Genomic DNA, 57,671 nt, shown 5'->3' with positions numbered 1-57,671 from the left:
AAGCCTGTGTAATTGTCCGTCAGATTAAACTTGATCAGCTCGCCGTTCCCGGCTGCGTTGATAATCCGGATATACGCCGATTTGATCATTCCGAAATCCTGCTTGCGGTTCACCGCATCGTAGATGTTAACCACAACCAGAACCTTATGGACATCGGCAGGAATCGACTTCAGATTCACCATGATCTGCTCGTCGTCGCCGTCTCCTTCACCCGTCAGGTTATCTCCCGAGTGAACTACAGAGTTGTTCGTATTCTGTTTGTTGTGAAAGCAGACGAGGTTCAGCTTATTGGTCAGCTTGCCATTCTCATTCAGCAGCAGAGCGGAAGCATCGCAGTCCACATTCGCCTGTTTCTTGACACCAAAGAAGCCTCTTGCCGGTTCGGCAGGGTCCCAGCCCAGTCCTACGATAACGTTAGACAGTCCGGCATTCCCTTTAGTTAAATCGATCTTCTGACCTTTTACCAGATTGATTCCAGCCAACTTTACGTACCTCCGTTTCCAGTAGTAATCACTGCCTGTAAGTCCTTCTTGCGGGTGTTATATCAGTGATACGATGGAGAAACGCCTAAGTTTCATCCAATTGCGGATGCCCTCCGGCCCGTATTACAGGCTGAATTCGCTTGGGCTCAGTCCGAGCACACTGCAGATATTCCGTACAACCGCTTTCTCATGCTCATCGAAGTCGCCGTCAGCCGCACCGATCGCGGAGCATACGCCCACAATGACACGTCCGATCTCCGGTTTGCCGCTGAATTTCGCGATCGATTTGAGCGCTTCCTGCTTGCCGATTTCCGGCGAGAACTCGAAGTTGCTCACATAGAAGTTGAACTGGTTGATGACATCTCTCATGTCAAATACCTTCAATTCATTGCTGAGGTTCATATATCCGGCCATTTTATTCTTCTCGGATTCCTCAATCTTGCCGTCAGCCGCAGCAACCAGTGCGCAGCCTGCAACTACCGCGTTCATAAAGTCTTTATTTTTAAACTTCTTAACTTGTTCTGTCAGTCCGGTTTTTGTCGTATTCAGCCAATTTTTAAATGTGCTCATCGTATTCTCCTTCTATCATTCTGAATTATGACCAGTAGAAAGGGCTGTGCCGTACTATAAGCACCATATCCGCTTCTGCCGGAAATATAAGGATAAATTATTATGCGTAGCCCATAAATCCTTATACTTTAAAAAAAGATATCCCCGAGCCTCCTCCCCGCCATTCCGGGCAGATATTCAACCGATGGTCCCATTGCCTAATTCTTACTCTTCTAATATAACCGATTAAATAACAATATTCTACTTTGACAGATTCTCACAGTACCTTGGACAGGAATTCCCGGGTGCGCTCATGTGACGGATTTCCGAACAACTGCTCGGGTACCCCCTGCTCCACTACAATGCCCTGTTCCATGAAAAGGACACGGTCTCCCACTTCACGGGCAAAGCCCATCTCATGCGTTACCACGACCATAGTCATTCCTTCACTGGCCAAATCCTTCATGACCGCCAGCACCTCGCCTACCATTTCGGGGTCCAGTGCAGAAGTCGGTTCATCAAACAGCATGATCTTCGGCTCCATCGCCAGCGCGCGCGCAATCGCCACACGCTGGGCTTGACCGCCCGAGAGCGAGGCTGGATACATCTCCGCCTTCTCGCTCAGTCCCACCTTTTGCAGCAGCTCCAGCGCTTTTTGACGGGCTTTGTCAGCCGGCCATTTGCGGACCTGCATCGGGGCCAGCATAATGTTCTCGATCACTTTTTTGTGCGGGAACAGATTGAACTGCTGAAAGACCATGCCTACTTCGGTACGGATATCGTTAATCCTTGTGCTTTTGGCCATCAAGGAAGTGCCTTCAATTATAATATCGCCTTCCTGCGGCTGCTCCAGCAGATTGAGGCAGCGCAGAAAGGTCGATTTGCCCGAACCCGAAGGTCCGATGACCACCACAACCTCCCGGCTGTGAATGTCGACGCTGATATCGGTCAGTACCTTATGGGCACCGAAGGATTTATGCAGATGCTTCACTGAGATAATAGGCTCCATATAGGGTTACACCTTCCGTTCGATATAATTAAGCAGCTTGCTGAGGGAGTAGGTCAGAATGAAATAGATCAGTGCAGCGGTCAGATAAGGCTCCCAGATCCGCAGATATTGGCCTTTCATGGTGTTGCTCCAGTACATAATCTCCGGTGCGGCAATCAGCGCCAGCAGCGAGGAATCCTTAACGAGGACGATGAATTCATTCCCGAACGCCGGAACCATCCGTTTGATGGCCTGAGGCAGAATAATGAAGCGCATCGCCTGGAGTTTGGTCATCCCGAGTGACAGGGCGGCTTCCCGTTGTCCGGGGTCAATTGACTGGATGCCGGCACGGAAAATTTCAGCGGAATACGCTGCGGAATTGAGCGAGAGCGCCACAAATGCGCTCATCAGCGCATAGGTTTTACCATAGAACAACGGAATCAGTCCGAAATGGACGATCAGAATCTGGACGTACAGCGGTGTTCCCCGGAAGATGTTGATATACGCATGAAACGGCCAGCGGAAATACCATCTGGGCGCCATTTTGCCGAACCCGATAACCAGTCCCAGAATAGACCCGCACAGGATCGAAACCAGCGATACACCTATGGTGAACAGGGTCCCCTTAAGTAAAACCGGTAAATAATGAACGATGATGTCAAATCTGAAATCCATAGAACTCTTCCCTTCTCTTCTGCTTATAGCTTTCTCTATGTTTCTCTTGTGTTTCAAAAAAAGAAGCATGCGCAATAGCAATCATTACGCATGCTTAATTGTTACTCTGCTTACTCTGCGCTCAAAAGTGTGGCCGTATCCGGCTCATCGCCGAACCATTCTTTGTAGATCTCCGCATATTTGCCGTTCTCGATGATCGTCTTGATCGCCGGGTCCAGTTTGGCTTTCCATTCGCTGCCCTTAGGATACAGGATGCCGTAATACTCGGAACCGAAGTTCTCCTTGTCGATGATACCGGTCAGCTTCTCATTCGGATTGTTCTTGATGTATTCATTCACGATGGCGATATCCGCAACCACTGCATCCGCTCCGCCGCCGTTCAGCTCCATCAGGGCTACCGCATTGCTGTCAAAGCGCTTCAGATTGCCGTTGTCGATTCCCATAATGCCGCTCATCAGATCATCCGCAGTTGTTGCTGCCTGAACGGCAACCTTCTTATCCTTCAAATCAAGGGCAGACTTGATATCGCTGCCTTCCTTAACCATGATCATGTTCGTGGATTCGAAATAAGGAATGGAGTAGTCATAGGTTTCCTTGCGCTCATCTGTAATGGATACCGAAGATAGCCCCGCCTGATACTCAGTGCCTTGCTGAACACTGGTCAGCATCGTATCCCAGCCTGTGTTGGTCACGGTGTAATCAATACCCGCTTCCTCCATAACCGCCTTAATGAAATCAATGTCAAAACCCTTGATAGTATCTGTATCCATATACTCCATAGGTGCATAACTGGCATCGCTGGCGAATTTAATACTCTCTCCTGTCGCACCGCCGCTGCCTGCGTTATTATTCGAACCACAGCCGACCATTGCCAGGACCAGGAATGCCACCATACCTGACATTGCCCATTTTTTTCTGATTCCCATGCTCCAATCCCCCTACTTATTTATAAAATAACTTAAAGAGATTTTATCAGATTAAAGCGATGGTGACAATTAACTTTTCCTGCATATGTTATATAACATGACATAATATCGATGTATTGTAACATTTACAGCCGCCTAATCTTAGAATTCAGGTCTATCTTCATATAAAAAGCAGCCAGGAGGCTGTCCGGAGAGCGATATCCCCGGCAGCGTCCTGGCTGCTTGCTATCATAACTGTTATTCAATTCATCTATTTATAATCAGAACGTCAGATCCCCGTCATATGAAGCAATCAGCCGGTACAGCTCCGGACGGCGGTCGCGGAAGATTCCCCATTCGATCCGGCCAACCTCAAGCGCATCAAGGTCGAATTCACTGACCAGTACACCCTGCTCATCGCGCCCGGCTTCGGCAATCTTGTTGCCCTGCGGGCCGGCAATGAACGAAGAGCCGTAGAAGTTAATGCTGGAATCCTCGTCAATCTCCTCACCGATCCGGTTGGAGGCGACGACAGGAATCAGGTTAGCGGCTGCATGACCCAGCATGCAGGTCTGCCAGTGATCCTTGGAATCGATCGATCCGTCCTGCGGCTCCGAGCCGATAGCTGTAGGGTAGAACAGAATTTCCGCCCCCATCAGACTCATTACCCGCGCTGCTTCCGGATACCATTGATCCCAGCAGACGCCGACGCCGATTTTGGCATAACGGGTATCCCACACCTTGAAGCCGGTATCGCCCGGGTTGAAGTAGAACTTCTCTTCATAGCCGGGGCCGTCAGGAATATGGCTCTTGCGGTACTTGCCCATCACCGTTCCGTCGGCATCAATCACAGCCAGCGAGTTATAACGCGCGTAGTTCTTTTTCTCATAAAAGCTGATCGGCAGCACCACTTCGAGTTCTTTGGCTATCGCCTTGAAATGGTTCACAGCCTTGTTGTGCTCTAGCTCGGTGGCATAGGCGTAATAATCGGATTTCTCCTTCTGGCAGAAATACGGTGTCTCAAACAGCTCCTGCAGCAGAATAATCTGCGCGCCCTGGGCTGCCGCTTCTCTGACCAGCGTCTCGGCCTTGCGGATATTCTCATCAATGTCGCCGGAACAGCTCATTTGTGTTGCGGCTACTTTTACTTTTCTCACAGTTGTTCCTCCCATTATGAACTTTAAATTCCCATCTGGGCGAAGTGTAACAGCGGTGAATGTTTGGACTTCCGGCCGCTTTCGCTCCTTCCGGTTCCAAAATTCCCCTCGTTACTTTTGCCCTTTATGTTGTTAGTAAGTTCAACTTCAAGTTACAGCTTAGTTCACAGCAGGCATCTGTTGGGTGGTGCAATGCACGTTCCCGCCTTCACCAATTACGGCCATTCCGTTCACTGTGCGGATTCTGCGTTCCGGGAACAGTCCGGCAAGCGTCTCTTCGGCAAGCCTGTCTGTCTCTGCCGCCGTACCGCCGAATACCGGCAGGATAATCCCGCCGTTCACGAAATAGAAATTCAGATAGCTCAGGGTCAACCGGCTGCCTTCATAATCTACACGGGGCGGCTGCTGAATGCGGATAATCTCCAGCTTCCGTCCCTTGGCATCGGTAGCCTGCTCCAGAATACGCAGGTTCTCCTCCGAAATGGCATAGTTCTCATCCTGCGGGTCCCCGCAGACCTGGATGATCACCTTGCCCGGCGCAGCGAAGCAGGCGATGTTATCGACATGACCGTCCGTCTCGTCTCCGCTGAGGCCGCGCTTCAGCCAGATGATCGACTCAGTTCCCGTATATTGCTTCACTAAGCCGGCAATCTCTTCCCGGTCCAGCTCAGGATTGCGGTTCGTGTTCAGCAGGCATTCTTCGGTAGTCAGCAGTGTGCCTTCGCCGTCGGTATGAATTGACCCGCCCTCCATGACAAGCGGTGCATCATAGCTGCTGATCTCCAGCTGCTCCAGAATTTGCGGAGCTACCTTATCGTCAAGATCCCATGGCGAATATTTGCCGCCCCAGGCATTGAACTTCCAGTTCACACCGGCAAGCTTGCCTTCAGCATTCACCACAAAGGTCGGTCCGTTATCGCGCAGCCAGGCATCATTGTGCTTGATAGGCAGCAGCGTCACATTAGCTCCAAGTCCGAGCTGTTCTACCGTCTCCATATCATCAGGGTTCACAATCACCGTTACCGGCTCGAACTCGGCAATGGCTCTGATAATCTCGGCATAACCCGCACTTACCGCCGCATGGTTGTCCGGATATACCATAGAGTCCTGCACCGGCCAGGAGATGAAGGTCCGTTCATGCTGGGCCCATTCCGCCGGCATTGTATAGTTTAAATCTTTGGGATACGTCATTTAGTTACCTCTGCCGTTTATATTTGAAGCTGCCCTGTTAGCCGCAAGCTCCTCACCCATCATACAATAATATGCCTGTGTGCTCAATTGCCGGACCGCAATAATCCCCCTGGAAATATCCAGAGGGATTAGCGTTATGCTGCTATTTTACAGCGTAATACGCTTAATGACATTGCCCGCAAAATCCTTGATGCTGAATTCACCATTGTCCAGGATTCCGTAAGAATTGGGATTGTTCTCTTTGGGCAGGGAGATCGATCCGGGGTTAAGCACAACAATACCCTCCTTCACATCCGCCACCGGCAGATGCGTATGTCCCTGGATGAACACATCCTGCGGGGACAGTGCCGGCAAGTTATCGATGCTGAATCCATGCCCGTGCGTAGCGTAAATCTTCCGGCCCTCATGGAGAATCATTACGTAGTCGCCCATCATTGGGAACTGCAGGAGCATCTGGTCTACTTCAGCATCACAGTTACCTCTTACGGCAACCAGCGATTTACCATAAGCATTCAGCCTGTCAGCAACGCCCTGGGGATTATAACCCTCCGGCAGCGGATTTCTCGGCCCGTGATACAGGAAGTCTCCCAGAATAACCAGCGTGTGCGGCTGCTCCTCCTCCGCCTTGGCCAATGCCTGCTCCAGCCAGTGCAGCGACCCGTGAATATCGGAAATAAACATCAGTTTCATCTTTGTTCTTCCTCTCCGTTATATAGCTTTAGCTTAATGATGTCCGGGTACATCCTCAGTTCCACTCTGAGCTTCAGTCTCTTCTATGGTGATATGTGAATTTTTTGAAATCCCAGCCTCTGCTGCCACAGGAATTTTTGGACTACCCACTGTTGGTGGTGGAATCCTGCACGAAATACAACATTCCCCTCACAATATCGGGCATAATCGGAAATTGTTGTACTAAATACAGCAACTCTCCTTCTCCAGGCGGCTTTGCGGGACAATTGCTGTATTTCATACAACAATCCTCCCAAACACCCCGGTATTGCCCAATTAAAGTTGCAATACGTACAACAATTATGCCTGTGCAATGTGAACTTAAGAATCTCCGGTTCTGGTTCTGCCAGCAACGAATCAAACAGGAGGAATGGGGTAATTCCATGCATCCATTGTAAACGCCCCCGCCCGGTTAACGCAAAGCAAGACGCCCCGGCGGGGCGCCCTGCTGTTAACTCCGCTTACTCGTATATCTAAAAGCTCCTCATGGCAGGTTGGACGAGCCCATCAGGAAGCGGTCCACTTCACGGGCGGCCTGACGGCCCTCGTTAATGGCCCAGACCACAAGACTCTGGCCGCGCCGCATGTCGCCGGCCGAGAAGACACCCGCCACACTCGTGGCCTGCGCGCCAAATTCAGCCTTAACATTGGAACGCTCATCGCGTTCTACACCAAGCTGTCCAAGTACCGTTTCCTCCGGTCCGGTGAAGCCCAGCGCCAGCAGCACCAGCTGCGCCTGGATAACCTCTTCACTGCCCGGAACTTCAACCGGTACCATCCGGCCGTCCTCCGTACGCTTCCATTCAATGCGCACGGTGTGCAGCTCCTGCACATGTCCGTTCTCATCGCCGGCGAAGCGCTTAGTGTTCACAAGATAGCGGCGCGGATCTTCTTCATATAGGGAAGCGGCCTCCTGCTGCCCGTAGTCCACCTTCAGCACCTTCGGCCACTCCGGCCAAGGATTGCCCGGCTGGCGGGTTAGCGGTGACTGCGGCATAATCTCGAGCTGGATAACGCTTCGACAACCATGGCGGATAGAGGTAGCTACACAGTCTGTACCTGTATCGCCACCGCCGATAACAACCACATCCTTGCCCTCCGCTGACAGATATTCGCCGTCAGCCAGCCCGGAATCCAGCAGGCTCTTCGTATTCAGGGTCAGGAACTCCATCGCCTGATGGATGCCCTGCAGCTCCCGGCCTTCCAGCGGAAGCTCCCGCGCCTTGGTAGATCCGCCGCAGAGAACTACGGCATCATGCTCCTCCTGCAGCTGAGCCGCAGGGATATCCCGGCCGATCTCGGTCCGGGTTACGAAGGTAATCCCCTCTGCTGTCAGCAGATCCACCCGGCGTTGAACCTTCTTCTTATCCAGCTTCATGTTCGGAATGCCATAGGTCAACAGACCGCCAATCCGGTCAGCCCGCTCATATACCGTCACCGTGTGTCCCGCCTTGTTAAGCTGCGCTGCACAGGCAAGCCCCGCAGGTCCGGAACCGACGACCGCAACCTTCTTGCCCGTACGGGTAAGCGGCGGCTCAGGTACAATCCAGCCTTCGGCAAAACCTCTATCTACAATCGACTTCTCAATGGATTTAATCGTTACCGGATCGCCGTTCTTCCCGACGGTACAAGCCCCTTCACAAGGCGAAGGGCAGACGCGTCCAGTAAATTCAGGGAAATTATTAGTCTTATGCAGCCGCTTCAGCGCCACCTGCCAGTTGCCGCGGTATACCATGTCATTCCATTCCGGAATCAGGTTATGCAGCGGGCAGCCGCTGGCCATTCCGCTCAGCAGACGTCCTACATGACAGAATGGTGTTCCGCAATCCATGCAGCGGGCACCTTGCTCCCGCAGCTGGTCTTCCTCCAGCGGCACCGAAAACTCATTCCAATTCTTAATCCGTTCCAAAGGCTCGCACTCCGCAGGCGTACGCCGCTGATATTCTAAAAATCCGGTTGCTTTACCCATTCCTGTCTCCTCCGAGTCTCTCTGATTGGCCGCCGAAACTATAAAAAGCGGCATTCATGCCCACATTTGGCTCCAAAAAGAAACCTACTCTTCTGTCGCCAGCCGTCATTCTGTCACTGTAAAGCAGCGAAGCAAGAGGCTGCACAGGGGTATGGAATCACCCCGGTACAGGCTCTTGCACGGTTGTAATAAGGGGAATAAATGCCTTCATATTAACATCTATCCGCTACGCGCGAACATGAGCAATGTCACCTTTTACAGCAAACGGTTCGGCACCGGAACTCAGGCTGCATCTTTCCCCTTGAGAATATTGTAAGCAGAGCTGAATACCCCGAACAGAATCCCTGTTACAGGAAACACGATCCAGTTGATGTGCCACTGATCGTACACAAACCCGCTGACCAGAAAGACGCAGGTAACCAGCGGCCAGACGATGGAGGCTACTGCACCGATGACCCGGTCCTCTTCCTTCTTTTCTTTACTGAAATCCCCGGTCTTCAGCAGCATCTGATACGCTCCCCGGATATTTCCGTAATAGACAAAGAGGAATACAGCTACAGCCACAACGGCCAGCAGCACCACAACCCCATACGAGGAGGCATCATCCCCAAAGGCTGAAGCTACAAAAATAGCAATTGGCGATAATACGCACAAGCTGACTCCCATGATGAGCGACAGCATATACGTTGCGGCAAAACCGGACTGCCTCTGCTGAATATCCGCTTCCAGATGGTAAGGCAGATGAAACCCGGACTCCAAATATTTATACTTTTCCATTCGCATGCCGCTGTAAATAAACATCGCAATAGCCGGAACCAGCAGAACTAACAGAAAGCCTACCCCGATCATGCTCATCGCATCCTCCGAAAAGACAGAGCTCATAAACCCGTTCTCCCCAAGACTCGCAATCAGAATGAGCAGGCCGGCGCCCACCATAATCAGCCCTGTGCCAAGACCTATAAGCAGCCCTGATCTCCTTTTGGCAGCGATGAATTCCTCCGTCTCCATTTCAGTAAGCATTGGAAGCAGCTCTTCCTTAGGGTGCTCCCCGATCCCCAGCTCGCTGACCAGCTCATCAATGTTGCCGAATTCGGAAATGACGATGCCCACCGCCTCATTCTCCGACTTCCCGTCATCCTTCAGCTCGTGATACTTCTCCTCCATGTTGCCAAGCAGCTCCTGCTTCAGCTTATGCATCTGTTCCGTTCTGGGCAGAGAAGCGAACATATTGTTCAGATAACCTATGATTGTATCCAAGTTCATCACAGCTCCTTTATGAATTTGTTGATGACTTCTTGCGTGACTTGCCATTCCTCACATTTGGCGCGGTAATAGGCCAGGCCCTGCGGGGTGATACGGTAATAAGTACGTCTTTTCCCAAAAGTCTCATCCAGATAAAATGAATCGATATATCCGTTCTTCTCCAGCCGGGTGAATGCGGAATAGAGCGTGGTTTCCTTCATAATGTATTTCTCTTCCGAAAGCTTCCGTATATTCTTGGAAATCTCATAGCCATAAGACTCCCCGTCCAGAAGCATGTAGAGGATCATCGTATCGTTGTATCCCCGGATAACGTCACTGCTGATCAATTGCCTGCCTCCTATACTTCATCTGTCGTAGTAATTAGGTTCATTGTAGCATAATTACTACGACAGATGAAGTAGTTTTTATCCCGGGAAAAGGTTTATTTATAACAGGCAAAAAAAACAGGCTGCAATGGCAGCCTGTTCTGTCTTTCAGGTATATTACAGCACGGCCAGTACAACCATCCCAATGCCTCTGGCCGCTAAAATTCCGTTGTCCAGCTGTCCCGCATGCTCCCCGCCGAACAGAACCGTCCATTCCCCCAGCATGGGCAGCTCAAGAACGGCTCCATCCGGATTGGCATTGTACAGGACGTAGAGATGCTGTGCGGAATCTCCCCCGGCATGATCTCTTAGCGAGAAGGCAACCGAATGCGCCGGAGACTCCTCGAAGACCAGATGGTCACGGATTTCATCGGCAGTCCGCAGCCGGAAGGCGGGACGTGCCGCGCGCAGCGCAATCAGCCGCTTCATGTAATCTACAGATTCCGCATGGGCGGCGCAGCGTTCCCAGTCCAGCCAGTTATACTCCACTGGCGATTTATAGCTGTTCTCGATCCCGTTCTTGGTCCGCATGAACTCCTGCCCGGCATGGATGAAGGGAATCCCCTGGCTGGTCAGGATCATCGCTGAGGCCAAGTGGTGCATGGCGCGGCGCTGTTCATCCGTTATCCCTACGGTGGACAGCAGAAGCTTATCCCATAACGTGTGGTTGTCATGGCACTCCACATAGTTAACACTTTGCTGGGGCTCCTGGGCGTATTGCCCGAGGCCCGGCCCGTAGTAGATCCCTCCGGCAATCCCGGCCTTCACATTCCGTTCAAAGCCGCTACCGCCGCTAATGAAGCCTTTCTGGTCATGCAGAAAAATATTACCTTTGACCGCATCGCGGTAACCGTCATTGAAATGTCCGATGCCCGGCAGCTCATTCGCATGGCGCTGGTTGGCGCGGAGATCCTCTGCCAGCTCCGTATCCATCACCCAGCCCTCCCCTATAGTCATCAGGGAAGGATCAAGCTCATCGAGCCGGCGGCGGATTTCTGTCATGGTGCCAATATCAAGCAAGCCCATCAGATCGAAGCGGAAGCCGTCGATATGATATTCCTCCGCCCAGTAGACTACCGACTCCACGATGAAACGTGACATCATCTTCCGTTCTGAAGCGGTGTCGTTACCGCAGCCGGAGCCGTTGGACAGCCGGCCGTCCTCTTTATAGCGCAGATAATAGCCGGGAACCAGCTTGGTAAAATTCACGCGGAACCCGTCATAGACATGATTGTAGACAACATCCATAATGACACGCAGGCCGCGGTCATGCAGCGCCTGTATCATAGTCTTCAGCTCCTTGATGCGCAGGCCCGGCACATAGGGGTCTGTAGCATAGGAGCCTTCAGGCACATTATAGTTCTTGGGATCATATCCCCAGTTATAATGCGGCTGCTCCAGCCGGGTCTCATCCACGCTCTCCGTAGCATAATCGTAGACAGGGAGCAGCTGCACATGAGTCACCCCAAGGGCGGCAATATGGTCAAGGCCAGTCGGAATCCCTTCAGGGCCGCGAGTACCAGCTTCTGCCAGGCCTAAATATTGTCCTTTATGCGTAATCCCGCTGGCGGGATGCATTGACAGGTCGCGCAGATGAAGCTCATAGATCACCGCATCAACCGGATCATCCAGAGGCGGCTGCTCCTGCGTCCAATGCTCAGGATCTGTCTTACGCATATCAAGAATTGCACCTCTATCACCATTCACACCGACAGCACGGGCGTAGGGATCTGCTGCTTCATTCCACAAATCGCCCAGCCGCACACGGTAGGTGTAGAATTTCCCGTTCAGATCACCGGGAACGGTGATTCTCCAGGTTCCCCGGACATCCCGGATCATAGGAATATGCTGTCCGGCTGCCTCCTGCCATGATTCATAGAGCACAAGCTCTGCCTCCTGGGCGGTAGGCGCCCATAAACAGAACGCCGAGCCGGTCACTGAATAGCTCAAGCCAAGATCACTTCCGTCGTAGCTGAACAGTTCATCAAATTCCCGGTCAAACACGGATATACCGCTGGTAGCCGCCGGATCACCATAATAGATCGGCTCCTTCATTTCCTTTTGCACGGACAAGGCCCCCGCCTCCTTTACCCTTTATAAAAATATACGTCTGCTTATACTGGGAGTTACACTAAATCCATTATTCATAAATGGAATTTTATCCTAGTCTTACGTTTTGTGCAAACGTTTGTATTATGCAGTACCGGAAGGCCGGACCTCTCTGCTGTCCCGTCATGCACTCCAGCCGGCAGGTTAGCCCTTCCTTATGCGGTTAAGGTGCCTCTGAGGATTCCGCTATGTTAAGCGCCACCATTGTAAGAATTGCCTGATTCGCTGTATATGAAATACGCCGCTCCCGGCCGGGAATATACCCGCGGCCCGGATGCCGTACCCCATTGTCATGGACAACCAGCGTACATGTGCCATCAGCGTTATCCTCATAACCGATTCCAAGCACCCAATGATAATCATAGACATAACTTCCCCGCCAGCGGAGGCTGAACCATTTATCAAATTTAAGGGCTACAGGCCGCGAGGCATCGATCTCGGCTTTGTATCTTGCGATATCATTAAATACGGAAACCGTAAGCAGTCTGGAGCTATCCTTCCCGCGCGGAGCAGCATGGCTGATGTAGGCCCGGAGACCTTTGGCGAAGCTGCGCACACTCATTCCCCAAGGTGTTCCGCCATGATGAGTGTATATGTAATTGATATGTGCTGCCTTGGAATCAAAATGACCAGCCCCCGGAATAAACAGCCTGCCCATACGCGTGTGCCAATATTCCATAAGCGCGGCCATAGTTGCCGGACCGCAGGCTGAGGCGGGAGAGGCTACTCCCGCTTCCCACTGCGTGTACGGTTCCGCCTTCAACTGCCGGCTGGACGGCTGTCCGCTCATAGGGATACCCTATTCCGGCAATGCTGCAATACGCGTTCAATATCTGTGGTCAGGTACGGCTTGCTGACAAAGTCATCCATACCGACCGAGAAGCAGCGTTCCCTGTCCTCATCCCTGGCATAGGCTGTCACTGCCGTGATATAAGGCTGATGATCCGGAGGAGCCTGCTGACGGATTCTGGCCGTTGCCGTCAGGCCGCTCATCACCGGCATTTGCACATCCATAAATACAAGATCATACGGCTTGCGGAGCACAGCCTGCAGTGCCCCGCTGCCGTTGTCTACGAGGTCAGCAGTATATCCTCTTGTGCGGAGCATGGTCAGCAGCAGCTTCTGATTGACCGGATGATCCTCCGCGATCAGAATGCGTATAGGTCCGAATTTGGCAGCAGTTAGCCCCCCTTGCGCAGGAAGCAGTTCCCTGCCGTCAGCCTCATGCTCAAGGCTGCTTCCGGCTGATCCCCCTTGATCCGCCGGGAGAACCGGTACAGATACATGCTGATCGGAGTCAGCAGAATCGGCTGATTCCGCCCACCCTCCATCGGGATCGATATCAATATCTATAGGCAGTGTGAAGTAGAAATCCGAGCCTTCTCCTTCAACGCTCTCCACGGTGATCGCTCCGCCCATCAGCTCAACCAGCCGTTTGCAGATCGCGAGGCCCAGTCCGGTCCCCCCGTATTTGCGGTTAATTGACGGATGAAGCTGGGAGAAGGACTGGAACAACAGCGGCTGTTTCTCCGGCGGGATTCCGATTCCTGTATCCAGTACACTGAATTTCAATATCAGCTTCCTGCGGTCCCGGCAGTATTCCGTACCGAGACGGATAGAGACTTGGCCCTCCTCCGTGAATTTGACCGCATTGCTGACGAGGTTCACCAGCACCTGGCGCAGGCGGGCGGCATCGCCCATAATCAGCTCCGGCACATCAGGAGCCTTATGACAGGAGAGTTCAATGCCCTTCTCCCGGGCTTTGGGCGCGAACAGCTCCGTTACGTTTTCAAGCAGTCCTTCCAGGCTGACCGGCTCATGAGTAAGCGTCATTTTACCGGCTTCTATTTTGCTGAAATCCAGAATTTCATTAAGAATATATAACAGGGACGCGCTGCTGTCGCTAATGATCTCAGCATATCCGCGCTGCTCCTCATTAAGCTCCGTCTCCATGAGCAGATCTGTCATCCCCATAATTCCGTTCATCGGTGTCCGCAGTTCATGGCTCATGATGGCGAGGAATTCCGATTTGGCCTGGTCTGCTTTCTCTGCCAGCTCCTTCGCTCTAATAATCTCCTTCTCATCGGTAATGTCACGGAAGACAACGACCGCTCCCTTGCGCTCGCCCTTGTCAAACAGAGGGGTAACCTGATATTCGGCCAGAAAGCTGGAGCCGTCCTTGCGCCACAGCACCGCATCCTTGCTCTGATGAGATTCCCCTGCCCGCACCGCCCGCATCAGCGGAGATTCCTCCGGCCGGTAATGAATGCCGTCCAGCGCCGTCTGTTGAAGGTGATCCAGGTAAGGATGGCCCGTGATCTCTCCATATTCAAAGCCCAGCATCTGTGCCCCGGCGGGATTAATAAAGGTTACTTTCCCCTCGGTATCCAGACCGAATATTCCTTCGGAGACCGCATTCAGGATCAGAGTGTAGTCATTGCCCAGCTTCTCAATCTGCTCGGTGTAACGGATACGGTCCGTAATGTCGCGCGATATTCCATATACACCCACAACCTGCTTGTCCACAATAATAGGAATATTGATCGTGTTAATCTCCACCAGACGGCCATCCTTATGAATCAGCGTAAGGTCATAGCTCTGGGGAATGCCTTTGGTAGCCAGAGTGAAATGATGCATCGTCTTCCCGATATCCTTGTCCGCCACGAGCGGTCCGAAATAATTACCCAGCAATTCATCCAGCGAGTACCCGCTAAGCTCCTCCAAATAGGGATTAGCCGTGAGATATTCACCCTGCAGATTCATGGAATATACCGCGGAAGGATTATACTCGAACAACGATTTGTAGCGCTGCTCGCTCTCCTGCAGCTTCGAGTCGAACTCTTTGCGTTCTGTAATATTCCGGCCGACGGCAATAATCTCCACCGCTTGACCCTGCTCATCAAAAATATAACGGCTGTTCGTCTCAAACCAGATGTAGCTGCCGTTCTTATGACGATAGCGGTAGGAAACCGGCCGGATAAACCCGGAGATTTCGCTTTCAGCCATAATCGCTCTCATCATCTCGAGATCATCCGGATGCAAATAATGATAAGCGCTGGTACCGATCATCTCTTCAGGCTCATAACCCAGCAGTGATTGGCTGGCCGGTGAGCAGTACAGGAAGATGCTGTCCTTGATGGCGTGGCGGGAAATCAGATCGAGCGAATTCTCCGACATCAGGCGGTAATTGCGTTCGCTCTCCCGCAGCAGCCGCTCCATCTGCATCCGCTCGGTAATATCCTGCATCATGCCGATCAGCTGAACCGGCTGGCCGCCCGGTCCGAAGGTTACATCCCACTGGATGTGTACAGCCAGGATATCTCCATTCGGCAGAATCAGCCGGTAAGACGTGTCCCCGGACTCGCCCTTGATTACAGCACGCTCTACAGCAGCCTGCAGGAGAGAGAAATCCTCCGGATGAACCAGAGCCATGAAAGCTTCGTAATCCACATTGTCATTCCCGACAGCATTCTGCAGAATACGCCTCACCTCTTCCGAGAATGACAGCTTCCCCTTGGTCAAATCCCAGCCCCACGAACCAATTCTGGCTACCCTCTGGGCGATGGCAAGCGCTTCCTCGCTCTGCTTACGCCGGGTCACATTACGCCCGATTCCCATAATTCGCGTAATTTCGCCGTTCTCGTCCCGGATTTCATGAAAAGACATCTCAAACCATAAATAATGCCCTTCCTTGTGACGCAACCGGCGGGTGTAAGTATCATTCTTCAACAAGCCGTTGGAGCTGCTGATCCCGTCAAAATCATCCGGATGATAGAATTCTGCCCGGTTTCTTCCAACCATCTCCTCCGGCAGATATCCAATCTGCGGGAAGGAGGAGGGGGAAATAAAGCTTAACGTCCCGTCCGGCAGCGAGAAGGAAATAATGCTCTGATCATCTTTTATAAATAAGTTGTACAGATCGCGGCTGTCTACTGTCAGCTGGTCAGCAATCTTGCGGTCCGTAACATCCTGTGCATATACAATAATATTCCGGTCCATCCGGCCTGCTTCTGCCGGAACAAACGTAAGGGAGAGCCAGAACGGCCGCCCGCCGCTGCCCGGGAAACGCAGCTCTTTCACAAGGGGCTGCCCGTTGGTCTGCGACAGCTCCTTCATGATTTCGGGTAAAGAGAATCCCCGCTGCTCTTCCGGCCGGACCCGGCCTGTCCCGGATAAAGCGCCCGCGAGAAATTCCGGTTCACCGCAGCCAAGCATCGTGCAAAAAGCAGGGTTAACCATGACCCAGCGGTCCCCTTCAGAAGACAGCACAGCCATCCCCACTGGAGACATCAGGAATGCTTGATCCAGAATGGTTCTATTCTCTGCCAAGTTATCCATTAAACAAGGCCTCCTTCATCTCGAGCCGGCGCTTCTGCAGACTCTCTGTTGTCTTCGCTTGTCCTTCTATATCTCACAGTATACGATAAGAGCAGCAGGGAATGAAACGTACAGGCCCCATTGGATCAGGAAAATTTAAATTGTAAATATTGACTATTCCAGAAATGCGTCCTATATTAAAAGGTAATTATATAACCGTGACTCATTACGCTGGAAGCACCCGTAATAGAGGCCTATTGGCCTTTACTGCGGGTGCTTTTTTTTGCGTGTATTACCGGGAAACGGAAACAAGAGGAGGAATATTAATGATGAATCTGTGCAGGAACGCTGCCATAACGCTGCTCTCCCTGCTGATTGCCCTGGCCACTCTGGCCGGGTCTGCTTCTGCATCTCCGACCGTAATAACCGCATCGGTTCAGGCGTCTTTTGATCTTACTGCGGCAGCGGCAGAGAGTACTGTCCGCGTCCGGCTGAAGAGCCAGTACAGCGAACTAACCCTCCTGTCAGCCCAATATGACAGCCGGGAGGTACAGATTAGAGCGCTTCATGATCAGAATGCAGAGTCGCTGCTTGTTGTCCGGGAGGCCATCAAGAATATAGACCAGGCTTCCGTAGCCCGGCTTACCGCAGCTGTCAGCAGCGCCAAGGAACGCTACCAGCCGCTGTTCGATCAATACAGTGCGCTCAACAAACGGATTGCCCTGCTCAAAGGGCTGAAAGACAAGACGCTGAATTCCGTACTGAAGGCCCAGTCCGAGGCCATGAAGCTCCTTGTACAGCTGGCCCGCCAGGAGATACGCGACAAGGAGGCTCTGCTCAAAGCTGCCAAGGATACCCGCACCAAGCGGGTTGCCGCCGCCCGCAAGATTCTGGCCGGAATGGACAACGCGCAAATTTCAATGAAATCCCAGAAGAGTGCAGCCTCCGCATTGAACAAACGGCTTACCGCAGACTGGAGCGATTTCAAATCTGCAGTCCGGAAGCAGAATTCCGTCCTGGCCGGCCAATCCCTATCCTCAATGGTCTCCGGCTACCGGCAAATTGCAGCCAGCAAGCTGAAGATTATTGAGCTGGAGCAGAAGATTGCAGCGATTATTACCGCTACCCATAAGCAAATCGGCACTTGAACCCCTGTCTGTCCTGTATCTTCCACCCGCACGGACGCATATGGTAGTTAAAGAAGACCATCATCATGCGGCGGGAGGAGGCATTCACTATGCGTATCTGCATCATTGCACCTGAACAGTTCCCGGTTCCAGGGGATGGCTCTGTAGAAATCTGCATCTGGAATATTGCCCGGCGGCTTGCCCGAAGGCACAAGGTAACTATAGTGAGCCGGAGATCGCCTGGACTCCCGGACATTGACGAAATAGAGCAGGTCAGGTTCATCCGACTTCCTTCCGGCACCCCTGCCCGGTACCGCAGCTCGGTTCTCGGATATCTGGAGGCGGCAGAACCCTTTGAACTGATTCAGATCGATAACCGGCCGCTGCTGCTGGCCGCTGTCAAACGGCGGCACCCCGGCACTCCGGTGCTGCTGTTCCTGCATTCCCTGACCTTCGTGCCGCCGGAATCCAGAATCGCCCGCAGCCTCGCCCTGGCGGACGCTGTCGCAGCTAACAGCCGCTCCCTGCAGCAGCGGCTCGTGCGGCGGTTCCCCGGTATCCCGGGCAAGCTCCGCGTTGTTCCGCTGGGAGCGGACCTGTCCCGCTTCGTTCCCGTGCCGGCGCAGGAGAAGGCACGACTGCGCGCGCTGTACGGCCTGGCTCCCGGCTTCACCGTCTTGTTCGTCGGCCGGGTAATCCCGCGCAAGGGAGTGCCTGTGCTGATCCGGGCCATGCACCGGCTGAACAGGCATATGCCCGCCCGGCTAGTGATCGCCGGAGACGGCAAGCCGGCTTATCTCCGGCAGCTTAAGGTACTCGCGCGCCGGCTGGGTGTGCGCGTGTCTTTCCTGGGGAATATCCCGCATGAGGATATTCACAGCCTGTATCAGGCCGCAGACTGCTTCATCTGCCCTTCCCAGCGGCATGAATCCTTCGGCCTCGTGAATGTGGAGGCCATGGCCACGGGACTTCCGGTGATCGCCTCGCGAAACGGCGGAATCCGGGAGATTATTGATTCCGGCCATAACGGATATCTGGTGGGGAGATACCGGGACCCTGCTCCTTTCGCCAAGCGAATGCTGATGATCGGCCGCAATCCTGTGCTCGCGGCAAGGATCGGAATGCAGGGGCGGAGCGATGCGCTGCAGATGTTCGAATGGCAGCACACTGTAGAGCTGCTGGAGAATCTCTACCTGAAGCTGGTACCGCAATAACCGGAGGAGACGGGTCCGTGCACCTCCTCCGGGATGCGATACAGCAGCCCCTTTGACGCTCCCCGGCAATGCGACATTGTGTCATACGAATTTTGTGATCCTTCTCGCAGGATACGGCTGCAGTTAATATTATACTCATATTGTAAGCGTTGCCATTAAGCAAATGCACTGCACAGTAAGCCAACAAGACATTGGCAACCCCCTACAACACAATATTCGCTGTAGAAAGGGTGCATCGTTATGTTAATGATCAAAGCTATAGTACGGCCGGAGAAAGCGGATGAGGTCATGGCTGAATTACTGCTTGCCGGCTTCCCCTCCATCAGCAAAATGGACCTGCTCGGACGCGGTAAGCAAAAGGGAATCCAGGTCGGAACCAACCATTACAATCAAATTTCCAAGAAGCTTCTGATGATCGTAATCCAGGATGATGAGAAGGATGACGTCATCAGCATTATTATGCGCACAGCAAGAACCGGTGAGCATGGCTCATTCGGCGACGGCAAAATTTTTGTCCTGCCCGTACAAGAGGTCTTCACCATCAGCAACGGTAAAAACCAGCTGTAAACTTCCCGGTCTTCCTTATGATCCGCTTTCCTGCAGCGCATATGAAAGAGGCAGCAAAACGTTCCGCCGGTCTCCGTCTTCATGGACGGTCCGGGAACGCCTTGCTGCCTCTGCCTGTTCTTGCTCATGCTACTGTCAGATCATCTGGATAACTGTAAGCACCAGCCCTACAACAAAACCGCACACAGCTCCATTAACGCGAATCCACTGCAGATCCTTGCCCACCTTCTCCTCCAGCATGTTCACGAGCGAGGCGTCATCCATTTGATCAAGGTTCTCCTTGACCAGCTGGCCGATCCGGTAATGATTAGATTCCACGAAGGCGATCAGCGTGCCGCGGATCCGCTCCTCGGAAGCCTGAATCCGTTCCTGCTCCTTGCCGATCCGCCGGACCAGCAGGGCATACAGCCAGAACAGCTTGCGGCCGCCGCGTACCCGGTCTTCCTCAAGCAGCGCAACTGCCTTGACGCGCAGTCCTTCCAGCTGCTGCTGCACGAAAGCCGTAGCAGCCTCCCCTTGCAGCTCATTCAGCGCCCAATCCTTCAGCGAGGAGATCCGCTCCTCATTGCTCAACAGCTGGAACAGAGCGACACGGATCTCCCGGATGACTTCCTCACGGTACGGGCTGTCCTCTTCCTTGAAATCACGGATAGTGGACTGCACCATGCCCTGCAGCATTTCACCCAGCATATCGGCATCAACGAATCCGACAAAAGCCTGAAAAGCCATCCCCTTCAGCCCGCCAAGCTTCACCTCAGCCAGCTTCTCGCTGGCGATCTTGCCCAGCATCGCACGGGTTTCCGGACGCCCGCTCCAGGAGGAGATCCCTTCCAGCGCATAATCAAGAGCAGCAATATCCTTGCCGTCATTCATAAGGCTGGTAGCGATTTTATCGGCGGCAACGCCAAGCTCAGCTTCACGCAGATAGCCCGCTGCTGCAGATTGAAGATACGGAACCGCCTGCTCTACCGGAAGCCGCAGTACGAATTCTTTAATCTGCTCCAGCATTTCCGTTCTTGCTTTCTTTCTGGAGAAGAACCGTGTCAGCATGCCGGCGCCCAGAGAGATGATGTTGATTTTGCGCAGCTTGTTCTCAATGCTCTCCTTGTTCAGCAGTTCATTCTCCATCGCGGAGATTAGAGACTGTATAAGCTTATCCCGGTTCTTCAGCAGCAGCGAAGTATGCGGAATTCTAAGCCCCAGAGGATGGCGGAACAACGCGGTCACTGCAAACCAGTCGGCAATCCCTCCGACAAGACCGGCCTCGAAGCCCCCTCTCAGCAGAATAACAGCCAGGTTCTCCGGCAGAAATAAGGTGAACAGGAAACCGCATGCCATGATGGCAAGAGATATGGTAGCTAAATTTCTGGATTTCATGTGTTTATTATCCCCCTTACATAACGACCTCAAGCCATCTTTTGCCCGGAAAAATTGCTTTTCAGACAACCGCAGACATTCCCGTTACAAGATTGCAGGTCTACATTCAATTGTACCACGAGAAGACTCTTTTCTGAAAATCCGGCAAGAAACGCAGCTTAAATATACGTACCCCGGACTGTATATGGATGAAAATGTGATTTTTAAATTTCAGAGAAATAATGATAAGATACAGAAAGATAAGTTATCGTGTGATACCTATAAGAGCCTTCGAAGGGCACCTACAACTATAGATGGAATAGGAGAACTGCAACATGCTAATTGCACTGGATATGGACGGAACACTGCTGAACGAGGATGGTGAGATAAGCCGAGAGAACAAGGAAGCTATACTGCACGCACAACGCCTGGGGCATACCGTGATCATAGCCACCGGACGTTCTTACATGGATGCGGAGCGTCAGCTGCGGCTGGCGGATCTGGAGTGTCCTGTAGTGAGTCTGAACGGCGCTGTTGTCACACTGCCTGATGGAACGCTGGCCGCGAGTACACCGCTGTTCAAGGAGGATATCATCCCCGCGCTGCGCTGGATGAACGAGATTCCTGAATTGTACTATGAGGTATACACAGAGGATAACGTATATGTAGAGCTTGATAAGCGGGTACGTCTGGAGAAGCTGTCGGCACTGAAGGAAGATGAGGTTCCCGAAGAGGTAGGCTGGCTGCTTAAGGCGATGATCGACCAGCAGTTTCAGCAGGCGGCTGTAACCTATGTGGAGAGCATGGAGGACATCTGGAGCAAAGAGGAGAATCTGATCTACAAGACGCTGGCCTTCTCCCTGAACCGTGAACTGCTGAAGGAAGCCTCTACACGGTTCGCCGCGATCCCCGGGCTGATTATTACGGCATCGCATGTCAACAATATTGAAATTAATCATAAAGATGCTAATAAGGGCAACGGTGTGAAGCTGATGGCGGAGCATTACGGCATCCCGGCAGCGCAAATCGCAGTTATGGGTGACAGCTATAATGATCTGCCGATGTTCGAGATCGCCGGCTACCGGATTGCAATGGAGAATGCCGCACCCATCCTCAAAGAAACCGCCGATTTCATTACGCTAAGCAACTCGGAGCATGGTGTTGCTGCGGGTCTGCGGCATCTTTTGGATAAGCAGTAACTCCGTCTTCATAGCAAAGAAAAAACAGCCCTCACAGGAAGGCTGTTCTTCTTCAGCGGCGGCCGGCTCCAGAGCGATGAAGACAGCAGACAGATATTGCACCCAGGTTTAATGCGAGAAATATGATGACAGTTAACCGCTGGGCGGTAGTCAAAGCCAACAGAACGGGAATAAACACGACATCCCTCCAATTCTCACCTTTTATTTGTGAATCTATCCAATCAGCTAATCCTTTGCGGATAGCTATACTGATTAAGCAAATGATCCAGGGCAACCGATTGTTCAACTACTTTGGGATGTGTCAAAATGCCGTATCTCTGCTGCGTCTGGTACAACTTCTGTCTGGCTTTCTCTACCTGCAGCAAAAATGTACGATCATTGGTCTGCATGACACTTCCTCCTTTGTTCAATATATTAATCTCAGCTGTCAAAAATTGGACCTTAAGATAAATGGCGTGAACTATTCTTACATAACCCGCCGCAAGCTGTACTCTGCCCGGCATGAACACCCGGCAGCTTCAGCTGCAAGGTGAATTAGGAGGAATCTCAGATGAACCTGTACCCGGGAATTGCCCGGCTATATGAGAACCGGCTGCTGCGTACCGAGCTGGAATGTGAGCAATTTGATCTTGCGCTGGAAGGCCTGGCTGGTGATACGGAGGATGCCGTGATTCATCAGATCTTCAAGGTATTCGATGATGATACGGAACAGGAGGAGGTCATGTTCAGCCTCGTCCATTTCGTGGAGAGCGTTCAAATGGAGATGTACCTGACCCAGCTGCTCGAGTCACTGCCGGACATGATGGAGCATGCGCGCAACTGGGCCATTGTGCTGAATACAAGAATCCTGAATGACGATAATTACCGCAAAGATTACGCAGAGATCGCCGCTCTCATGCCGATGAAGGTCAAGAGATGCCTGGCTTTTCTGCTGGAGGAAATTAAGGAAGACAATCCCCGGCTGTTCGAGCGCAAGGCTAATTACATTCTCGCTAAACTGAAGTAATTAATCTATCCATACTTCGCAGCCCCGCTAAGCAGAATGCCAAAAGCTATGCCGGACCCCTTCAGAATATCCAGAATCACATGTCTTGGTTCCAGTCCCTTAAGCCCTTGATGGGCTCGTTCTGCCTATTATCCCGCTCCTCTTATTCACTAGACTTCCATGCAGGGGAACGGGCAAAATGGTATATTGTATACTGGTCAAAATGTTGTACATATTGCAACTTAGATTTATAGATACCAGGAAATTCGAAGAATTGTTGCATGAAATACAGCAATTGTCTGGATTATCCGCTTAAATGAGGTGGAATGCTGCATTTTATACAACAATTTTGGGATTAGGCGAGATTTGGGGAGGCGAATGTTGTATTTCGTGCAGGATTTATAACTGGTGCAGTGATAGTTTACGCCTGAAAGTTCCCCCACCGGTAAACCCGCAGCATAACTTGCACATAAGCTTATATAGAACAAACGAAGGTGAATCTAATGAACAAGCTTTTATTTCATAATATACCGCTGGGCGCTACCGGCGAGAAAATCCCCCAGGCGAAGGTTGCCTCCGCCCGGACGAGCAGGGAGACCGTGAAGCCCGGAGACAGCGACGCGGCTTACTTCCGCAGGCTGGAGGAAGGCGGCATTCTGCTCAATCCTCCGCAAATCTCAGCGGTGCGGCATCATCTCGGGCCGCTGCTGACGCTGGCGGGAGCAGGCTCCGGCAAAACCTCGGTGCTGATCTGCAGAACCGGGTATTTGCTGTCTGTGCGCGGCATCGCCCCGGGCCGGCTGCTGCTGCTCACGTTCTCCAGCAAGGCAGCGGCAGAGATGCGTGAGCGGATTGCGCTGCTGCCGGGTGTGGATGCGGGCGATGCCGCCCGCCTGCAGGCCCGCACGTTCCACTCGTTCTTCCTTTATTTCCTGCGCCGGCAGGGACTGCGGCAGGATATATTCCATGAAACCCGGCGCCAGCACATTCTGCTGAAGCAGATCATGCGTCAGCTCGGGCTGCCGAAGGATGCTTATCCCCCAGAGAATCTGCTCACCCTGCTCTCCTCCTGCAAGATGAATATGGGCTTGCCGGAGGATATGCCGGAAACGACGGAAGCCGAGAAGGAAATGAAGGCCATTCTCACCCTGTACGAGCAGTGGAAGACCGATAATTTCAAAATCGATTTCGACGACGTGCTGCTGATCGCCTACCGGATGCTCCGGGAGCAGCCGGCGCTGCTGCTGGAGCTGCAGCAGAAATACCAATATGTAATGGTCGACGAATTCCAGGATACGAATGCGCTGCAATATGAGCTGGTCAAAATGATCGCCCATCCACAGGACAACCTGATGGTGGTCGGAGACGATGATCAGACCATCTATTCCTTCAACGGGGCCCGCAGCGAGTTCATCCTGGAGTTCGAGAAGCTGTATCCAAATGCCAAGGTGATCACCCTTGATATCAATTACCGCTCCGGACCGGCCATTATCGGGCTCGGGAACGGGATTATCCGCCACAATTCACGGCGCCGGGCCAAGACGCTGCAAGCTGCCAAAAGCAGCGGCAATCCGCCCCGCTATCTGCGTCCGCAGACGGCGGATGAAGAAGCCGAGCAGATTGTAGAGCATATCGAGCGTGAGATCGGCAGCGGAGCAAGAGAATACCGCGATTACGCCCTGTTATACCGCGCCACCAGCAGTAACCGGGCAATCCTGGAGCTGCTGCTGATGCGCGATATCCCTTATGTAGACTACGGCGAAGGCCAGCTGCTCTACGAGCATTGGCTGATCTCCCCTGTGCTGGATCATCTGCGCCTGTCTGTTAACCGCCGGAACTTCGCCGCGATGGAGAATATTCTGCCAACCCTCTACATGAGCCGGGAAAAAGGGATGGAGCATATCCGCCGCATGGAGGCCGTGCAGGCGAAGCAGGGCCCGCTGATTCACCTCCTGTCCATGCCGGGCATGGAGGATTTCAAAGGTACCAAGCTGCGCGAGCGGTTGGATCTGATCCGCGGGCTGAGCGGGCTGACACCGGTGCAGGCCATCCGCCAGATCCGCACTGTTTTCTATGACTATTTCATCGAAGCCAATGAGCGGCATCAGGCTACCCTGCACCGGGAGACGCTTAAGGAAATGCTTGATGAGCTGGAGGCATCCGCAGAGCGGTTCGGCACGATTCCGCTGTTCCTCGAATTCATAGATAATGTAACCGAGCGCAACGAGCAGAGCCGCCAGCCGGGGCTTAAAGAGCAAGGCAACCGGATTGCCCTGATGACTATCCATAAATCCAAAGGACTGGAGTTCCCCGTTGTCTTCCTTATCGGGGCTTCCGAGGGCATTCTGCCGCATAGCTCCGCATTGGAGGAGGGCCGGCTGAAGGACCGCAAGCCGGCGAAGGCAAGCGTTACTGTGGTCAGCAGTGCTGCCGCCAGAGCCGCAGCTGAGGCAGGAATAGCTGCACTCGAAGAGGAACGCAGACTCGCCTATGTAGCTGTTACCCGGGCCCGCGAGGAGCTGTTCATCAGCTCGCCCGCAAGGCACCGGGGCAAGAAGGCAGAGGTCTCGCGCTTCATGCTCTCCGCCTTCCGCACTGCTGCACCGCCTCAGGCAGCTGCACCGGCCGCCGGAAACAGAAGCAATGTAGTGCGCAGCAGCTATTCGTCCGGGTCCTCCGCAGCCAGAATGCATACAGTTCCCGTCTGGAGCTGTACCGGCAAGTCCTGCCCGGGCTGGACCCGGATGAAGGCGGGCGGAGCCGAGGATCACCTTGCCTCGAAACCCTGTCCGCTCTGCAAATCCGCTATGCAAAAGAGCACCCGGGAAGTCCCTGTATAACGGGACGCACGGCCGCCTGTACACAACCATCAACCCCATTCAGCAGCTAACCGGCGCTGAATGGGGCTGATGTTGTTATTCCCGGGTTTATCTTGCCCGCACCTGGAATTGGGGCAGATAATCGGCATTCTGCTCAAGAATATCGGCCAGAACCTCCTTGGCGATCCGCTCGTCTCCTACCAGCGGGTGGATCGTCAGCGCCTGCAGCGCAGAGGCATAATCCCCTTTCACCGCCGCTTCAATCGTCAGCTCTTCATAAGCCTTCACCACCTGCAGCAGACCTCTGATCTGGGGAGGGAGCGGCTTGCTCGGGGCAAGCGCATGCGGCCCGTCGGATTTGATAACACAGTTGATCTCAATGGAGACATCGCCCGGAAGATCAGGGATGATCCCCTGATTACGCACATTGACCGTCTGAATGTCGCCGGTATCATTATAGATGGACTTCATCAATTGAACAGCCGCTTCCGAATAGTAGGCACCGCCGCGTTTCTCCAACTGAGCCGGCTTACTGTTCACTTCGGGCTGCTTATAGATCTCGAACAGCTCGGCTTCTACTTCTTTTACCTCATCGGCACGGGTCTTTCCGGTCTCTTGATAATGCCCGGAGATCTCCCGGTACATCTCTTCCTTCATATAATAATAACGGTGGTAGGGGCAAGGAAGTGCTCCCACGGACTGAATGAATTCGGAATCCCACTCCAGATCGGGTATATTGGCCATCGAAGGCCCTTTGGCTCCCGACAGCTTGTTCAGGAAATCCTCCGTCACGTCCTCTCCTTCAATCAGCACCCGGGTCGTCCAGTTGAGGTGATTGATTCCGACAATCTCAATGAACATATCCGATTGCGGAACCCCGTAGAGCTCAGCGATCTGCATCTTCGTGCTTATCGGGAGATTGCACAGACCAACAGATTTGACACGGGAATGCTTCGAGACGGCTTCCGTAATAATACCTGCCGGGTTGGTGAAGTTGATCATGAACGCGCCCGGGGCCAGTTCCTCAATATCCCGGCAAATGTCCAGAATTACCGGAATGGTGCGAAGTGCCTTGGCGAATCCGCCCGCGCCTGTTGTCTCCTGGCCGATTAAATGATGGGCCAGCGGTATCTTCTCATCTCTTGAGCGGGCATCCAGCATGCCCACACGGATCTGCGTAGCAACAAAATCCGCACCGCGAATCGCTTCGCGCCGGTCCAGCGTCGTATGAAGCTTGATAGGTTTGCCGCTTGCATCAATCATACGCTGTGCCAGTTCGCCTATGATTCTCAGTTTGTCCGCTCCGGCCTCGATATCTGCCAGATACAGCTCAGCAACCGGGAATTCATCATAATACCGGATCAGGCCCTCTACAAGCTCCGGTGTATAGGAGGAACCTCCTCCGATTACTGCGATTTTCAAGTGGTTCTTCTTCATTTGCGATTCCCTCCGTCTCTCTTGAAATTCTCTATTATTGCTGGGGTTACGGGCAGGCCAAGCCGGTCCATGGCAAGCATCACCGCACCGAATACAGGCGGCAGCTCCGGGATTACAAGTGTGCAAAGGGGATGCTCCGCCTTCACCTCTTGAAGCAGCGCATCCAGCAGCAACGGGTTTCTGCCGGATTGAAGGATACTCCCGGTAAGGATGACCGGCACCGCTTCCTCTTCAAAGCCGCCCAGTTTGCGGATCACAGCCGATGCAGAAATCCCCAGCTCTCTGCCCATATCTGCAAGCAGCTGGCGGGAGAGCCAGTCGCCCGAGTCTGCCGATTCGTGAACAATCAGCGACAGCTCCAGCGGCGCCGCAGTGATCTCGTCATCGAGATACCGGTTCAGCATCTCCCCGAAGCTTGTAAACCCAAGCCTCAGAGGTATCCGCTCGACTAGATCACTGTAGGGTTCCCTGCCTTCCCAGCAACGCACCGCCCTGCCGAGTGCCTGTGCAGCGAGATAAAAGCCGCCGGCCCGGTCACCGAACAAAGTATCAAATCCGCCTACCTGCACCGTTTGCCCGAGCCGGTTGCGGCCCGCCGCGTTCGTATTGCTTCCACAGACAAGCACCACTCCCGTGTTATCCCGGCTCCCGACACGGAGTCCCTCCAGCGTATCGCAGACCATATTCCAGCTCCGCAAGTCCAATTGCCTGCTGATTTCCAGAGAAAGCCTGTCCATATCAATACTGCGATCGGCACCCGCAAGACCGAACTGTACAAAATCCAGCTGATCCATGGAAATTCCTGCCTGCGCAAGCGCGCCAAACAGCGCTCCGCGAATATTGAGCACAGCCGCCTGGACTCCAATGATTTGATGGTTGCCGCAGCCTGTCACTGCGGATCCCAGCACTTTGCCGTAATGATCAGCTATAATGGCAATGGTTTTGCTTCCGCCGCCGTCTACACCCGCGAAGTACATAGCTTTCACTCCTGATTGGTATATTGAGTTTATTTATAGTAACATTTTTAAATATTGTTCCTACAAATATATTTCCTTTTTCATGCGTCCTTATAGTCAGAGAACTCCCTTACAGAAAAATACAATAGATAAATCTCTTTACCAGGCATAGAGTGAACAAAGTTTTGATTCCAATTTCAGGAATTACATAATCCCGGAACCCCGGATTCTTCTCTTTTCTATTAGGTTTCTCCTGCCCTTTTTCCGTGATATAATATAACAAATTGGCATCGGAGGAAACTTGTAATGACAAAGAGAACAAATAACACTTTATATTTCAATATTAAAGAACAACTGCTCAAACAGATTCAATCCGGGTTCTATGCCGTCGGAGAGAAACTTCCTACCGAAGCCGCACTATGCGAGATGTTCTCCGCCAGCCGGACTACAATCCGCCTCGCGCTCAGCGAGCTTGAGGTTCAGGATATTCTTGAGCGGCATCAGGGTAAGGGCACCTTCGTCAAACGCAAGGAGCTCCAGCTTAACCAGAAACGCAGCTTCACAGAAGATGTGCTGATGAGCGGCAAAGAGCCGACCAGTAAAATCATCGAAGCCAAAGTGATGCCTGCGGAAATACCGCTTAATGAATTCCTTAATATCTCGGTGAAAGCTCCAGTGAACCAGCTTTTGCGGATCCGCTACGCGGATAATGAACCCCTTCTATATGAAACTACTTATATTGCCTGGGATCTTGCCCCGGGGCTCATCAATGAATATAAAGACGGCTCCCTCTTCTCCTTCCTGGAATCAGAATACAGCCTGAAGGCTTACCGCTCTGTCGAGCAGCTGAAGCCTGTACTGGCGGACAAGCTGGCCAGCAGATTGCTTGGCGTCAAAGAAGGCTCCCCTTGTCTGCAAGTACGAACTTTTACGTATCTGGCCGACGGCTCCCCGCTGGAATACAGCTTCGGCGTATTCCGGGGTGATTTCCCCAGCTATACTATCGAGAGGCAGTTTGGATAACAGAAGGTTAGATCAAAATTAGAGCAGAGAGCATGCGGAGCACCCCTCATGGGTGCTCCGTTGCTTTCAATTCATTAAGCTCCGCTACTCTTTAATGATTTCGAAATAACGCCCCAGCCAGTATGGCAATGTGAAAACCGACCCCGCTTCAATGCTGCCTGAACGGTAGTTATACCCGGGATTGGCTCCTGTTGTCTGGCTGTCATTCTCAAACGGATTCGAGTTATGCTTAATGATGCGCCGCTCATCCGGTGCAAGCGCGTAGTTCGTCTGCTTGTAATCGTCGCGGTCACCCGGTTCAATATAGAGCACATCCTGACGGTCCCATTGCACCGGGAATTCAATCTGGAATTCAGGGAAACGGTACAGGAACCGGACAGCAGATTGCAGATCGACATCGGTTTTATCCGGATGCGCAAGCTGGTAGAGGAAGGTGTAGAACGGATTCTCCTCCCGTACCTCATTGGAATACCACTGGTCATAGGCTGCTACAATCTGCGCATGTCTGCCTGCATCCTGCTCAAGAGTGACAAGCACGAATACCGGGAACCAGCCCAGCTCTTCATCCGAGTAATTGATATATTGGGTCCAGTCATTATGAATCGTCGCATTGGTATTCGTGCCATCCCCTGCATTCTCCATGGTTACGGCCTGGTTATCGTTCTCGCTGTAAGCGTTGGTGGCCTGACGCACAAGTCTCCGCTCAATATAATCAAGTGCCATATCCATATAGCCCTGACCGTTGATATACGGTTCCTCCTTGCTGTAGCTGCCGGCAAAAGCCTGCTCATAGGCCAGCTCATATTTCGCCGAATCGGCCGGATAGCTCTCTGCGACAATATAGCTCGCCGACTTCAGCGCAGCCATGACCTGCAGTGCGTTGAGCGGACCGTCTTCGTAGCCGTAGGACAGCGCATCGTCTCCGTTCTCGTCAACACCAATCTTGGACTGCCACTGTACCTGCTGCTCCATAACGCCAAGGCTGTCGTTGAAATATTTGGCGAACCATCTGGACCACTGTGTTGATTTGCCGGTAGCATCCTCAATGTAATAATGGTCATCCTTCAAGATCAGCTCTGTCATGCGGTGCGTTGTTTCTTCAATGAGGGATTTCAGCTCAAGAAGTTCAGGATCGGTGCTGTCACCGACCAGATATTTATAAGCTGTGTAGAACATGGCGTAGTGCCCATCCACTTCATCTGCGGAGGTATCTGCCTTATACACAATCTGATTCATGTCAATATGGCCGTCCACAATGGCGCTATCCGGGAACAAATCATTGAAGAATTCCGGAATCTGCTCATAGACGGGAGCCGTCAGCTGAAACAGCGGCTTATTATTCTCACCCGTTGTTTTGTCTTCCTTCGCATCATTGTTGTTAGTGGCGGCCGTAATGACAGGCAGCACCTGATATACCGCATCTGTTGCGGTAGTTCCTACCCGTGTCTTAATATCAATTCCCAGCTTCTGTCCTTCTGGACGTGTCAGGTTGAGCTCATCAATCGCAGCTTGACTAAGCCCAAGTCCGTTGTAGTTGAGCACATCCGTGCCTCCGCTTGGGAACAGCGTGGAGCCTTTTTTGTTCTCTGCGTCCTTGGTTACCCTAACCATGGAATAGCCAATCGGCTCTGTCCCGTCGTCACGCTGCATGCTTGGAATAATCCCATTGGGGTTAATCATGTCCGGCCCGACGAAGTTCTGGAACCAGAACCCGTTCGTAGACTGGTAGCCATACACTGAATTGCCCACTGTAGCCGCAGTGGCTTCGCTGGTCAGCATATAGGAACGTGCCGGGAACCCGTTTCCGCGTCCGGATACATAATCAAGCAGCAGCACAGCCTTGGTTGCTCTAAGCGCTGCCGCTCTGGCATCGGCAATTTCCGCCTGCTCTCCAGAGGCCGGACTGGTCCCGTACTGCTCCTGCAGCGCTTTATAGCGGAATACCTCACCCATTGCATACATCGCAGTCCATAAGCCATCATTATCGCTGGTGGTAGGCGTTGATGTGAACAGTCCGGTCGCAGAGTTGTAATTGACCGCGTCCAGCGTGCCGTCTGTCTCCGTAAAATTAAATCCTGCGCCATGAACCATGCCGCGCCGGTCAAGAATTGACTCCACGAGATCCTCATAGATAAAAGATTTGTCATGCAGCGTCTTCTCCGGCATCGCGATGTGAGTGACACCGCTTGCCGTCCGGACCCAAATGCCGTTCTCCCCGTCGCTGGCAAGACCCGTCACATGATCATCCCCGCCATACAGATACCTTGGTCCAGCCATATACTGAACGATGTCCTTGGTATCGCTTGCGCCGAAATCAACCCGCTGCAGGCCGGTCTCCGTTCCAATCCAGTAGACGCCCCCGTCCAGAACAACACTGGTTACATCGCCGATCACCGACAGCGGCAGAAATTTGAGTGCAGCAGTATCGGTAACCCATTCGATGCCCCCCGGGATGGACACCGATCCGGTTTTGTAATAGGTCATTTCTTTGGTCTGCACGGCTTCCAGCTGAACAGGAGAGTAGCTCGCACCAGGCAGCTTGTCTGCGAATACAGGTGCCGCCGGCAGGACAGACAACGTCAAGGCAAGCAGGGCACCCGTAATCTTCAGGCCATTCTTCTTCATCATGTACATGGTAAACTCCCCTTTCCTTATTGGTAGATATGCGATACGCCGGTTTGTGTTATAGCCAGTACGCCCGTACTTCCATCCGATAGCAGCAGAAGTACTTTATCATCGTACAATTCCTTGCCTTGTGCAGAATAACTGGTCATTTCATTCGTTTTGAGATTGATTTTTGTTACTCCGCTGTTTGTTCCGATCCACAAATAAGTACGGGTTTTGTCCAGAATGGATGTGTTGACCCCCCGCAGGGAAGCGAATAGAGATGGTTTGACATTAAATTCATAGTTAACAAAGGTTATTGCATTCACAAGGTTCGGCATGGTCACATCCGGATTGGCTATCGAAGGAGTGTATGAAGGATCCTGGAGGAAGGTCAGGTATTGCTTGGCCAAGCCTTCTGCTCCCGTCGAGCTGAACGAGCTTAAGGCTTCGGCATAGGAATACCGCTCGGGAGTTTTGGGTGTTGGCGTTGGTGTCGGTGTCGGCGTTGGTGTCGGCTTCGGTGTTGGCGTTGGTGTTGGTGTCGGCTTCGGTGTTGGTGTTGGTGTTGGTGTCGGCGTTGGCGTTGGTGTCGGCGTCGGTGTCGGCGTTGGTGTTGGTGTTGGTGTCGGCTTCGGTGTTGGTGTCGGTGTTGGTGTCGGTGTCGGTGTTGGTGTTGAAGTCGGGGTTGGTGTCGGACTTCCCGTATCCGGGCTAGGGCTTGGAGCAGGAGTGGATGTTGTGCTTCCCGTGCCGCCGCTTGAACCCGTTCCTCCCAAGTTGCCGGCTGTCGAAGCGATCAGATTGCCTGAAGCATCATAATCTTGTCCGCCTATGCTTACCTTTGAAGCATTAACCGTCAGCTTGTCCGGCTTGACAGAGAACGACACGCCTTCTACATTGACTACCGCTTCTATGATTGCCCCTTCGCCAGTTACGGCAGCTGCACTGCCTAAAGTCATTTTCCTGACGGTTCCGCCCTTGTTCAATTTAATAGCTGAGCCGCCTGCTTTGGATGAGACATTAAAGCTGCCAACCTGGCCGCTTTCCAGCGTGAACCCTGTCTTTGCAACCACATTCAGCTCATTTACATCCCCTGCCAGGGAAACAGCATCTGAAGCTCCCGTAAACACATTAACGATACTTACTGCCTGCCCCGATTCATTAACAATCCGGGCACCGGAGGTCACATCAATCTCCGTAGCTGTTGTCTTTCCCTTCAGCAGGACTCTTACAGGAGCGGAGGGCTTGCTGACTACAATCCGGTTCACCTTACTGTCCGTTAGGGTGATGCTGTGTGTACCGCCGCCGTTTATGTAAACGACGCCTCCAATAGTCGTGTTGACCAGACTCAGATTACCTTCGCCAACACCAGGCGTAATATATAAATTCCCCGAGAAGTTCAGATCGGACAGGGTGCCTCCAGCCGTGTTAACAATCAGATTTCTGCCGGATGTTCCTGAATGATCCCCGCCGTCGGCAATCAGGAGGCCCATGGCGTTATTAATCATCTTCACAGCCTCGGCCCGCGTCAGTGCTTTTTTGGGCTGGAACAAGCCTTGCGGTGTGCCCTCCACATAACCGGCTTCCTTCATAGCATATACGGCTTCCTTGGACCAGCCGGCAATTACAGCATCATCTGTAAATGGGGAGATGGCATTCCCGGAAGCTGCAACATTGAATACTCTGCTGAGAATAAGGGCCGCCTGCTCACGGGTCAGAACCTCAAGCGGGTCGATCTTGCCTTCTCCGCTGCCAATAAGGGCACCAGTTGCAACTGCTTTGCTGATTTCAGTGGCATACCATGCCGTCCGGGGGACATCGGTAAAGCTCTGGGCACTTTCTTCACTGAAATTAAAGATCCGGTTAATCAGGGCTGCGAATTCTGTTTTTCTGATTCCGTCATTCGGCAGAACAAGGCCATCCTCGTTGCCTTTGAGCAACCCCATTTCCTTCCACGAGGCAATTTCCTCTGCGGCCCATACAGGAATCTTCTCTGTTGTTTCTGCAGATGCTGCGGACACGCCGGTAAACGCCACGGATGACACCACGGCGAATACTCCAAGCGTCTGCTTCCATTTTAACTTCATATGCGTTCCTCCTAAAGTTTAGATTGCGTCTGCTTCACCCGAAAACCCTCTTACACACCCCGGTTTGGATCTTACTTCTAAAGGCGCTCCTGACTTTCGAACCCTCTTACCCGAAACAAATCTTCAGGGGTTACATCCTTTTCAGGTTATCTTATTGATTAATCCGTTTCCGTTATGTCACCTCCATGTCATATCATTAATGTTATTGTAGTAACATTTACCCACATTCTATTTTTAATCATAACAAATTGTCAACACATTTCTTTAACAGGCATATATTTCTCTTTCCTTTTCCACATACTCCCATAACATCGTAAAATTCCATATAAATTCAACGTTGTTTGCGCTTACATAAAATCGGTGACTGAAAATATTTATTCGTCCTTTCCGGAACAAAATGAATTTTATAAGTTTTTTTGCATGAAAAACAATTGACAGGGGCCTTGGTATAATTAATAATGAAAACTATATTGTTACTACAAATTCCCTTTAACGTATCAATTTCATTTGCCGTCCAGCATTATCTCACTCAAACACGTCATGTAAAGTTACATATCGAGACGAAAGTTCGAGGAAAAGGCAGAAGACAAGGTTAAAAAGATTCTTTTAACATCACATTATTTACCATCCCAACTTGAAAGGGAGGAACTGCCGCTAACCACTCTGCCTGCGGGCAATCCCTACGGTCAACCAATATAACCCCATTCCATATTAAGGGAGCGATTAACTAATGAAAAAGTGGATGATTGCACTGATCTCAACGATGCTGGTTACCGCCATAACGGGCTGCTCTTCTGCAGATCCAAATAACAGCTCAGCAAATAACGGCAGCTCTGATGCCAAACCGGAAACACTCCGAATTGCCATGGGTTCACCGGGAGAAGGGCTGATTAAGGTCTGGGAAACCATCGGCAAAGAGTTCGAGGAACAGCATCAGGGCATCAAAGTTGAATTCAGCTATCAGGACGATGACACCTATCAAACGATCGGACTGCCGAATCTGCTTAACGGTAAAAACGCTCCCGATCTTTACTTCGAATGGGCCGGGCAGCGCCTGCAGACCAGAGTAACAGACGGTTATGCCGCGGATATTACAGAGCAGCTTCAAAGCTCGGGGCTGAAGGATATGTTCGCCGAAGGCACCTTCAATGGCATGGTAATTGACGGCAAGACCTATATGATTCCCACTGCGGGCGATGTGACGAACGTTATCTTTTACAATAAAGCGGTGTTCAATGATCTGGGGCTGCAGCCTCCAACCACCTGGGAGGAGTTCCTTCAGGTATGCGATACGATCAAGCAGGCGGGCATCACTCCACTCGTGATCGGCAACTCCGATCTGTGGACGGCAGGCAACTGGGTGGCCCATATCATTTCCCGTGTCGTGGGGGAGGACGCCTACAGCGAGGCTATGCAGCTGAAGCAGCCGTTCAATACCCCGGATTTTGTCAAAGCCTACGGTTATGTACAGGAGCTATGGGACAAAGGATATATTAACGAGAATGTAACTGCCTCCAGTGACAGTGAAGCGGATATGCTGTTCCTGAACGGCAGCGGTGCCATGCATCCGATCGGCAGCTGGCTGGCCCCGACCGCAGTGGAAGAAACACCGGATCTTGAGCTTGGCTACTTCAATACTCCTGCCATACCGGACGGGAAGGGCAATCAGGACAGTGTGATCGGCGTGCTGAATGGAATGGTCGTCAATAAAAATTCCAGGCTGATCGATGAGGCCATTGAATTCATGAAGCTCTACAGCTCTGCCGAATCCTCCAAGAAGCTCACTGACGCCGGCGCCGTGCCGATTACCAAGGACGGAATTGACAAGGAGACCATGCTTCCGCTCTCACTTGATTTGAATGATCTGATGGAGAATGCGCCAGTGCTGGTGTCCCCGCCTGATACCGGCTATTCCATCGAGGTAGCCAATGCGCTTAACATGGCCACCTCCGAGGTCATTGGAGGCGCCAAATCACCTGAAGACGCCCTCGCCGAACTGGAGACAACCATCGCCCCTCTGAAGTAACGAAGAGACCACGCGCACAGCAGTCCTTTCATAAGTTGAAGCTATCTGCGGACCCTGTGCTTAGATTGATATCCTGAAGTGGAGGTGGACCCATTGTCCGGCAAAAGCAATAAACTCTCTCCCTACCTGTTCATCTCGCCTGCCCTTCTGCTGTTTGCCTTTGTTGTACTTATTCCGGTCCTCATGACATTCGTATTCAGTTTCTACGATTGGAACGGGATCGGCCAGATGAAATTCACCGGCTTTGACAATTACATCCGGGCTTTTCAAGACCGCATCTACATTAATTCCTATGGACACACACTGGTTTATATTGTCGCCACGGTCGTTGTTGAAGTCCTTGTCGGACTGGGACTTGCAGGCTTAATCACGATGGGCCGCAAGGGCAGCGGAATATTCCGGCTGGCATTCTTCGTGCCCGTCATGCTGCCGATGATTGTCGTCTCCTACTTATGGAAATTTGTTTACAATTCTGATTTCGGTCTCATCAATATCCTGCTGGAGAAGATCGGCCTGGAGAGCTGGACACGCGTCTGGCTAGGCAACCCTGATACCGCACTTTACGCCATCTGTATCGTATCCGGCTGGGTCTACGCAGGGTTCTATATGACCATCTTTTATTCCGGAATCCAGCGCATTTCCAAAGAAGTCTATGAATCCGCCTATCTGGATGGCGCCGGGGAAGGACAGATATTCTTCAAGATCAAAGTGCCGATGATCCGCAATCTGGTAGAGACAGGCATCATGCTGTGTGTGCTTACCGGCTTCCAGTCCTTCGATCTGTTCTATGTAATGACCAATGGCGGTCCGTATAATTCGACGGAAATCGTTACGACCTATCTTGTAAAAGTAGTCTTTACCCATATGAGCATCGGCTACGGGTCTGCGCTTGCCGTCATCATGACAATCGTGATCGCGGTCATCGGGCTTATTGCCGGCAGACTGAATAAGAAAGACTCCGGTGTGCTGGAGTATTAGAATAACCCTATAAAGCGGGGCTTTGGCGTAGATAGATGACTCAGGTACTTTGCGGGGACCCCGAAACATGTAAACTCTGAAATTATGAGAAAGAGAGGTGTTCTCCTTGACGACCACAGTCCTAGATATCAAGAAAGACGCTTACAGCGGAGGGGAGGCGGCAAACCGCAGACCGTTCTCACATATTCTGTATTATCTGTTCATGATCTTCATTTCCTGCTTCTATTTCTATCCGATCCTCTGGCTTATTCTCTCCTCTTTCCGTGAGAACCGTGAGATCTTCTCCGCCCCGTTCGCGCTGCCGGAACAGGTTAATCTGCAGAACTGGTCCAAGGCGTGGACTGTCGGCAATATGAGTACTTATGCCAGCAACAGCGTAATCGTCACCTCAGCTACCGTTGCAGGCATTCTTCTATTTGCCAGCCTCGCAGCCTTTGCCTTCAGTAAGCTGCGCTTCCGCGGCAGCGGCTTCCTGATGCTGATGTTCGTATTCGGACTGTTCATGCCGCTGCAATCCTTTTTCATTGCCCAGAGCTATATTTTTGAGCAGCTGAATTTGAAGGATTCCTATATGGGGTTAATTCTTCCTTATATAGGAACAGGACTTCCGCTGGCTATCTTTCTGCTCAAGGCGTACTTAGACTCCGTGCCAAAAGAACTGCTGGAAGCTGCCCGCATGGACGGCTGTAATGACTGGGTGATGTACAGCAGAATTATCCTTCCGCTGCTTGTTCCAAACATGGCTACCGTGGGGATCTTCTCGGCACTGAATGCATGGAATGAGCTGCTGCTGGCCATGCTGTACATCCAGAATGATGCACTGAAGACCATCCCGGTCGGCCTGCTGGCCTTCTCCAGCCGATATATGACCGACTATAAGCTGCTTTTCTCCGCACTGGCGATTATTACGCTCCCGATGATTGTCGTATACCTCTTCTTCCACCGCTATATCGTTGCCGGCCTGACAGAGGGAGCACTGAAGTAGCTGCTTCCCGGCAATATGCCTGTTAGAACAGCAAATAGCCCCTTCCAGCAGACGTAGCCGGAATCATGACATCATCATGAGATCCCGATACGCTCTGCCCGAAGGGGCTATATTCGTCACCCTCTATTTAAGCCGGAGTAGCTGCTACTGCCGGTTCTTCAGCTTCTTCATGCACAGTCTTGATCTGAATCATTACTGTACTTGGATCAGTCAGCACTTCAATACCATCCTGGAAAATCAGATCAGATACAAGTAATTGGTCACCGATAGCAAGGCCGCTGATATCCACTTCCATGGAAGTCGGCAGATCACCCGGCATACAACGGACTTCTACTTCATAGATTTCTACCTGCAGAACGCCGCCTTCTTTGACCCCTGCAGCTTCGCCTGCAAAATGAATCGTAACTTTACTGTCCATGCTGATGCTCATGTTCACATGCTGAAAATCAATATGCAGCACTTTACCGGACATAGACTGCTTCTGAATGCTCTGAACTACCACCGGAACGGTTGTACCATCAGACAATTTCGCTTGCAGGATTGCACGCGGATTGGTTCTCAGCATTTCCAGCAGTTCCTTCTCACTCACTTCAAGACTAAGAGTATCTTTACCAATTCCGTACAGTACTGCCGGGATGCGGCCTTGCTTTCTTGCCACATTCAGGTTGGACTTTGTGTCAGACGTACGATTGCTTAGTTGAATAAATTTACTCATTGCTTAATTCCCGCTCTCTTCGACCATAAATTCTTGTCATCTTAAGTTTAACATGACCATAGAATCTAGTCAAACCTGCAGATATCAGACTTCATATTCAATAAAAGGGTCGGGGATCTCAATTCTGTAGGCTTCCGCATCGCTGACGCCTACAGACAGTACCGCCCGGCCGTCCTTACCGCGCACCAGCCCGCCGCTGAAGATGACATCCTGCAGCTCGGGGCGTTTGCCCGGACCGATGGGGAAATCGCTTCTGGCAGCGATGATCTTGATCGGGGTAGTTTCGAAGGTGTCCGGATTGAGCGAGAAGACCATAGCGTAATAATGCTTCTGCCCCATACGGTCGAAGCAGGCGATATGCCCGAGCACACCAACATGGCCATTGCTCAGCAGAGTGGCCTCATTCGCTCCGCCCCACTCCTCCTGCACGAACTGGTTACGCAGAATCTCCGCTTCCAGGAAGGTCTGTTCATTCAGCTCATCCAGTGAATCAATAATGGTGAAGCCAATCTGTCCTCTGCCGCCCCGGTCTCCCTGCGGTCTGGTCAATACGCCAATTCTTCCGTCCTGAAGCTCGATCAGCCGGATATCCTTCATCGTGCCCGGACCCGAGGAGAAATGGCGCATGGAATCAATCCGGTAGCCCCGGTAGAACTGAGTGACCCACGAAACGATTCTCTGCGGGTTATCCCCGGCCGTGATCACTTCAACTCCGCCGACAATCAGCTCACCCTTAATGCGGGTCACGCAAGGGTCCTGCAGATTATAGGTATGGGTATGCTCCCGGGGAATCCAGACGCCATCCTCCCGGAATGTAAAAAAGAAGACTTGAGAGAACTCACTATCCCGTTCCTCAACTCTTCCCAAGATGACTTCCTCCCCGTCATGCAGAAATGGAGCCGTTATATTGTATACATCACGTCCGCCCACACCGGAGAAGACCAGCTTCTCCACGTGCACGGGACGGAGATTGGCATAAAAGGTATCCAGCAGTTCGTTACAGGTTGCTGTCTTTGCCGTGCTCCTTGTCATTGCCTTCCTCCTCATATTCATTTGCCTTATCTATTGCCCAATCGTTCTCATCTGATTCCATCCGGATCAATTCTCCGGGCTGAATATTGAAGTAAGTACACAGCTTCAGCAGCAGATCCCGGGGGTACTGCACCATCTCGTCTTTGTACATCCGCCGGACGGAATCGAAATGGTAATTAATGTCTTTCGCTAGCTTGCGGATCGATAATTTCGGGTCATGCTTCTCCATAACCTCACTCAATTTGCTGCGTATGACTGGCATCCATACACCTCCTACATCACTATATCTGGAGATTTCAGGGGAGTCAATAAATTGACAAGATTAAATGGTCATGTTATAGTTGGAACAGGAAATAATTTGCAGATCACAAATTTTATACCACTTATCCCCGGAAAATAAAGTCCTCTTTATTTTCTTTTTTTGTCCCCAAAAGTACGATAATCAATAGGAGGCTCTTATTATGAACCACAGCAACCGCAATAAAAACATTGTTTTCCTGTCCACCAGCCTGCCTAGAGAATGCGGAATTGCTACCTTCACCCAGGATCTGCTGGATGAGTTCACCAAGCTCCAGGGCTTCAACAAACCGCGGATCATCGCTATGAACAACAACGGAAATTACCGGTACACAGACCAGGTCATGCGGGAAATTAACCAACATCAGCTATCTGATTATATAGATGCCGCCGAAGAAATCAACCAGTCAAACACCGATCTGCTCGTCATTCAGCATGAATTCGGTATCTACGGCGGAGAAAGCGGCGAATATCTGCTGCAGTTCACTGAGCGGCTTCATGTACCTTATGTGGCGATTTTCCACACTGTATTAACCAACCCCTCGCCGAAACAGCATGAGATTATCACCCGCATAGCTGCAGGAAGCGTAAAGGTTGTCACGATGGCCCAATCCACAGTAGATGATCTCATCTCTGTCTATCATATTAACGCCGCCAAAATTGCTTTTATTCACCACGGTGTGCCTTTTGTTAAAACTTCTACCCGCGCGGAGCTAAAGACCCAGTATAAGTTCGGGGAACGCAAAATCCTCTCCACCTTCGGCTTCCTGAGTCCCGGCAAGGGTATTGAGTATGCTATTGAAGCTATGAGCGGAGTAGTGAAGCAGCATCCGGATGCGCTCTACATCATCTGGGGCAAGACCCATCCGGTCGTCAAACAGGAGACAGGTGAAGTATACCGTCAAAAGCTGACCGATCTTGTGCATGAATTAGGCCTGGTCAATAATGTGCTGTTCGTCGACAAGCTGCTGACCCAGGAAGAGGTCATTGAGTCCCTGGTGATGTCGGATATTTATATGACTCCTTATCTGGGCAAGGATCAGGCAGTCAGCGGCACACTCGCTTACGGCGTCGGCTATGGCCGGGTGATTATCTCCACCCCTTACCGCTACGCTCAAGAGATGCTGGCCGATGGCCGGGGCCTGCTGGCGGAATTCCGTGACTCGGCTTCCCTGGAAGCCTGTATTCTGGAGCTGCTGGATGATCCGGCCAAGGTCCGGGATATGGAACAGCGTACACAGTCGCTAGGCAGTACGATGATGTGGAGTGAGGTTGCAAAAACCTATGCCGCCATCTTTCAGGACAAAATAGCCCTCTCCAAACCGGCTGGCCGGAGTGTGATTTGATGCAGACATCTGCGGTATTGCAGTTCAAAACCGGTTATATGCGCCAGATCACTGATGATACGGGGATTTTCCAGCATACGAAGTTCGGCGTGCCCGATCGTGCCAAAGGCTACACCACTGATGACAATGCGCGGGCTTTGATCGCAGCCGTGTTAATGTATAACAACAGCAGGGATACAGCTGCACTCGATTTGATCCATACGTACCTCTCGTTCGTCCATCATGCACAGAATGAAGAAGGTAACTTCCGGAATTTCATGGATTACAACCGTTCCTTCCTGGAGGAGCGCGGCTCCGAGGATTGCCAGGGACGCACACTCTGGGCGCTGGGCTTCGTGCTCTCCTACTCTTCCATTCTGCCGGATAATCTGCTGAATACCTGCCGGTATCTGATCAACCAGGCGCTGCCGCATATCGGAGGCCTGCGCTCTCCCCGGGCCTTGGGCTATGCCGTCATCGGCCTCAGCTATTTACTTGAGACTCCCGGAGCACTCACCTATTCCTTCCCATATCCCCATACACCAAATACAGAAGAGGAACTGGCCTTCCTGCCAGAAGCCTTTATTATAGAGCTTATCGAATCCGTCACCATCCGGCTGCATGACCAGTATAACCTTACCAAAGGGGAAGACTGGAACTGGTATGAAGACAGCCTGACGTACGGGAACTCCATGCTGCCTTGGGCACTGCTTAAGGCTTTCACGATTACCGGCAATCCGGCGCTTCGTGTAACAGCCAAAGAAAGTCTCGATTTCCTGATCTCCCGGACTTTCGCACCGGAAGGCTATTACAGACCTGTCGGCAGCCACGGCTGGCTGCTGCGCGGCGGTACGCCTGCTCTCTATGACGAACAGCCCATCGAAGCCTGTGAAATGCTGCTCGCCTGCCGGGAGGCTGCCATAGTGCTGCAGGACCCGTCTTATCTGCAGCAGGCCGACTTATGCTACGCCTGGTATACAGGGAACAACTCCTTGCAGCTCTCCCTGATCGATCCCCAGACCGGGGCTTGCTACGACGGAATTCACAGCTCGGGGCTGAACCTCAATCAGGGATCGGAGAGCATCATCTCCTTCTCGATTGCCCATCTGGTGACTCATCATGGATAAATTCGCAACTATACTCGCTGGCGGAGGCGGCACCCGCTTCTGGCCGCTGTCCAGACAGGAAATTCCCAAGCAGCTGCTGAACATCAGCGGCAACGACATTATGCTGAACGATACGATTGAACGCTTCAAGGGCATCATCCCGCAGGAGAATACCGTCATCGTAACGAACCGTACCCAGGCGGTACTGCTGGAGAGTATTATGCACAGCAGCGTGCAGAAGAGCAATATTCTGATCGAGCCCGTGGCCCGGAATACCTCAGCAAGCATCCTGTTCGCCGCCTTCTCCATCCAGCAGATGAGTGAAGGGGATTCCTTAATGGTTGTCCTGCCTTCCGATCACTATATTACCGATGAGCCGCAGTTCCGGCTTACACTGGACGAAGCCTGCACCGTCGCGATGGAGAGTAATGCCATTGTCACAATCGGGATCAAACCGACCTTCCCCTCCACCGGCTACGGCTACATCGCTTATGACAAAGAGCCGATCGCAGTCAATCCGGTTGCCGTATACGATGTAGCTGAATTTGTGGAGAAGCCGGATTTCAAAAAGGCACAGGGATATCTGGCCTCAGGCAATTATCTCTGGAACAGCGGGATTTTCATCTGGAAGACCTCGGTCATTATCGATAACTTCAAGCGGTATCTGCCGCGGCTATATAATACGATGCTGCCGATCAGTGAAGCGCTCGGTACAGATCAGGAGCAGGAGACGATTAACCGGATCTATCCGCTGCTGCAGAATATCTCGATTGACTACGGCATCCTCGAACGTTCTGATGAGGTAGTAGTACTGTCCGGCCAGTTCGGCTGGAATGACATCGGCAGCTGGGATGCGCTCGGTGCCATCTTCCCGCCTGATGATGACGGCAACATTATCAAGGCGAATCATGTCGGCATCGATACCCGCAACTCCATTATCTATGGCAACGGGCGGCTGATTACCACCATCGGCGTAGACGGCTTCATCATCGCTGACACCGGGGATGCGGTCATGATCTGCCCCAAGGATAAAGCCCAGTCAGTCAAAGACATTGTCGATCTGCTCAAGGAGAAAGGCATGCTGGAATATGTATAGGCTATGAACGCCTTACTTATGAGGCTTGTGCAGGAAGTTGCCTGCATACAAAAGGGAGCACTGCTATTACAGCAATGCTCCCTTTGTTAAAATATAAGAATTTCTATGTTTCACATGATAATTTATCCTTCTATTTCTCGCTGAAACGAATGCCGTCCTATCAAGGACGGCGTAGCCGTTTCTGCTTGTGTTCTTATGGTTCTCCTATTCTGAGTCAGCTCTTAGGTCCAGGCCCACAGGAACCCGTCGCGGTCCCAGGCAATCCGGCCGCCGTGCAGCTTGCGGAACGCCTTCTTCACTTCTTTGGACAGCGATGCATTTCCATTCTCATTCACAAAGACAAATTGTTCGCCGAAATTCGCCTTCACATATTCAATCGCTGCGGTCTGGTGCAGGGTTCCAGTAAATTTGATTTCCTTGACCATCCATTCCGCCACTTCCTGTGCGGTTACTTCCATGGGGTAGTGCTCCTTCCTGCTTATCCTGCTTGTAGATTTCCCCATTATAGCATGAATACAACGGCTTCCAATGAATCAGTTCCTGAAACAATCCGGAGTTTATTAGAAACATAATAGAGAGAGCAGCGTCTATATATGGAAACTTATTCTATTTAATTCCAACAAAACAGAAAGGAGATTAATGATGAATCTGTATAAAAGAATATGGCCGGCTTGTCTGCTGCTCCTTCTCCTGCTGCAAAGCTTCACCTCAGCCGCCTCAGCCGCTTCCCCTGTCCCGGCAGCTGCGCCAGCCCGTCCGATTACCGTCAATATCAACGGAAGCTTTATCACAACAGACAGCAGCCCCTTTATTGAGTCTGGCAGAATCAAAATATCGGTTCGGACGCTCGCCTCACTCGGACTGACTTATTCCTGGGATACAGCAACCCGCACCGCTACAATCACTAATCCGGCCAAGGATACATTCCGTTTGATCCAGGGACAGCTGACAGCCTACAAAAACGGCCAGCCTGTCCAGTTGGATAGTGAGGCAGGTAATTATAACGGCCGGATGATGGTTCCGGCCCGCTTCGTCAGTGAAGCCTTCGGATATAGTGTGTACTATGAGCGAACGCGCAGCATACTCTTCATTACCAGCAAGGATTATGTTCCGGATACCGCTGCTCTGCTCTCCAGTGACTTGGCAGTAGCCCGTCTCGCAGCCATCTCCCTGCCCATTCAATACAACTTCACGCCTGTTTCCGCAGCGGAGAGCGGGCAATCACGGAATTATACGTACAGATTTGCCGCAAATGATGCTACTCGCTATGTCTATGAGAACGCGCTTGTCTCAACCGTCGTTGAGATTAAGGACGGAGCTGCCCATGCCGTCTGGCAATACGGCACGAATGGAATCCCCGGCTATGATCTGTACACTACAATGGGAGGACAGCAGCCCGGATATATGGCTGAGATGTCTCATGATCATTTCCGCTATTTTGGCGGAGGCTACCGTGCTTACTATCAGACAGCAGCGGATGGCTCCTATCAGTCCTTTCCTTATTTTACCCGGAACTACGGTGAGATCATCCAGCCTATCCCTGAATAACTGAGTAGAACCAGACCAAACCACTGTCCATGATTGATGGGCAGTGGTTTGTGTACTGTAAGTCGCCTTAGTGTTATTGCCAAGCCGGGTAAGTCCAGCCTCTACCTTCTCCGCGCAGCCACATTGACCACACCATAGCGGTAGAGCACCTTCTTCCCGAACCAGCCAAACAGCCTGTCGGTGAAGAAGCCCATGAAGCCCAGACAGAACAGCCCGACGAATATCCAGTCCGTACGGAAGAACAGCCGCGAATTCCAGATCAGATAACCGACACCTTCATTCGAAGCAATCATTTCTGCCCCGATAATAGCCATGTAGGAGGTTCCCATTGCCAGCCGTACACCGGTGAAGATATATGGAATCGTAGCCGGCACAATCACGTGCAGCAGAATCTGCCATTCATTTGCCCCCATGCTGCGGGCCGAGCGGACCTTATCCTCCTCTACCGACATTACACCGGTCAAGGTGTTCAGCACAACAATGAAGAAGGTAGCGTACATAATCAGGGCAATCTTCGACTGCTCCCCGATGCCGAACCAGACCAGAAAAAGTGTGATGAATGCAATCGGCGGGATAAAGCGGATGAAATTCAGGAACGGCTCGGCAAATATGCGGATGACGTTAACTTTTCCGATGATCAGCCCTGCCGGAATAGCCAGCAGACTGCCGAGTACCCAACCGACAAGCACGCGGTAAAAGCTGATGCCGATATACTGCATCAAGGTGCCGTCTTGGACCAGTTCCCGCCCTCCCTTCAGCGTGGCCCATGGCCCGGGGATGACATCCGGACCATACACCCATGCGCCCAGCTGCCAGATGCAGAGTGCGGCAATCCATAGCAGGGAGACCGAGACCCATTTTTTCTCCACCCATTTCAACATGTACTGCCCTCCGATCCTATTCTTCAAAATGGCTCTGAATTTGGTTATACAGCGAGTAGAACTCCGGCGAGGCCACATCCCGCGGAAACGGCAGCGCATTGTCGTATATATTGGTGATATTGGAGGAAGGCCCCACGGACATGATGCCGATGCGCTCACCCAGCAGCAGTGCTTCCTGAATATCGTGCGTTACGAAAATAACGGTCTTATGCGTTTCACGCCATATTTGCACCAGTTCCTTCTGCATCGTCCGCCGGGTCATGGCATCCAGCGCGCCAAAGGGCTCATCCATCAGCAGAATCGCCGGATCATTCGCCAGTACCCGGGCCAGCTGTACCCGCTGCTTCATCCCTCCCGATAATTCCTTCGGGAATTTATCCTCATGCCCGTTCAGCCCCACTAGCGTGATATACCGGTCTGATAGGGTCCGGCGCTCTGCCTTTGCCGTCTTCTTCATCCGCAGTCCGAACTCTACATTCTCCCGCACCGTGAGCCAGGGGAACAGGGAAGAGTCTGCCTGCTGAAATACAACCGCCCGGTCCCGGCCCGGCTTATCCACCTCGACGTTGTCCACCCGCAGATTGCCGCCAGATTTGGAGACAAAGCCTGCGATCATGTTGAGCAGCGTTGATTTGCCGCAGCCGCTCGGGCCTAGCAGGACGAAGAATTCGCCGCCTTTGATCACCAGGTTCACATCCTTGATAATGTAATGAACGTCCCCGGCCGCAGGCTCGCTGTAGCTCTTGCGCAACTGCTCGATATGAATGGCATGCTGTTTGGCAGGTAAAGACATGAGGCACCTCCAGAAAGTTAAGTTATTTCGTGTAAGCTATGCTACTTGGCAAAAGTCACTTTATCCGGCAAAGCCTGCTTCAGCGGGTCCAGACTGAGCTTGCTGTCCAGATCAAAATCCTGTTCAATGATTCCTGTATCGACCATATACTTTTTCTGTCCGTCAAGACTGTCATAGGCAGCCTGGGTAAAGCCCACATTCCACGGATTTGTCGGCAAGTCCTTCAGCGTTGCTTCCTTCGGCTGCTTCAGTTCCTTGAACATCAGATCGGCCACTTCCTCCGGATGCTCCTGAGCATAAGCCGCAGCCTCGTCCACCGCCGCCAGGAATTCGCCAATTCCCTCAGGATTCGCCTGCACAAAAGCATTCCCGGCGACAATACCCATTCCGAGGCGCACCGGAGTCTTAGACATATCGGTCAGCTCATGGACACCCTCAAGTGCGGCCAGCTTATCCGTCAGAGCTGAGCCAGTGAACCAGGCAGCATCCACATCACCCTGCTTCAGTGCAATGAAGGCTTCGTCGAACGCACCCTGTCCTGTCAGCTTCACGTCGCTTAGCGCAATGCCCTGCTCCTTCAGGTATTCATCCCACAGATACGGCAGAAACGTACCGCGCATGAAGCTTAGGTTCTTGCCTTTCAGATCCGCAGCTGACTTGATCTCGTCCCTTACGTACAGCTTCCATACTGCCGCTGCCTGATCCGTGGCCTGGCCGGCGGAAGCAATGATCGAATACTCGCCTTTGGAGACGGCATTGAGCACCGGGAAATCAGCACCGAAGGCCACGTCTACCTGCTTGATGAATAGCGCATTTACTCCCTCAGCCGGAGTGCCGAAGTTGATGATTTCTGCATCGATGCCGTGGTTGGCGAAGATGCCTTTATCGACTGCTACCCGGAAGGTAGGATTCGTGTTGATGTCAGCAATTCTAATCTTCAGGGTCTTCTGCTGGCCGCTGCCCGTTCCTGTGGAAGCCGCCGCGTCTCCCTTGGAGCTGCAGCCGGACAGAACCAGTACCAGAGATAAGGATAAGAGCAGGAAGGCTGAGCCGTACCATGATTTTTTCAAAACTACGCACCTCTTCGTCTATAAATTTCTATAGCCTATCTAATTATCTGACTGGTTCTCCGGACGCTGCCTTCTTCCGCAGTAGCCACGCAAGCGGCCCCCTCTGTAAACGGAAGTGTGGTCGCTACACTCACTACCGAATCCGACCCCTTCGGCGCAGCTCCCGGCACTCTGAAGCTGGACACATCGATGGCCTCGATAGCAATTTCCTGCGGCTTCGCCAGCTGCGGCACCCAGGCATAGGGTACACGGTAGGAACGATAGACCATATTCGTATTGCGGCGGTCAGTGTAAGGGGAGATATACTCCCAGACCAGCTCATGCTCCGCCGTCACCTCGAACAAGCGCCCGTTCGAACCCTCGGTAATCAGCGTGTTGCCGTTCGGGAGCCGCTGCGCCGAGCTGATATACGGACTGTAGAACTTATAGGAATCGGTCGGAACGGAGAACCCGGCCTCCGCCGAGGTATACTGCCACTCGATATCCAGTGTCACCGGATTAATCTCCAGCACACGGGAATGGTCACGCAACGCATTCTTCTGTCCAAAAGGTGAAGAGGGATTCGGCAGCCCATATCCGCCCCAGCCGCCGTTATCGAATACGAGCAGATTGCCTTCGCCCGGCAGTCCCTTCGGAATGATGTGGGCGTGATGCTGGCCGATAATCCAGTCGATATGCTTCACTTCAGGCAGAGAGTAGTCCGGTCCCAGCCGCCAGACGATAGCCCCGCTGCGCTTGTCAGTGATGGCGATGATATTCGCCTCGCGCGCATCCCAGATAATATTGTCCGGGTGGAAACGCTCATCTCCGTTATCATAGAATTTGTTCGGCCCTACGTAGGAAGCGGAGTTGATATGCAGCCAGTCGCCTACGCCGCCGCCCAGATCTCCGAAGGAGCGGGTGTTGGGATCGCGGAAGAGAACATTTCGCGCCGCCTGATCAAATCCAAGCTCCGCGAAATGATCGCTGGCCGCCCACTCCCAGATCACATTGCCTTCCCAGTCCACCTCAATGATCGTGTCATCCAGCAGCTGCTTATCGGAAATCTCAGGATTGTGCAGATTCTTATGCGCTAAGATCAGCGTTGTCCCGCTGTTAGCTGAAGGTTCAAGCCCGGGAGCGTAGTATCCGACCGGATTGCCCTCCCGCTGATAGTCGTGATGCTGGCGGGCGTACCACAGCGGCTCATACCCAGGGTCCTCGATATGCTCGTAGCTGTTGTATCTCCAGACCACATTGCCGTCCCAATCTACCTGAACCAGATCGACATTATCCTGAATGCCGAATTTGGGATCTCTTCTGCCCGTGCTGCCCAGGACGTAGCCGCCCGGGAGGATTTTGGCAGGGAAGCCGATCAGCCCTTGCCACAGATGCACTTCCTTGCCGCTCATATCGATCAGCACGACTCCCTCATCGCCCGCCTGAAATACAGTGTAGCCGCTCCATGCCTTGGACGGGTTATAGACCGTCGCCCCTGTCGGATAAATTGTTGAGTGTCCCATGATCATCTCTCCTTAAAGTTGTGTTAGCGGAAACTTCATTTTCAATAGCTGAGATAGTTCTTCTTCACCTCTGCACGCGGCTTCTGTTCAGGCTCTTGAGGTACGGGAATTTCAGCATTTTGCTGTGCCAACTTCAGCAGCGTATCCGAGAACCCTTCCAGATTGCCGATGATCCGTTCATAGAAGCGGCTCTGCTGCTCAAGCTCCTCATCCGTAAAGCCCTCGAACAGAAGCGTAATACATCGGGCACCGATGTTGCCGTTGCGCTCCACCATCTCCCGGCCCTTGGCCGTAATATCAAGCAGGACGGTTCTGCGGTCATCTTCCTTGCGTCTGCGCACCGTATATCCGCCGGCCTCCAGCTTGTCACTCAGCGCCGTTATAGCGCCCGAAGTGAAATCGAGCTGCTCTGCCAGATCGCCCAGCCGCTGCTCACCATCACGGATAATCTTTTGCAGAATCAGCATGCCGGGCAAGGAAATCCCCTCCACGCTTACGCGGTCACGTTCCTTGACGAATCTGCGCACCATTTTGCGGAACAGGTGGTCTGCCTCCTCCAGCCGCTCCCACGGGTTATCTTCCATGCTATCTCTCCTCTGCTGTCCATCCAAGGGAACCCAAAAAGGCCCCCGGAAAATCCCCTGTACGGGAATATTTGCGGGAGCCTTTGGTGGTCCAATCAGCTCAAATATGATGGTCGTATTTATTATTTCACTGTTCATTTAATTAGTAGTGAAGGATTGCTGTAATCATATACCCCTTAAACCCACCTGTCAAGTATGAATATATTCGATAAATGTTAAAAGGACTGCGGGGTGCTCTTACGGCAGTGGAGAGCTCATAGTACTGTAGGCGTATTATTGTTGCATTATTTGCAACTTTGGTTCATGGATAGCTGCCTGTTCGGGAGGATTGTTGTATGAAATACAAGAATTATCTTGATCATCTGCTTGGAAGCGAAGGAGAAGTTGCATTTCCTGCAACAATTTTGGATTTTGACCGATTTTAGGAGGAGAATGTTGTATTTGATGCAGGATTTTAAGTCGCTTAGCCTACCCGGCAAAAAGCGAAAATGATCGGTGTTGTCAGCCGGAAAACCTCCGGCTGACCTTCTTGTGCGAAGATTCCAAGTGCTGGCGCCAAGCTGCTGATCCGGAGCATTAAGACAAACTGACCACGTAGGTGAGGAACTGATAGACGTTGTCCTTCAGCACAGTTGCTGTGGCCAGAAGCTTCTTGCCCGAGGGGCTCCAGTGCAGCTGGTCAGACACGCGGATATCATTCAGCACCGGCGTCTGCTCTCCGGTCTCCACCTCGGTAATGAACAGGTCTTCCTGATCATCAGCAGAACCTGCTGCAGTGACTGCATAGGCCAGCTTGCTGCCGTCCGGCGACCAGCTGGTACCGAAGATCTGCTGGCCTGCAGCAAGCTGGGACTGTTCATTGCCTTCACTGTCACAGAGCTTCAGCACCATCTCGCCCGATCCCTTCCGTTCGACAATTGCGAGCGTGCTCCCGTCCGGTGACGGAACAACCCACATCACATTCTTGCTCAGCACCTTGGTCTGTTTCGTATCCGTATCATAAGCGCTAAGCTGGCTGTCTTCACCCGTGACATATAGAATCCGGCTGCCGCTCTGCATGACCTCATGTACATAAGGGATGCCGGTCTTCAGCACTGTCTCCTGCTTGCCGATCACATCCGCGCTCATGATATTGCCTTCCATATCCGGATAAATCACATGATCGTTATCCGCCCATCTTCCTTCTTCGCTTCTGAACTCCGCATCACTCATTTTCACCGAAACGCCTGTGGCCAGATCCATAATATAGCCAAGTCCGGTAGCTTCATACAGCTCTTTGTAGAATACATGCGTCTTGTCCGGAGACATTTGCGGTGAACCATAATTCAGCTCCCCCTCCTGCAGCGGAGTCTCATCACCCGTGGAGAGTGTATGCAGATAGAGATTCAGCGGATATCTTTCCTGGCCTTCGATCACCTGCGCAGGGAGATTACGGTTTTCTTTGGTCACAACCATGACGTCCTCACTGACGAAATCCGTGCCCCGAACACCCTCCACCTTATCGATTCCTTCCAGCTTCAACTGGGTATAGACGGATTCGCTAATGTTATCGAGAACCGTAATTTTGTGGCCGGATTTCTCCACCACCTGCCTTGTTTCAGTATTCTCGGCAGCGCAGCCTGTCACGGACAGCAGAAGCGCACCACATAGCAGAATTGCCCGCACCTTGCCCTGTCTTCTATTGTTCTCAGCATTCATTAGGCTTCCCTCCAGCTTGTGTTACTCCCAGCATACCGGATGCTTATTTCCAAACCGCATATAGAATGTTTCCAAGTTGTAAACGTAGCCCCTTCAGGACACTAATGGAAAAGACAGCTCAAACGCTGCGCCCTCGCCTGAGCTTTCCAGCAGTGCTATGGTTCCGTTCTGCTTCTCCACCAGGTTACGGACCAGTGAGAGTCCAAGCCCCGTGCCTCCCGAGGCTCTCGAACGGTCACGGTTAACCGTATAGAACGGCTCGAAGATCTTGTCCCGCGACTCTTCAGGAATGCCGATACCGGAATCACGGATTGTAATCCATACCCGCCCGTCCCTGACCTCGCTCCGCAGATGAATGCTTCCCTGCGGAACATTATATTTGATCGCATTGTCGAGCAGATTGATGAAGATATGCATGAAGCTCTCTTTATCGATCCAGATATGCGCCGGCTTGACGTCAAGCGATACCGTAAGGCCATAACGCTCCGCCTTGCCTTTCATCCGGCCGCATATATCCCGCAGCATGCCCTCGACCTCCAGCAGCTCTGCCTGGGATTCGAAATCATATTTCTCCAGCGCGGTCAGCTGCAGCACCTTCTCCACCATCTCATACAGCCGGTCTGTCTCCTTGGCAATGCTGAGCTTGGCATCATGCAGCAGCTCGGGGTCATCGTCATACATGTTCAGCAGATCAACATACGCCTTGATTGAAGTCAGCGGTGTCTTGAACTCATGGCTGATATTCCCGATGTACTGCTTCTGCTGCTGCTCCAGCGCCTGCAGCTTCTCCACCGCGAGCTGCAGCTTGCGCCGCTCCTCATCCTTCGCGGCAATGCTGCTCTCGATCTCCCGGCTCATGAAGTAGATGCCTTCGGCCAGCTCACCGAGTTCATCCTTGCGCTTCACAGGCGGAGCCGAGATGTAATCGGCACGGCGGATATCCTCCGCTGATTTCTTCAAGCGGCCGATCGCTGCCGCAGCGCGGTTGAAGTACAGGTACCCGATGATGAAGCTGAGCACCAGCACCGCGCCCCCTGTCGTCAGGAACAGATTAAGCAGCGTCTGCTGGAAGCTCCGGGCGTCCTGCAGCGAGTACTGCAGCTGCACCACACCCATCTGCTCCTCCGGCCCCTGCAGCGGAGCCAGATACAACAGCTTGTCGCCTTCACTCTGATAGGCGACTTTATTATTCAGCGCGTAGTCCAGTGCCGCGCTGACATCCGGCCTGCCCGGCCCCGGCTCACCCTGCGCCGAGGTTCCCACCTGCTGACCCTGGCTGTCGTACAGGGTCACCTCCAGGCCGGTGTACCCGGCCAGCTCGGCGGCCAGCGCCCGGCCCCGCTGCTGCATGAAGGCCTGCGGCGTGAGGCGCACGCCGGTATAGTAAGTCTGCTTCACGCGCAGATTAACGGTTGTGACATGCTGGGCCAGATAGATCTCCGTCTGACCCTGCTGATTCCGCTCCACCCCGCGCAGCACGAAATAGCTCAGCACGCTGAGCGCAAGAATGAGCAGCAGAGCCAGGAACAGGCTGAACTTCAGCTTGATGCTGACTCTCATGGGTAGCTCCCCGCAGGCACAGCCTTATAGCCGACGCCATAGACGGTCTGCAGGATGTTCTGGTAGGGCTCGCCCAGCTTTTTGCGCAGCCGCTGAATATGGATATCCACCGTACGCGTTCCCCCGGCGTAGTCCATATCCCACACCTGCTCCAGCAGTTCCTCGCGCATATACACCCGCTGCGGGTGCGAGAGCAGCAGCAGCAGCAGATCGAATTCCTTCGGAGTCAGCTCAAGGCTCTCCTCCCCAAGCTCGGCGCTGCGCCGGTCGGGATGCACCCGCAGAATGCCGTATTCGATCAGCTCGCTCTTCACCTCGGCCGTATTCTTCTCCAGCCTGCGCAGCAGTGCCTTGACCCGGGCCAGCAGCTCGCGGATCTCGAACGGCTTGGTCATATAATCGTCTGCACCAAGCTCCAGGCCGACAATTTTATCGACAATATCATTTTTGACGGTCAGCAGAATAATTCCGATATCATCACGGTTCTCAAGCTTGCGGCACACATCATACCCGCTCAGCTTCGGCATCATTACATCCAGCACCAGCACGTTCGGGTGGAAGGTGTTCGTCTTGCTCAGCGCTTCCTCCCCGTCACCGGCGGTATCGACCTCATAGCCTTCACGCCGCAGCGCATAGGCAATCGCACTCACAATGGCCGGTTCATCATCGACGACCAGTATTTTTTTCATAGGAGGTTCATCCTTCCGTTTGCACTTGCTTGGGTAAGGGTAAATATATTTCTGTGTCCATTCAAGGATAACGCAGATGAAGAAGCAGGATCAAGGAAATGCAGGCTTCGCCGGTATTTACTACTAGAATCACCGTCCGGGCCTGCTGGCAAACACCGGTTAGGCAAATGCTTTTAGAACGAACCAGGGCTTCCTAAACATTTAGGTTATCTTTAAGAAGACTTAAGCTTCATTTCAGTATTGACGGGTAAACTGTACTTAGCTGAAGTTCACTAGCCGCCGCAAACCACTAACCCTGAACGATATAACCAATCATGAAAAGAGGATAACAGATATGAACATAAAACGAATGAATATTAAGCGGGTAATGATTGTCGGAACGATGGTTGTAGCCATGTCCTTCGGAGGAACTGCCTGGGGCAAGCCAGCATTACATACCCTTCCCGTTGCCAAATGGTCTACATCTGATGTGGCCGATACCGATGAGCTGCTGGACGCCCTGAACCTGAGCCAGTCCTCCGATGAAGAGCTGTACGACGCCCTATATGACGGCAAATCCCTGCGTACCATTGCAGAAGAGAACGGCGGGAATATCAATAATGTGATCAACCTGCAGGTCAAACAGCTGACCCAGCAGCTGGAAGCAAGACTGGCGGGCGGAAGCATCAATCAGCAGCAATACACCGCACAGAAGGCTGAACTTAGAGAGATCGTGACGCAGAGTGTGCTGACTTCATTTGGCTGAGTGAATCCGGCAGGCTGAATCACGTAAATTCCATACCGTTTATTTGAAAAAGGCTGGCTCACCTGCAGAATTACTGCGGTGGGGCAGCTTTTTTGTGTGTAGTACCCCTACGGGCTGGTAAATGTGCGTTCGCCGCACTCTTAGTGTAACTGCCTGGTGAAAACAGATTACTATGTAGGCTCTACGTAAGATTGGAGCGTGAATCCCAATTTTATCCGCTTTCCAGGGCGGCGACAGGCAGCTTTTTATATAATCCTGCACATAATACAACATTTCCTTCATCCTATCGGCTCAAATCCAAAATTGTTGTACAAAAGGCAGGATTTCACCTTTCTCAAGCGACTTAGCAGGATTATTGTTGTAATTCTTACAACAATCCACCCGAAAACCTGGCTATCCATGAATCAAAGTTGCAAAACGTACAACATTCAAGTCTGCAGTGCTCCTAAGAAGTCATCATTCTGCCGGAAACGAATCAAGTGTAAGAGACCGACGTAATCCACCATGCGAATCCGCTTAACCAGAGCATTTAAGGGGGACTACTGTTTTCACCGCTATAATGAATTATATAAAGGCTTATATCTGCGGGTATGAGTCTTTTATTGTCCAGTATTACAGTTTATCACTCTTAGGTCTTGACCTTCCTGTTAGGGTAAGGTTTATGGTTAGTATAAGAAATTCCGGCCGGATTAACTTGTGAGAGGATGGCTCTGCATTGAAAATTGGGGAATTCGCAGAACTGAATAAAGTTACCACCAAAATGCTCCGCCATTACGATGAGATTGGTCTGCTTCATCCTGCTGCCGTTGATTCCACGACTGGTTACCGGTCCTATACGTCAGGGCAGTCCCATTCTTTGAATTGGATTATGGTTCTGAAGAGTCTTAACTTCACCCTGGGTGAAATTAAGGAGATCTTAGGCGGACCGGTTGACAGCGTGATTCTCATCCGCCAGCTGGTACGCAAACGGATTGAAATTTCGTCGGCATTAAATGAACAAATTCACAAGAAAATGGCCATAGACCGGCTCATAAACCTCATTGAAAAGGAAGGCTTCGAAATGAATAAGACCATTGACCTGCAAACTATAGCGCTGGCAGATGTGCATGAAATCAAAAAGAACATCCCCAACATGGAAATGTTCCTTGAAAATGTAGCCAGTATTATTGCCCGGTGTACGTATGAAGATATCCACTCGGTTATACGCTTTGACATCAGCCATTTCAAACAGGTGAATGACGATTACGGCTTCGACGTAGGGGATAAAGTCATTATCGCCTGCTATCAATTGATTGAAGACAACATCCACAAACAATTGAGTCATGCTACTATAGGCCGCGCGCACGGGGATGAATTTATTGTCTTTGCCAAAGCGAACAAGGATGCAGCCAGCCTGGCTGCTCAATGTATCATCGATGCTATGCTAAGCTTTGACTTCCCCGCTATCGGCTGCCCGAAGCCCATGAGCTGTTATATCGGCGGTCTGGCCGGACCGTTCGGCAAAAGCACAGATATCCGTGTTATCATCGAGGCTTCCATAGAGACTCTTGAGCGGGCACGCCGGAATGGGATGAACTCTTTTATTATTGATTCGTATAGTGTGTAGAATTCTTCATTGCTATGGCATAAATAAGCTCGCCGGACAAGTAGCTACCTATCATTCTGAGCACCCAGCATGCCGTACTTATGGACTGACTACTTTCTCGCCTAATAGCTTATTCTATGTCTTTGGGTTTCATTTGCTGTTTAGCCTCTTTCCTTACACTTGAACTAAATGTTTCATAATTAGTATTTACAAGCTTTTTAAGTTGTACATCATGTGTCTTCGATTGCATCTTCCCATTATTCAATTTCCAGATTCCATCATCAAAGTTGTAGGACCAATACTTCCCGTCCGGTGTCTTCGTTAGCATAAGCAAGACCTGATCTCCTTCATGAACGAACTCCACACTGGATGTTTTTTTATCTTCAACCCCGTGTTGAAGATAAGTGATTTCTTTACTTTCAGGAACCTCCCCGTAAACTACTTGGGTAACACTAATGGTTGCTGGTGTAACCTCATATTGGAAGCTGCCTTTCCCAACAATACCAGCATCCCTCATTTCAACCGGTAGAACTTTGTTTACAGTTCCTTTTACAATAACTTGCACACCATACAACGCTTCTGCTAACGAATCTGTATCTGAACCTGTAGCTGCATACTCATTTCCATTTATATTAGATGAGCTGTGTCCAAATAAATCCGGACCTATTACAAATCCTAAAATAGATGAGGCAATTATACATGAACCAAAAATAGCTATTATTTGTAATTTACTCTTCATTTTTGAACCTCCTAAGTTAATTTAATAGCGTGAGTTAACTTGGTTTACATCAAACGTTGTAACATCGTAGCCTGTTTATAAACAACTTTGCCCTAAACTAGGGCAGGCCCTCTAGAATTGAATCCGGCTCGTACATACTTAAAAAAACCACATCTTCAACGGTCAACTGAAGGTGTGGTTTTTACTCATAAGTATATAATTATCCATTTTCTTTTGAATATCAAACGATGCATGACCTAATCTACACTCTTTATCATTTACACGCGAAAATACTGCCTAACCGTACCCCTGCCCTTTTGGCCCTCTTCCATTCCTCCAGCCTCTTCCGCCTCTACTCGGACCTCCACCTCCGCAAAAGCCCCGTTCACCAGCGTAAGCTGCGGCGGCAGATGGCCGCAATCGATGTCATAAATGACCGGCAGCCCCAGCTCGCTGGACAGCTCCTCATAGACATCCTCCACGGTGTAATTCTCCATAGGACGGTTAGCTGCGCTCCGGCCGAACATCAGGCCGCTGCAATGGTCGAACCAGCCGGCCAGCTTCATCTGCAGCAGGGATCTGCGGAGATCCGTTACCGACAGCTCGCAGTTCTCCAGGTACCACAGGATGGGCTCATTCTGGATATAATGCTGCTGGAAATG

Annotated in this window: 51 protein-coding genes (2 of these 51 running past the window's edge); 16 read left to right on the top strand and 35 right to left on the bottom strand. The window is 52.0% G+C overall.

Annotation, left to right across the window (positions count from 1 at the left end; genetic code table 11):
- The 15 genes from NSQ73_RS32145 to NSQ73_RS32075 all read right to left on the bottom strand — a co-directional run.
- Positions 1 to 482, bottom strand: partial view of a TerD family protein gene (locus tag NSQ73_RS32145; protein WP_042132983.1) — the 5' portion only. Its footprint begins 115 nt before the window's first position; 482 of the gene's 597 nt are visible here — the first part of the coding sequence; its start codon is at positions 480 to 482; its stop codon lies off the left edge, out of view.
- 123 nt (positions 483 to 605) lie between these two features.
- Positions 606 to 1,052: a tellurite resistance TerB family protein gene (locus NSQ73_RS32140; RefSeq protein WP_042132981.1), complete on the bottom strand. Its 447-nt coding sequence runs from the start codon at positions 1,050 to 1,052 to the stop codon at positions 606 to 608.
- Positions 1,053 to 1,308: 256 nt separating this feature from the next.
- Positions 1,309 to 2,031 carry an ATP-binding cassette domain-containing protein gene (locus NSQ73_RS32135; protein WP_171720422.1) on the bottom strand — a complete coding sequence of 241 codons (723 nt, stop codon included), beginning with the start codon at positions 2,029 to 2,031 and terminating at the stop codon, positions 1,309 to 1,311.
- A 15-nt stretch (positions 2,032 to 2,046) separates the two neighbouring features.
- The gene (locus tag NSQ73_RS32130) at positions 2,047 to 2,694 is read right to left on the bottom strand and encodes an amino acid ABC transporter permease (protein ID WP_039299378.1); all 648 of its coding nucleotides are present in this window, start codon (positions 2,692 to 2,694) and stop codon (positions 2,047 to 2,049) included.
- A 110-nt stretch (positions 2,695 to 2,804) separates the two neighbouring features.
- The gene (locus NSQ73_RS32125; protein ID WP_340990243.1) at positions 2,805 to 3,620 is read right to left on the bottom strand and encodes a transporter substrate-binding domain-containing protein; all 816 of its coding nucleotides are present in this window, start codon (positions 3,618 to 3,620) and stop codon (positions 2,805 to 2,807) included.
- Positions 3,621 to 3,880: 260 nt separating this feature from the next.
- A complete protein-coding gene (aguB, locus tag NSQ73_RS32120; RefSeq protein ID WP_340990241.1) occupies positions 3,881 to 4,756 on the bottom strand; it encodes an N-carbamoylputrescine amidase in 876 nt (291 codons plus the stop codon).
- A gap of 159 nt (positions 4,757 to 4,915) precedes the next feature.
- Entirely contained in the window at positions 4,916 to 5,947 is a 1,032-nt protein-coding gene (locus tag NSQ73_RS32115) for an agmatine deiminase family protein (protein ID WP_340990239.1), read from the bottom strand.
- Positions 5,948 to 6,094: 147 nt separating this feature from the next.
- Complete coding sequence (gene yfcE / locus NSQ73_RS32110; RefSeq protein ID WP_340990237.1) at positions 6,095 to 6,637, bottom strand: phosphodiesterase; 543 nt, start codon at positions 6,635 to 6,637, stop codon at positions 6,095 to 6,097.
- A 142-nt stretch (positions 6,638 to 6,779) separates the two neighbouring features.
- Positions 6,780 to 6,917 carry a hypothetical protein gene (locus NSQ73_RS32105; RefSeq protein ID WP_340990235.1) on the bottom strand — a complete coding sequence of 46 codons (138 nt, stop codon included), beginning with the start codon at positions 6,915 to 6,917 and terminating at the stop codon, positions 6,780 to 6,782.
- Positions 6,918 to 7,160: 243 nt separating this feature from the next.
- Complete coding sequence (locus NSQ73_RS32100) at positions 7,161 to 8,645, bottom strand: glutamate synthase subunit beta (RefSeq protein WP_340990233.1); 1,485 nt, start codon at positions 8,643 to 8,645, stop codon at positions 7,161 to 7,163.
- A 282-nt stretch (positions 8,646 to 8,927) separates the two neighbouring features.
- Positions 8,928 to 9,902: a permease prefix domain 1-containing protein gene (locus tag NSQ73_RS32095; RefSeq protein ID WP_340990231.1), complete on the bottom strand. Its 975-nt coding sequence runs from the start codon at positions 9,900 to 9,902 to the stop codon at positions 8,928 to 8,930.
- Between the two features lie 5 nt (positions 9,903 to 9,907).
- Entirely contained in the window at positions 9,908 to 10,234 is a 327-nt protein-coding gene (locus tag NSQ73_RS32090) for a PadR family transcriptional regulator (protein ID WP_042132969.1), read from the bottom strand.
- A 156-nt stretch (positions 10,235 to 10,390) separates the two neighbouring features.
- Positions 10,391 to 12,346, bottom strand: coding sequence for a type I pullulanase (pulA, locus tag NSQ73_RS32085; protein WP_340990230.1), 1,956 nt, complete (start codon positions 12,344 to 12,346; stop codon positions 10,391 to 10,393).
- Positions 12,347 to 12,545: 199 nt separating this feature from the next.
- Positions 12,546 to 13,172 (bottom strand): C39 family peptidase, encoded by a 627-nt coding sequence (locus tag NSQ73_RS32080; RefSeq protein WP_340990228.1) that lies wholly within the window; start codon positions 13,170 to 13,172, stop codon positions 12,546 to 12,548.
- Positions 13,169 to 16,720 carry a PAS domain S-box protein gene (locus tag NSQ73_RS32075; protein WP_340990226.1) on the bottom strand — a complete coding sequence of 1,184 codons (3,552 nt, stop codon included), beginning with the start codon at positions 16,718 to 16,720 and terminating at the stop codon, positions 13,169 to 13,171. The genes NSQ73_RS32080 and NSQ73_RS32075 overlap by 4 nt, the downstream gene beginning before the upstream one ends.
- A gap of 305 nt (positions 16,721 to 17,025) precedes the next feature.
- On the opposite strand from NSQ73_RS32075, the gene NSQ73_RS32070 reads away from it, so the two are divergent.
- The 3 genes from NSQ73_RS32070 (at position 17,026) to NSQ73_RS32060 (ending at position 19,607) form a co-directional block, all read left to right on the top strand.
- Positions 17,026 to 17,847, top strand: coding sequence for a hypothetical protein (locus tag NSQ73_RS32070; RefSeq protein ID WP_340990225.1), 822 nt, complete (start codon positions 17,026 to 17,028; stop codon positions 17,845 to 17,847).
- Between the two features lie 89 nt (positions 17,848 to 17,936).
- Positions 17,937 to 19,040, top strand: a complete 1,104-nt coding sequence (locus NSQ73_RS32065) for a glycosyltransferase family 4 protein (protein ID WP_340990224.1) — start codon at positions 17,937 to 17,939, stop codon at positions 19,038 to 19,040.
- Positions 19,041 to 19,280: 240 nt separating this feature from the next.
- On the top strand, positions 19,281 to 19,607 hold the full coding sequence (locus NSQ73_RS32060; protein ID WP_039300108.1) for a P-II family nitrogen regulator: 327 nt from the start codon (positions 19,281 to 19,283) through the stop codon (positions 19,605 to 19,607).
- Positions 19,608 to 19,742: 135 nt separating this feature from the next.
- Here NSQ73_RS32060 and NSQ73_RS32055 read toward each other — a convergent pair whose 3' ends face one another.
- A complete protein-coding gene (locus NSQ73_RS32055) occupies positions 19,743 to 20,984 on the bottom strand; it encodes a DUF445 domain-containing protein (RefSeq protein ID WP_340990222.1) in 1,242 nt (413 codons plus the stop codon).
- 314 nt (positions 20,985 to 21,298) lie between these two features.
- On the opposite strand from NSQ73_RS32055, the gene NSQ73_RS32050 reads away from it, so the two are divergent.
- Complete coding sequence (locus NSQ73_RS32050; RefSeq protein WP_340990220.1) at positions 21,299 to 22,162, top strand: Cof-type HAD-IIB family hydrolase; 864 nt, start codon at positions 21,299 to 21,301, stop codon at positions 22,160 to 22,162.
- A 221-nt stretch (positions 22,163 to 22,383) separates the two neighbouring features.
- Here NSQ73_RS32050 and NSQ73_RS32045 read toward each other — a convergent pair whose 3' ends face one another.
- A complete protein-coding gene (locus NSQ73_RS32045) occupies positions 22,384 to 22,551 on the bottom strand; it encodes an aspartyl-phosphate phosphatase Spo0E family protein (RefSeq protein WP_076243512.1) in 168 nt (55 codons plus the stop codon).
- A gap of 161 nt (positions 22,552 to 22,712) precedes the next feature.
- On the opposite strand from NSQ73_RS32045, the gene NSQ73_RS32040 reads away from it, so the two are divergent.
- Together NSQ73_RS32040 and NSQ73_RS32035 are read left to right on the top strand one after the other, a co-directional pair.
- Entirely contained in the window at positions 22,713 to 23,168 is a 456-nt protein-coding gene (locus NSQ73_RS32040) for an Imm30 family immunity protein (protein WP_340990218.1), read from the top strand.
- A 482-nt stretch (positions 23,169 to 23,650) separates the two neighbouring features.
- A complete protein-coding gene (locus tag NSQ73_RS32035) occupies positions 23,651 to 25,987 on the top strand; it encodes a UvrD-helicase domain-containing protein (RefSeq protein ID WP_340990216.1) in 2,337 nt (778 codons plus the stop codon).
- A gap of 87 nt (positions 25,988 to 26,074) precedes the next feature.
- Here NSQ73_RS32035 and NSQ73_RS32030 read toward each other — a convergent pair whose 3' ends face one another.
- Complete coding sequence (locus NSQ73_RS32030) at positions 26,075 to 27,403, bottom strand: 6-phospho-beta-glucosidase (RefSeq protein WP_340990215.1); 1,329 nt, start codon at positions 27,401 to 27,403, stop codon at positions 26,075 to 26,077.
- Entirely contained in the window at positions 27,400 to 28,380 is a 981-nt protein-coding gene (locus NSQ73_RS32025) for a BadF/BadG/BcrA/BcrD ATPase family protein (protein ID WP_340990214.1), read from the bottom strand. The genes NSQ73_RS32030 and NSQ73_RS32025 overlap by 4 nt, the downstream gene beginning before the upstream one ends.
- 285 nt (positions 28,381 to 28,665) lie before the next feature.
- Between NSQ73_RS32025 and NSQ73_RS32020 the strand changes: the two genes are divergently transcribed.
- Positions 28,666 to 29,382 carry a GntR family transcriptional regulator gene (locus NSQ73_RS32020; RefSeq protein WP_042132950.1) on the top strand — a complete coding sequence of 239 codons (717 nt, stop codon included), beginning with the start codon at positions 28,666 to 28,668 and terminating at the stop codon, positions 29,380 to 29,382.
- An 84-nt stretch (positions 29,383 to 29,466) separates the two neighbouring features.
- On the opposite strand, the gene NSQ73_RS32015 is transcribed toward NSQ73_RS32020, so the two are convergent.
- Together NSQ73_RS32015 and NSQ73_RS32010 are read right to left on the bottom strand one after the other, a co-directional pair.
- Positions 29,467 to 32,010: a hypothetical protein gene (locus NSQ73_RS32015; RefSeq protein ID WP_340990213.1), complete on the bottom strand. Its 2,544-nt coding sequence runs from the start codon at positions 32,008 to 32,010 to the stop codon at positions 29,467 to 29,469.
- A 23-nt stretch (positions 32,011 to 32,033) separates the two neighbouring features.
- Positions 32,034 to 34,076 carry an S-layer homology domain-containing protein gene (locus NSQ73_RS32010; protein WP_340990211.1) on the bottom strand — a complete coding sequence of 681 codons (2,043 nt, stop codon included), beginning with the start codon at positions 34,074 to 34,076 and terminating at the stop codon, positions 32,034 to 32,036.
- A 730-nt stretch (positions 34,077 to 34,806) separates the two neighbouring features.
- Here NSQ73_RS32010 and NSQ73_RS32005 point away from each other — a divergent pair.
- The 3 genes from NSQ73_RS32005 (at position 34,807) to NSQ73_RS31995 (ending at position 38,065) form a co-directional block, all read left to right on the top strand.
- Positions 34,807 to 36,102, top strand: a complete 1,296-nt coding sequence (locus tag NSQ73_RS32005) for an ABC transporter substrate-binding protein (RefSeq protein WP_171720358.1) — start codon at positions 34,807 to 34,809, stop codon at positions 36,100 to 36,102.
- A gap of 93 nt (positions 36,103 to 36,195) precedes the next feature.
- Positions 36,196 to 37,080 (top strand): carbohydrate ABC transporter permease, encoded by an 885-nt coding sequence (locus NSQ73_RS32000; protein ID WP_340990210.1) that lies wholly within the window; start codon positions 36,196 to 36,198, stop codon positions 37,078 to 37,080.
- Positions 37,081 to 37,186: 106 nt separating this feature from the next.
- The gene (locus tag NSQ73_RS31995) at positions 37,187 to 38,065 is read left to right on the top strand and encodes a carbohydrate ABC transporter permease (protein ID WP_340990209.1); all 879 of its coding nucleotides are present in this window, start codon (positions 37,187 to 37,189) and stop codon (positions 38,063 to 38,065) included.
- 127 nt (positions 38,066 to 38,192) lie between these two features.
- On the opposite strand, the gene NSQ73_RS31990 is transcribed toward NSQ73_RS31995, so the two are convergent.
- The 3 genes from NSQ73_RS31990 to NSQ73_RS31980 all read right to left on the bottom strand — a co-directional run bounded on the left by NSQ73_RS31990 (position 38,193) and on the right by NSQ73_RS31980 (position 40,074).
- Positions 38,193 to 38,780 (bottom strand): 50S ribosomal protein L25, encoded by a 588-nt coding sequence (locus NSQ73_RS31990; RefSeq protein WP_042132942.1) that lies wholly within the window; start codon positions 38,778 to 38,780, stop codon positions 38,193 to 38,195.
- An 84-nt stretch (positions 38,781 to 38,864) separates the two neighbouring features.
- Positions 38,865 to 39,812 (bottom strand): DUF1861 family protein, encoded by a 948-nt coding sequence (locus NSQ73_RS31985; RefSeq protein WP_340990207.1) that lies wholly within the window; start codon positions 39,810 to 39,812, stop codon positions 38,865 to 38,867.
- Entirely contained in the window at positions 39,778 to 40,074 is a 297-nt protein-coding gene (locus NSQ73_RS31980) for a helix-turn-helix domain-containing protein (protein WP_340990205.1), read from the bottom strand. The genes NSQ73_RS31985 and NSQ73_RS31980 overlap by 35 nt, the downstream gene beginning before the upstream one ends.
- A gap of 199 nt (positions 40,075 to 40,273) precedes the next feature.
- On the opposite strand from NSQ73_RS31980, the gene NSQ73_RS31975 reads away from it, so the two are divergent.
- Genes NSQ73_RS31975 through NSQ73_RS31965 form a run of 3 tightly spaced genes read left to right on the top strand, consistent with a single transcriptional unit; the run spans position 40,274 to position 43,636 of the window.
- A complete protein-coding gene (locus NSQ73_RS31975) occupies positions 40,274 to 41,455 on the top strand; it encodes a glycosyltransferase family 4 protein (RefSeq protein ID WP_340990204.1) in 1,182 nt (393 codons plus the stop codon).
- Positions 41,455 to 42,561, top strand: coding sequence for a glycosyltransferase (locus tag NSQ73_RS31970; RefSeq protein ID WP_340990203.1), 1,107 nt, complete (start codon positions 41,455 to 41,457; stop codon positions 42,559 to 42,561). Before NSQ73_RS31975 ends, NSQ73_RS31970 begins: the two co-directional genes overlap by 1 nt.
- Positions 42,554 to 43,636 carry a mannose-1-phosphate guanylyltransferase gene (locus tag NSQ73_RS31965; RefSeq protein ID WP_340990202.1) on the top strand — a complete coding sequence of 361 codons (1,083 nt, stop codon included), beginning with the start codon at positions 42,554 to 42,556 and terminating at the stop codon, positions 43,634 to 43,636. The genes NSQ73_RS31970 and NSQ73_RS31965 overlap by 8 nt, the downstream gene beginning before the upstream one ends.
- 221 nt (positions 43,637 to 43,857) lie before the next feature.
- Here the strand turns inward: NSQ73_RS31965 and NSQ73_RS31960 are convergent, their stop codons facing one another.
- On the bottom strand, positions 43,858 to 44,094 hold the full coding sequence (locus tag NSQ73_RS31960) for a DUF6953 family protein (RefSeq protein ID WP_039300082.1): 237 nt from the start codon (positions 44,092 to 44,094) through the stop codon (positions 43,858 to 43,860).
- A 181-nt stretch (positions 44,095 to 44,275) separates the two neighbouring features.
- On the opposite strand from NSQ73_RS31960, the gene NSQ73_RS31955 reads away from it, so the two are divergent.
- Entirely contained in the window at positions 44,276 to 45,184 is a 909-nt protein-coding gene (locus tag NSQ73_RS31955; RefSeq protein ID WP_340990201.1) for a copper amine oxidase N-terminal domain-containing protein, read from the top strand.
- A gap of 101 nt (positions 45,185 to 45,285) precedes the next feature.
- Here NSQ73_RS31955 and NSQ73_RS31950 read toward each other — a convergent pair whose 3' ends face one another.
- The 8 genes from NSQ73_RS31950 to NSQ73_RS31915 all read right to left on the bottom strand — a co-directional run bounded on the left by NSQ73_RS31950 (position 45,286) and on the right by NSQ73_RS31915 (position 53,961).
- Entirely contained in the window at positions 45,286 to 46,065 is a 780-nt protein-coding gene (locus tag NSQ73_RS31950) for an ABC transporter permease (RefSeq protein ID WP_039300079.1), read from the bottom strand.
- A gap of 16 nt (positions 46,066 to 46,081) precedes the next feature.
- Positions 46,082 to 46,858 (bottom strand): ABC transporter ATP-binding protein, encoded by a 777-nt coding sequence (locus NSQ73_RS31945; protein WP_340990199.1) that lies wholly within the window; start codon positions 46,856 to 46,858, stop codon positions 46,082 to 46,084.
- 41 nt (positions 46,859 to 46,899) lie between these two features.
- Positions 46,900 to 47,928: an ABC transporter substrate-binding protein gene (locus NSQ73_RS31940; protein ID WP_340990197.1), complete on the bottom strand. Its 1,029-nt coding sequence runs from the start codon at positions 47,926 to 47,928 to the stop codon at positions 46,900 to 46,902.
- A 35-nt stretch (positions 47,929 to 47,963) separates the two neighbouring features.
- Entirely contained in the window at positions 47,964 to 49,430 is a 1,467-nt protein-coding gene (locus NSQ73_RS31935) for an aryl-sulfate sulfotransferase (protein WP_340990195.1), read from the bottom strand.
- A gap of 41 nt (positions 49,431 to 49,471) precedes the next feature.
- Positions 49,472 to 50,014 carry a MarR family winged helix-turn-helix transcriptional regulator gene (locus NSQ73_RS31930; protein WP_039300070.1) on the bottom strand — a complete coding sequence of 181 codons (543 nt, stop codon included), beginning with the start codon at positions 50,012 to 50,014 and terminating at the stop codon, positions 49,472 to 49,474.
- 576 nt (positions 50,015 to 50,590) lie between these two features.
- On the bottom strand, positions 50,591 to 51,712 hold the full coding sequence (locus tag NSQ73_RS31925) for a TolB family protein (protein ID WP_340990193.1): 1,122 nt from the start codon (positions 51,710 to 51,712) through the stop codon (positions 50,591 to 50,593).
- A 93-nt stretch (positions 51,713 to 51,805) separates the two neighbouring features.
- Positions 51,806 to 53,272, bottom strand: coding sequence for a sensor histidine kinase (locus NSQ73_RS31920; RefSeq protein WP_340990191.1), 1,467 nt, complete (start codon positions 53,270 to 53,272; stop codon positions 51,806 to 51,808).
- On the bottom strand, positions 53,269 to 53,961 hold the full coding sequence (locus NSQ73_RS31915; RefSeq protein WP_042132918.1) for a response regulator transcription factor: 693 nt from the start codon (positions 53,959 to 53,961) through the stop codon (positions 53,269 to 53,271). Before NSQ73_RS31915 ends, NSQ73_RS31920 begins: the two co-directional genes overlap by 4 nt.
- A 334-nt stretch (positions 53,962 to 54,295) precedes the next feature.
- Here NSQ73_RS31915 and NSQ73_RS31910 point away from each other — a divergent pair, with 334 nt between their 5' ends.
- Complete coding sequence (locus tag NSQ73_RS31910; protein WP_246354581.1) at positions 54,296 to 54,706, top strand: hypothetical protein; 411 nt, start codon at positions 54,296 to 54,298, stop codon at positions 54,704 to 54,706.
- A gap of 715 nt (positions 54,707 to 55,421) precedes the next feature.
- Complete coding sequence (locus NSQ73_RS31905) at positions 55,422 to 56,312, top strand: diguanylate cyclase domain-containing protein (protein WP_340990190.1); 891 nt, start codon at positions 55,422 to 55,424, stop codon at positions 56,310 to 56,312.
- A 109-nt stretch (positions 56,313 to 56,421) separates the two neighbouring features.
- Here the strand turns inward: NSQ73_RS31905 and NSQ73_RS31900 are convergent, their stop codons facing one another.
- Together NSQ73_RS31900 and NSQ73_RS31895 are read right to left on the bottom strand one after the other, a co-directional pair.
- Positions 56,422 to 57,030: a hypothetical protein gene (locus tag NSQ73_RS31900; protein ID WP_340990189.1), complete on the bottom strand. Its 609-nt coding sequence runs from the start codon at positions 57,028 to 57,030 to the stop codon at positions 56,422 to 56,424.
- A gap of 257 nt (positions 57,031 to 57,287) precedes the next feature.
- Positions 57,288 to 57,671, bottom strand: partial view of a S66 family peptidase gene (locus NSQ73_RS31895; RefSeq protein ID WP_340990187.1) — the final stretch only. It continues 672 nt past the right edge of the window; the window shows 384 of its 1,056 coding nt (coding positions 673-1,056); its start codon lies beyond the right edge, outside the window; the stop codon is at positions 57,288 to 57,290.

Origin of the sequence: Paenibacillus sp. FSL R10-2736, from assembly GCF_038000245.1 — a bacterium.
GTDB classification, from domain to species: domain Bacteria; phylum Bacillota; class Bacilli; order Paenibacillales; family Paenibacillaceae; genus Paenibacillus_AQ; species Paenibacillus_AQ phytohabitans.
The sequence above is the reverse complement of the archived record's forward strand: the minus strand, read 5'-3'. Positions and strand labels throughout refer to the sequence as shown.

Excerpts from the sequence above, each read along its gene's own strand:
- NSQ73_RS32140 (WP_042132981.1), bottom strand. The coding sequence starts at position 1,052 with ATGAGCACATTTAAAAATTGGCTGAATACGACAAAAACCGGACTGACA.
- NSQ73_RS32130 (WP_039299378.1), bottom strand. The coding sequence starts at position 2,694 with ATGGATTTCAGATTTGACATCATCGTTCATTATTTACCGGTTTTACTT.
- NSQ73_RS32125 (WP_340990243.1), bottom strand. The coding sequence starts at position 3,620 with ATGGGAATCAGAAAAAAATGGGCAATGTCAGGTATGGTGGCATTCCTG.
- NSQ73_RS32115 (WP_340990239.1), bottom strand. The coding sequence starts at position 5,947 with ATGACGTATCCCAAAGATTTAAACTATACAATGCCGGCGGAATGGGCC.
- yfcE (WP_340990237.1), bottom strand. The coding sequence starts at position 6,637 with ATGAAACTGATGTTTATTTCCGATATTCACGGGTCGCTGCACTGGCTG.
- NSQ73_RS32105 (WP_340990235.1), bottom strand. The coding sequence starts at position 6,917 with ATGAAATACAGCAATTGTCCCGCAAAGCCGCCTGGAGAAGGAGAGTTG.
- NSQ73_RS32100 (WP_340990233.1), bottom strand. The coding sequence starts at position 8,645 with ATGGGTAAAGCAACCGGATTTTTAGAATATCAGCGGCGTACGCCTGCG.
- NSQ73_RS32080 (WP_340990228.1), bottom strand. The coding sequence starts at position 13,172 with ATGAGCGGACAGCCGTCCAGCCGGCAGTTGAAGGCGGAACCGTACACG.
- NSQ73_RS32075 (WP_340990226.1), bottom strand. The coding sequence starts at position 16,720 with ATGGATAACTTGGCAGAGAATAGAACCATTCTGGATCAAGCATTCCTG.
- NSQ73_RS32070 (WP_340990225.1), top strand. The coding sequence starts at position 17,026 with ATGATGAATCTGTGCAGGAACGCTGCCATAACGCTGCTCTCCCTGCTG.
- NSQ73_RS32065 (WP_340990224.1), top strand. The coding sequence starts at position 17,937 with ATGCGTATCTGCATCATTGCACCTGAACAGTTCCCGGTTCCAGGGGAT.
- NSQ73_RS32060 (WP_039300108.1), top strand. The coding sequence starts at position 19,281 with ATGTTAATGATCAAAGCTATAGTACGGCCGGAGAAAGCGGATGAGGTC.
- NSQ73_RS32055 (WP_340990222.1), bottom strand. The coding sequence starts at position 20,984 with ATGAAATCCAGAAATTTAGCTACCATATCTCTTGCCATCATGGCATGC.
- NSQ73_RS32050 (WP_340990220.1), top strand. The coding sequence starts at position 21,299 with ATGCTAATTGCACTGGATATGGACGGAACACTGCTGAACGAGGATGGT.
- NSQ73_RS32045 (WP_076243512.1), bottom strand. The coding sequence starts at position 22,551 with ATGCAGACCAATGATCGTACATTTTTGCTGCAGGTAGAGAAAGCCAGA.
- NSQ73_RS32040 (WP_340990218.1), top strand. The coding sequence starts at position 22,713 with ATGAACCTGTACCCGGGAATTGCCCGGCTATATGAGAACCGGCTGCTG.
- NSQ73_RS32035 (WP_340990216.1), top strand. The coding sequence starts at position 23,651 with ATGAACAAGCTTTTATTTCATAATATACCGCTGGGCGCTACCGGCGAG.
- NSQ73_RS32030 (WP_340990215.1), bottom strand. The coding sequence starts at position 27,403 with ATGAAGAAGAACCACTTGAAAATCGCAGTAATCGGAGGAGGTTCCTCC.
- NSQ73_RS32025 (WP_340990214.1), bottom strand. The coding sequence starts at position 28,380 with ATGTACTTCGCGGGTGTAGACGGCGGCGGAAGCAAAACCATTGCCATT.
- NSQ73_RS32020 (WP_042132950.1), top strand. The coding sequence starts at position 28,666 with ATGACAAAGAGAACAAATAACACTTTATATTTCAATATTAAAGAACAA.
- NSQ73_RS32015 (WP_340990213.1), bottom strand. The coding sequence starts at position 32,010 with ATGATGAAGAAGAATGGCCTGAAGATTACGGGTGCCCTGCTTGCCTTG.
- NSQ73_RS32010 (WP_340990211.1), bottom strand. The coding sequence starts at position 34,076 with ATGAAGTTAAAATGGAAGCAGACGCTTGGAGTATTCGCCGTGGTGTCA.
- NSQ73_RS32005 (WP_171720358.1), top strand. The coding sequence starts at position 34,807 with ATGAAAAAGTGGATGATTGCACTGATCTCAACGATGCTGGTTACCGCC.
- NSQ73_RS31990 (WP_042132942.1), bottom strand. The coding sequence starts at position 38,780 with ATGAGTAAATTTATTCAACTAAGCAATCGTACGTCTGACACAAAGTCC.
- NSQ73_RS31985 (WP_340990207.1), bottom strand. The coding sequence starts at position 39,812 with ATGACAAGGAGCACGGCAAAGACAGCAACCTGTAACGAACTGCTGGAT.
- NSQ73_RS31980 (WP_340990205.1), bottom strand. The coding sequence starts at position 40,074 with ATGCCAGTCATACGCAGCAAATTGAGTGAGGTTATGGAGAAGCATGAC.
- NSQ73_RS31975 (WP_340990204.1), top strand. The coding sequence starts at position 40,274 with ATGAACCACAGCAACCGCAATAAAAACATTGTTTTCCTGTCCACCAGC.
- NSQ73_RS31970 (WP_340990203.1), top strand. The coding sequence starts at position 41,455 with ATGCAGACATCTGCGGTATTGCAGTTCAAAACCGGTTATATGCGCCAG.
- NSQ73_RS31965 (WP_340990202.1), top strand. The coding sequence starts at position 42,554 with ATGGATAAATTCGCAACTATACTCGCTGGCGGAGGCGGCACCCGCTTC.
- NSQ73_RS31960 (WP_039300082.1), bottom strand. The coding sequence starts at position 44,094 with ATGGAAGTAACCGCACAGGAAGTGGCGGAATGGATGGTCAAGGAAATC.
- NSQ73_RS31955 (WP_340990201.1), top strand. The coding sequence starts at position 44,276 with ATGATGAATCTGTATAAAAGAATATGGCCGGCTTGTCTGCTGCTCCTT.
- NSQ73_RS31950 (WP_039300079.1), bottom strand. The coding sequence starts at position 46,065 with ATGTTGAAATGGGTGGAGAAAAAATGGGTCTCGGTCTCCCTGCTATGG.
- NSQ73_RS31945 (WP_340990199.1), bottom strand. The coding sequence starts at position 46,858 with ATGTCTTTACCTGCCAAACAGCATGCCATTCATATCGAGCAGTTGCGC.
- NSQ73_RS31935 (WP_340990195.1), bottom strand. The coding sequence starts at position 49,430 with ATGGGACACTCAACAATTTATCCGACAGGGGCGACGGTCTATAACCCG.
- NSQ73_RS31930 (WP_039300070.1), bottom strand. The coding sequence starts at position 50,014 with ATGGAAGATAACCCGTGGGAGCGGCTGGAGGAGGCAGACCACCTGTTC.
- NSQ73_RS31925 (WP_340990193.1), bottom strand. The coding sequence starts at position 51,712 with ATGAATGCTGAGAACAATAGAAGACAGGGCAAGGTGCGGGCAATTCTG.
- NSQ73_RS31920 (WP_340990191.1), bottom strand. The coding sequence starts at position 53,272 with ATGAGAGTCAGCATCAAGCTGAAGTTCAGCCTGTTCCTGGCTCTGCTG.
- NSQ73_RS31915 (WP_042132918.1), bottom strand. The coding sequence starts at position 53,961 with ATGAAAAAAATACTGGTCGTCGATGATGAACCGGCCATTGTGAGTGCG.
- NSQ73_RS31910 (WP_246354581.1), top strand. The coding sequence starts at position 54,296 with ATGAACATAAAACGAATGAATATTAAGCGGGTAATGATTGTCGGAACG.
- NSQ73_RS31900 (WP_340990189.1), bottom strand. The coding sequence starts at position 57,030 with ATGAAGAGTAAATTACAAATAATAGCTATTTTTGGTTCATGTATAATT.